Source organism: Spirosoma fluminis (assembly GCF_054778895.1).
This window is the reverse complement of sequence record NZ_BAAGZD010000044.1, coordinates 145,298-192,143: the sequence shown is the minus strand read 5'-3', so window position 1 is coordinate 192,143 and position 46,846 is coordinate 145,298. Positions and strand designations below refer to the sequence as shown.

At 52.4% G+C, this 46,846-nt stretch carries 42 protein-coding genes and 1 pseudogene (1 of these 43 only partly in view); 29 read left to right on the top strand and 14 right to left on the bottom strand.

What is annotated here, in order from left to right:
• Positions 1-98 precede the first annotated feature (98 nt).
• Both ACYVBJ_RS27160 and ACYVBJ_RS27155 read right to left on the bottom strand, forming a co-directional pair.
• On the bottom strand, positions 99-1,157 hold the full coding sequence (locus tag ACYVBJ_RS27160) for a RagB/SusD family nutrient uptake outer membrane protein (protein ID WP_460985433.1): 1,059 nt from the start codon (positions 1,155-1,157) through the stop codon (positions 99-101).
• A 5-nt stretch (positions 1,158-1,162) separates the two neighbouring features.
• The gene (locus tag ACYVBJ_RS27155; protein ID WP_460985432.1) at positions 1,163-4,339 is read right to left on the bottom strand and encodes a SusC/RagA family TonB-linked outer membrane protein; all 3,177 of its coding nucleotides are present in this window, start codon (positions 4,337-4,339) and stop codon (positions 1,163-1,165) included.
• Between the two features lie 272 nt (positions 4,340-4,611).
• On the opposite strand from ACYVBJ_RS27155, the gene ACYVBJ_RS27150 reads away from it, so the two are divergent.
• Positions 4,612-5,535 carry an AraC family transcriptional regulator gene (locus ACYVBJ_RS27150; RefSeq protein WP_460985431.1) on the top strand — a complete coding sequence of 308 codons (924 nt, stop codon included), beginning with the start codon at positions 4,612-4,614 and terminating at the stop codon, positions 5,533-5,535.
• 46 nt (positions 5,536-5,581) lie between these two features.
• On the opposite strand, the gene ACYVBJ_RS27145 is transcribed toward ACYVBJ_RS27150, so the two are convergent.
• Entirely contained in the window at positions 5,582-7,102 is a 1,521-nt protein-coding gene (locus ACYVBJ_RS27145) for an arabinose isomerase (protein WP_460985430.1), read from the bottom strand.
• Positions 7,103-7,850: 748 nt separating this feature from the next.
• Between ACYVBJ_RS27145 and ACYVBJ_RS27140 the strand changes: the two genes are divergently transcribed.
• From ACYVBJ_RS27140 to ACYVBJ_RS27130, 3 genes are all read left to right on the top strand, one after another.
• Positions 7,851-9,374: a vitamin K epoxide reductase family protein gene (locus ACYVBJ_RS27140; RefSeq protein ID WP_460985429.1), complete on the top strand. Its 1,524-nt coding sequence runs from the start codon at positions 7,851-7,853 to the stop codon at positions 9,372-9,374.
• Positions 9,375-9,626: 252 nt separating this feature from the next.
• Complete coding sequence (locus tag ACYVBJ_RS27135; RefSeq protein ID WP_460985428.1) at positions 9,627-10,124, top strand: hypothetical protein; 498 nt, start codon at positions 9,627-9,629, stop codon at positions 10,122-10,124.
• Between the two features lie 313 nt (positions 10,125-10,437).
• Positions 10,438-10,650, top strand: coding sequence for a hypothetical protein (locus tag ACYVBJ_RS27130; protein WP_460985427.1), 213 nt, complete (start codon positions 10,438-10,440; stop codon positions 10,648-10,650).
• 113 nt (positions 10,651-10,763) lie between these two features.
• Here ACYVBJ_RS27130 and ACYVBJ_RS27125 read toward each other — a convergent pair whose 3' ends face one another.
• The 3 genes from ACYVBJ_RS27125 to ACYVBJ_RS27115 form a co-directional block, all read right to left on the bottom strand.
• Complete coding sequence (locus tag ACYVBJ_RS27125; protein ID WP_460985426.1) at positions 10,764-11,174, bottom strand: DUF2147 domain-containing protein; 411 nt, start codon at positions 11,172-11,174, stop codon at positions 10,764-10,766.
• Positions 11,175-11,415: 241 nt separating this feature from the next.
• Positions 11,416-12,402 (bottom strand): SDR family oxidoreductase, encoded by a 987-nt coding sequence (locus ACYVBJ_RS27120; RefSeq protein ID WP_460985425.1) that lies wholly within the window; start codon positions 12,400-12,402, stop codon positions 11,416-11,418.
• Between the two features lie 226 nt (positions 12,403-12,628).
• Positions 12,629-12,781: a hypothetical protein gene (locus ACYVBJ_RS27115; protein ID WP_460985424.1), complete on the bottom strand. Its 153-nt coding sequence runs from the start codon at positions 12,779-12,781 to the stop codon at positions 12,629-12,631.
• 157 nt (positions 12,782-12,938) lie between these two features.
• On the opposite strand from ACYVBJ_RS27115, the gene ACYVBJ_RS27110 reads away from it, so the two are divergent.
• The 8 genes from ACYVBJ_RS27110 to ACYVBJ_RS27075 all read left to right on the top strand — a co-directional run bounded on the left by ACYVBJ_RS27110 (position 12,939) and on the right by ACYVBJ_RS27075 (position 21,258).
• Positions 12,939-14,675 carry an APC family permease gene (locus tag ACYVBJ_RS27110; RefSeq protein WP_460985423.1) on the top strand — a complete coding sequence of 579 codons (1,737 nt, stop codon included), beginning with the start codon at positions 12,939-12,941 and terminating at the stop codon, positions 14,673-14,675.
• Positions 14,676-15,005: 330 nt separating this feature from the next.
• Positions 15,006-16,337: a DUF2254 domain-containing protein gene (locus ACYVBJ_RS27105; protein WP_460985422.1), complete on the top strand. Its 1,332-nt coding sequence runs from the start codon at positions 15,006-15,008 to the stop codon at positions 16,335-16,337.
• A 160-nt stretch (positions 16,338-16,497) separates the two neighbouring features.
• Complete coding sequence (locus tag ACYVBJ_RS27100) at positions 16,498-17,037, top strand: hypothetical protein (RefSeq protein WP_460985421.1); 540 nt, start codon at positions 16,498-16,500, stop codon at positions 17,035-17,037.
• 239 nt (positions 17,038-17,276) lie between these two features.
• Complete coding sequence (locus ACYVBJ_RS27095) at positions 17,277-18,188, top strand: sensor histidine kinase (protein ID WP_460985420.1); 912 nt, start codon at positions 17,277-17,279, stop codon at positions 18,186-18,188.
• Positions 18,185-19,258, top strand: coding sequence for a response regulator (locus tag ACYVBJ_RS27090; protein WP_460985419.1), 1,074 nt, complete (start codon positions 18,185-18,187; stop codon positions 19,256-19,258). The genes ACYVBJ_RS27095 and ACYVBJ_RS27090 overlap by 4 nt, the downstream gene beginning before the upstream one ends.
• A gap of 117 nt (positions 19,259-19,375) precedes the next feature.
• Positions 19,376-20,257, top strand: a complete 882-nt coding sequence (locus ACYVBJ_RS27085; protein WP_460985418.1) for a lysophospholipid acyltransferase family protein — start codon at positions 19,376-19,378, stop codon at positions 20,255-20,257.
• Between the two features lie 94 nt (positions 20,258-20,351).
• Entirely contained in the window at positions 20,352-20,711 is a 360-nt protein-coding gene (locus ACYVBJ_RS27080) for a hypothetical protein (RefSeq protein WP_460985417.1), read from the top strand.
• Positions 20,712-20,784: 73 nt separating this feature from the next.
• Positions 20,785-21,258, top strand: a complete 474-nt coding sequence (locus tag ACYVBJ_RS27075) for a response regulator (RefSeq protein ID WP_460985416.1) — start codon at positions 20,785-20,787, stop codon at positions 21,256-21,258.
• Between the two features lie 18 nt (positions 21,259-21,276).
• Here the strand turns inward: ACYVBJ_RS27075 and ACYVBJ_RS27070 are convergent, their stop codons facing one another.
• From ACYVBJ_RS27070 to ACYVBJ_RS27060, 3 genes are read right to left on the bottom strand one after another with little or no spacing between them, the layout of a single operon-like run.
• Entirely contained in the window at positions 21,277-21,996 is a 720-nt protein-coding gene (locus ACYVBJ_RS27070; RefSeq protein ID WP_460985415.1) for an ATP-binding protein, read from the bottom strand.
• A gap of 41 nt (positions 21,997-22,037) precedes the next feature.
• Entirely contained in the window at positions 22,038-26,105 is a 4,068-nt protein-coding gene (locus ACYVBJ_RS27065; protein WP_460985414.1) for a CheR family methyltransferase, read from the bottom strand.
• A 49-nt stretch (positions 26,106-26,154) separates the two neighbouring features.
• Positions 26,155-27,207: a chemotaxis protein CheB gene (locus ACYVBJ_RS27060; protein ID WP_460985413.1), complete on the bottom strand. Its 1,053-nt coding sequence runs from the start codon at positions 27,205-27,207 to the stop codon at positions 26,155-26,157.
• 569 nt (positions 27,208-27,776) lie between these two features.
• Here ACYVBJ_RS27060 and ACYVBJ_RS27055 point away from each other — a divergent pair.
• The 3 genes from ACYVBJ_RS27055 (at position 27,777) to ACYVBJ_RS27045 (ending at position 32,459) form a co-directional block, all read left to right on the top strand.
• Entirely contained in the window at positions 27,777-30,263 is a 2,487-nt protein-coding gene (locus tag ACYVBJ_RS27055; RefSeq protein ID WP_460985412.1) for a PAS domain S-box protein, read from the top strand.
• Between the two features lie 200 nt (positions 30,264-30,463).
• On the top strand, positions 30,464-30,751 hold the full coding sequence (locus ACYVBJ_RS27050; protein ID WP_460985411.1) for a hypothetical protein: 288 nt from the start codon (positions 30,464-30,466) through the stop codon (positions 30,749-30,751).
• A gap of 463 nt (positions 30,752-31,214) precedes the next feature.
• Positions 31,215-32,459: an OmpA family protein gene (locus ACYVBJ_RS27045; RefSeq protein WP_460985410.1), complete on the top strand. Its 1,245-nt coding sequence runs from the start codon at positions 31,215-31,217 to the stop codon at positions 32,457-32,459.
• A 66-nt stretch (positions 32,460-32,525) separates the two neighbouring features.
• On the opposite strand, the gene ACYVBJ_RS27040 is transcribed toward ACYVBJ_RS27045, so the two are convergent.
• Positions 32,526-32,741: a hypothetical protein gene (locus ACYVBJ_RS27040; protein ID WP_460985409.1), complete on the bottom strand. Its 216-nt coding sequence runs from the start codon at positions 32,739-32,741 to the stop codon at positions 32,526-32,528.
• Positions 32,742-33,033: 292 nt separating this feature from the next.
• On the opposite strand from ACYVBJ_RS27040, the gene ACYVBJ_RS27035 reads away from it, so the two are divergent.
• The 11 genes from ACYVBJ_RS27035 (at position 33,034) to ACYVBJ_RS26985 (ending at position 40,533) form a co-directional block, all read left to right on the top strand.
• Entirely contained in the window at positions 33,034-34,077 is a 1,044-nt protein-coding gene (locus tag ACYVBJ_RS27035; RefSeq protein ID WP_460985408.1) for a hypothetical protein, read from the top strand.
• Positions 34,078-34,314: 237 nt separating this feature from the next.
• Entirely contained in the window at positions 34,315-34,785 is a 471-nt protein-coding gene (locus ACYVBJ_RS27030) for a YsnF/AvaK domain-containing protein (protein WP_460985407.1), read from the top strand.
• Positions 34,786-34,825: 40 nt separating this feature from the next.
• Complete coding sequence (locus ACYVBJ_RS27025) at positions 34,826-35,689, top strand: YsnF/AvaK domain-containing protein (RefSeq protein WP_460985406.1); 864 nt, start codon at positions 34,826-34,828, stop codon at positions 35,687-35,689.
• Between the two features lie 140 nt (positions 35,690-35,829).
• On the top strand, positions 35,830-36,363 hold the full coding sequence (locus ACYVBJ_RS27020) for a hypothetical protein (protein ID WP_460985405.1): 534 nt from the start codon (positions 35,830-35,832) through the stop codon (positions 36,361-36,363).
• Positions 36,356-37,318 (top strand): sterol desaturase family protein, encoded by a 963-nt coding sequence (locus tag ACYVBJ_RS27015; protein ID WP_460985404.1) that lies wholly within the window; start codon positions 36,356-36,358, stop codon positions 37,316-37,318. The genes ACYVBJ_RS27020 and ACYVBJ_RS27015 overlap by 8 nt, the downstream gene beginning before the upstream one ends.
• A 26-nt stretch (positions 37,319-37,344) precedes the next feature.
• Complete coding sequence (locus ACYVBJ_RS27010) at positions 37,345-37,608, top strand: hypothetical protein (RefSeq protein ID WP_460985403.1); 264 nt, start codon at positions 37,345-37,347, stop codon at positions 37,606-37,608.
• 45 nt (positions 37,609-37,653) lie between these two features.
• Positions 37,654-38,211, top strand: a complete 558-nt coding sequence (locus tag ACYVBJ_RS27005) for a DUF4136 domain-containing protein (protein ID WP_460985402.1) — start codon at positions 37,654-37,656, stop codon at positions 38,209-38,211.
• Between the two features lie 166 nt (positions 38,212-38,377).
• Complete coding sequence (locus tag ACYVBJ_RS27000; protein WP_460985401.1) at positions 38,378-38,938, top strand: hypothetical protein; 561 nt, start codon at positions 38,378-38,380, stop codon at positions 38,936-38,938.
• 35 nt (positions 38,939-38,973) lie between these two features.
• Positions 38,974-39,954, top strand: coding sequence for a mechanosensitive ion channel family protein (locus ACYVBJ_RS26995; protein ID WP_460985400.1), 981 nt, complete (start codon positions 38,974-38,976; stop codon positions 39,952-39,954).
• Positions 39,951-40,121 (top strand): hypothetical protein, encoded by a 171-nt coding sequence (locus ACYVBJ_RS26990; protein ID WP_460985399.1) that lies wholly within the window; start codon positions 39,951-39,953, stop codon positions 40,119-40,121. The genes ACYVBJ_RS26995 and ACYVBJ_RS26990 overlap by 4 nt, the downstream gene beginning before the upstream one ends.
• A 13-nt stretch (positions 40,122-40,134) precedes the next feature.
• Positions 40,135-40,533 carry a DUF421 domain-containing protein gene (locus ACYVBJ_RS26985; RefSeq protein ID WP_460985398.1) on the top strand — a complete coding sequence of 133 codons (399 nt, stop codon included), beginning with the start codon at positions 40,135-40,137 and terminating at the stop codon, positions 40,531-40,533.
• Between the two features lie 242 nt (positions 40,534-40,775).
• On the opposite strand, the gene ACYVBJ_RS26980 is transcribed toward ACYVBJ_RS26985, so the two are convergent.
• Positions 40,776-41,162 carry a hypothetical protein gene (locus ACYVBJ_RS26980; protein WP_460985397.1) on the bottom strand — a complete coding sequence of 129 codons (387 nt, stop codon included), beginning with the start codon at positions 41,160-41,162 and terminating at the stop codon, positions 40,776-40,778.
• Between ACYVBJ_RS26980 and ACYVBJ_RS26975 the strand changes: the two are divergent.
• Positions 41,163-41,974, top strand: a pseudogene (locus ACYVBJ_RS26975) (baeRF7 domain-containing protein).
• A gap of 277 nt (positions 41,975-42,251) precedes the next feature.
• Positions 42,252-42,506, top strand: coding sequence for a hypothetical protein (locus tag ACYVBJ_RS26970; protein WP_460985437.1), 255 nt, complete (start codon positions 42,252-42,254; stop codon positions 42,504-42,506).
• Here ACYVBJ_RS26970 and ACYVBJ_RS26965 read toward each other — a convergent pair.
• A complete protein-coding gene (locus tag ACYVBJ_RS26965; RefSeq protein ID WP_460985396.1) occupies positions 42,405-42,671 on the bottom strand; it encodes an endonuclease/exonuclease/phosphatase family protein in 267 nt (88 codons plus the stop codon). The genes ACYVBJ_RS26970 and ACYVBJ_RS26965 overlap by 102 nt on opposite strands.
• A 156-nt stretch (positions 42,672-42,827) precedes the next feature.
• On the opposite strand from ACYVBJ_RS26965, the gene ACYVBJ_RS26960 reads away from it, so the two are divergent.
• Positions 42,828-44,165, top strand: coding sequence for a chloride channel protein (locus tag ACYVBJ_RS26960; RefSeq protein ID WP_460985395.1), 1,338 nt, complete (start codon positions 42,828-42,830; stop codon positions 44,163-44,165).
• Positions 44,166-44,997: 832 nt separating this feature from the next.
• On the opposite strand, the gene ACYVBJ_RS26955 is transcribed toward ACYVBJ_RS26960, so the two are convergent.
• Together ACYVBJ_RS26955 and ACYVBJ_RS26950 are read right to left on the bottom strand one after the other, a co-directional pair.
• The gene (locus tag ACYVBJ_RS26955; RefSeq protein WP_460985394.1) at positions 44,998-46,290 is read right to left on the bottom strand and encodes a hypothetical protein; all 1,293 of its coding nucleotides are present in this window, start codon (positions 46,288-46,290) and stop codon (positions 44,998-45,000) included.
• 193 nt (positions 46,291-46,483) lie between these two features.
• Positions 46,484-46,846 carry the end of a right-handed parallel beta-helix repeat-containing protein gene (locus ACYVBJ_RS26950; RefSeq protein WP_460985393.1) on the bottom strand. Its footprint extends 1,173 nt past the window's final position, so 363 of the gene's 1,536 nt are visible here — the last part of the coding sequence; its start codon lies beyond the right edge, outside the window; the stop codon is at positions 46,484-46,486.

The following is a 46,846-nucleotide window of genomic DNA, read 5'->3' as shown; positions in this document are numbered from 1 at the left end:
ACGGCTGGCTCACGTTCCCACCCCTAGCGATCAGGCTCCTACTTTATTGACAGACTTGATTCCCTTTCCCGCTATTCAAACCGCTACCTAAACGACTATTATTTTGCTCTTTTATATTCCACATAATTGATGATGTAGGGAATGTCCACGACCTTACCGTTCAGGGTATAGCTCGTTTTCAGCGAAGCATCCTTACGCACGTCACCGGGTTCGTAGGCGGCAATCAGATCGTTGGTCGGGATGTTTCGCCCACCGGGCGGGGTATTGGCAAAGCCGGTTACGGCGGCCGCCGATGCGCGGGGCGCGAACGTGTATGCAAAACTGCTCCATTCGCCCAGATCATTACCCCCCTGGTACTGAACCTCGAATATGGATTCGGGACCGTTCTTTCTGGCCGGATTGAAATTATCCGCGTACACCGGGTTCAGTGAGTAGCCGGTCACCTGTTTCAGGGTCGATACGGCCTCGGCGTATTTTTTCTGTGTCAGATAGACTTTACCCAGCAGAGCCAGGGCCGCGCCCTTGGTGGCACTGCCCGTTAGAGCCGCCGGGTAGGTGGCTGGTAAGCCAGCGGCCGCTTCTTTCAGATCCTTTTCAATCTGCGCCCACACCTCAGCCTGCGGGGAGCGGACCAGATCAAAGGCTTGGTTAGGATTGGCCACCGTCGAGGTGAGCAGGACCACGTCGCCGAAATACTGCACCAGATCGAAATAGAAATAGGCGCGCAGAAACTTCAACTGCCCTTCGATGGGCGTCCTTTTGGTCGGCTCAAGATCACTGGTAGCCAACTTCTCCAAGGTATAATTCGAATTGTACAGGGCGGAATAGTATTGATTCCAGAGACCACCGATTTCGGTATTACCCGCGTTAACGGTTGAGAATTCAAAGGCTTCCCAACGCACGGCATCCCCCCGATCGGCCGGGTTAAGATCGACCGTGGTATTATCAGAAGGCAGTTCCTTAAAGATGTAGGCGGAATTCGTGATCGACTGTAATTGGCCGTACACCCCGTTGAGTGCCTGTCGGAACTGCGTTTCGTTCTTGTAAAAGACCCCGGTGCTAATCCGGGTCGGGTCCGTCGTCACCAGAAAGTCTTCCTTGCACGAGAACTGCCCCAGGCAAAGAAACAGGGCTACGAAAGAGAGTTTTTTGTTCATGGCGATTAGAAGTTAAGCTTGATGCCGGTGGCAATGGTTCGGGGAACGGGGTAAGCCTCATCATCAATGTTGGGCTCGGTCGTACTACGGGTGCTCACGTCGGGATTACTGCCCGGATAGTTGGTGAAGAGGAACAGGTTGTTGCCGGTGACAAAAATCCGGGCACCGCTCAGCACCGATTTGAACTTCGGCAGATTATAACCAATAGTTATGGTTTTCAGCCACACGTAGCTGGCATCGTATACGTAGCGGTTGCTGCTCTCGCGCGACCATTTAAAGTAGCTCGTCCCTCCCTGTGAGTGTACATCGCCCGGATTTGGTCCCGGATTTTCGGCGGAGCGCCACCGATCCTTTGCCTTCGTCTGCACGTTGAACACGCCGTCCATATTCATCGTCGATGACTCGATGTTGCGGTAAATATCAAAGTTCTGGGCACCGAGAAACAGCACGTTGACATCAAACCGTTTGTAATCCCCCGCCAGGGTCCAGGCCCAGGTAAAAGCCGGATTGGGATTGCCAATTTCAACCATGTCCTTGGTATCGTAGGAGATGACGCCGTCGCCGTTCGTATCGGCAAACTTCATTGCGCCGGGAATGGCCCCATCCTGCTTAGGCGCGGCATCAATTTCGGTCTGGGTGTTAAATATGCCTGTTTTCTGGTAGCCATAGATCATGCCCACCGGACGACCCACCTTCTGAACGCTGTACCCACTGTAGAATTCGCCGTAGTACAGCGCATCGTTAGATCCCTTGATGGCCAGAATCTTGTTACGGTTGAAACTGATATTAGCGTTGGTGCGGAAGTTGAACTGGCCAAAGTTGGTGCGGTACTCAGCCCCCACCTCAAACCCATGATTTTCTACTTTACCAATGTTCGCTAAACTGGTGGTGAAGCCAGAAACCGCCGGTATTGACACCGGCAACAGCATGTCGTTGGTTATTTTCTTATAATACTCGACGTTGAAAATCAGTTTGCTGTTAAAAAGGGCCAGATCCATCCCGATATCGACCTGATTCGATTTTTCCCATTTCAAATCCTGATTGGCAAACGAGTTGACGTTTTTGCCGGGAACGAACGTATTGCCCAGAATATAGTTGTTGGCCCCCACGAATGCCAGACTGGGGTAGTTGCCGATGGCATTATTGCCCGTTACCCCCCAACTCGCCCGGAGTTTCAGATCGGATAGCCACGCCGTTTTTGGCATAAAAGATTCTTCGGTCAACCGCCAGCCGATAGAGGCTGCCGGGAAGTCGCCGTACTTGCTGTTGGCCCCGAAGCGCGAACTGCCTTCCCGCCGGTACGACGCCGAGAATAAGTACTTGTCTTTGTACGAGTAGTTCACCCGGCTCAGGAAAGCCAGTAGTGACCATCCAAACTCGTAGGAGTTAGCCGACCGGATGGACGCCGAGCCTAGAAACGGCACTAAATCATCGGGGAATGTATTCCCGGTACCTGTAATACCACGCACGCGTTCCTGCTGCGCGGTGTACCCCGCCAATATATCAAGGTTATGGTTAGCGGGTAGCTGCGGTTTAAACGTCAATAGCTGATCGAGTGAATAATTCGTCAACTCCTCCGTTTGGTCAGTTTCAGTGGCATTCCGGGGTGGTGCGCCCGACGAACCTGAGGCCACGCCCAAACCGATGGTTGAGGGGACGTATTCTTTATACGTATTGTTGTTCAGCCTGATGTTGGCAGACGTTTTGAACTTGAAATACTTTAAAAACGAAAGCTCGATAAATCCATTCGTTAGTAGATCAGCGATGTTTCGTCGGCGGTACACATTCTCCAGTACGTAAAGCGGGTTGGGAAACCCGAACACGCCATCGACCCCATTGATGTAAGGCACCAGTGCCCCGTCGGCATCGTAGGCCGCTGCCCGGGGGTCCATCACCAGCGCACTGCCCACAACGCCCCCCCGTCCAACGGTGTTGGCCAGATTCTGCCGGGTGTACGAGCCGTTGATGTTCAGGCCGAAGTTGATAAACTTATTCACCTGACCGCCCAGGTTGGTCCGCAGCGAGAAGCGGTCATAGTTCGTATTCTTGACAACCCCGTTTTCTTTGTAATAGCCCGCCGATACTAAGGCTTTGATGGGTCCCGTGCCCGACGAAATCGTCAGGTTCGCGTCGGAATATGGCGCGTTATCGCGCGTGATCAGATCAAACCAGTTGGTTGAATACTTATTCTGCTCCGGAAACCGGATGCCAATGGGAATCTCATCCTCTCTGGGCTCCCGGTTTTGAAGAATCCGGATCTGATCCTGGAAAATTTCTTTTTTGAACTGGGCGAATTCAAACCCGTTCATCATCGACGTCCGTCGCGACCTGGGTACGGTCTGAATGCCGTAGTCGAGGGCCAAATTGATATTGACTTTGCCGTCTTTAGCCTGTTTCGTGGTAATCAGAACTACGCCGTTGGAGCCTCTGGCCCCGTAGATGGCGGTCGAAGCGGCATCTTTCAGGACGGAGACGTTCTCAATGTCGTTCGGATTCAGGTTTTGCCCCACCGACGTACCCACCACAAACCCATCAATTACGTAGAGGGGGTCACTGCCGGCCCCCAGCGAACCAATGCCCCGCACTCGCACCTGAAACTCGCCACCGGGCGTACCGCTGGTTTGTTTTACTGTAACCCCCGGTGCCCGGCCCTGGAGAATCTGATTGGGGTTGTTGGCGGGCTGTTCACCCAAATCGCGCATGCTGATGACCGATATCGCCGAGGTTATATCCTGCCGACGCTGCGATCCGTACCCCACCACGACGACTTCGTTCAGGGTTTGATTGTCGGGCAACAGGGCCACGTTGAGGGAAGTCTGATTGCCCACCACGATCTCCTGTTTAACGTAACCCACAAAACTAAACACGAGCACGGCCGAAGCGTCGGGTACGGTGATGCGAAAACTACCTGTCCCGTCGGTCGTCGTGCCCTGCGAAGCACCCTTCAGGGCTACGGTGACGCCGGGCAATTCAGTCCCTTTCTCATCGACAACGCGTCCCGACACCGGGATGTCGACGGCCATCGAATGCGCAACTTCCGGTGTCCGAGCCGAAGCACTGAACAGCGGTTGCCCGGTGGGTAAAGCCGCCCCGTTGCGGGTGCCGACGGGCGACGGCTGCGCCAGTGTGTTGACGCTGAAAGCCGTCAAGCTGAGCAGCGTGAGCAGGTAAGTTTTCTTCATGATTATAAAGGGTTAATTAGAAAAGTGGCCTAAAAACACATGATATATACGCTCCCGGAAGGCAGCTAATCTGGTAACCGGAAACGTAATTAACCTGGATGAAAAAAGACAAACTGACCCGTCTAATTTGGGGATTCAGACCAAGTCAGTTATATAATTTTTCGCCGAGAAGAAGACTTTTTGTTGATATATTGCATAATTTACCACAAAAATAAGACTTTGATTATATCCGACTCAATGGACATTTTGTCTTATTGTTTGGCTTTTTTGATATGGATTTGTACCGCAAGTATTTCAACCAGCAGCAGTTAGCTATGCTGTCTGTCCAGACGCCGAGTTGGGGTGTCGATATTCTGACGATTGGACATAACGTGCACCCGGCTCGCAAAGCCTACCCGGATCACAACCACCCCAACCAGTACTGTTTCGACTGGCGTGAGGGCCGGACGCTCGATGAATTTCAGCTGGTGTATATCGCCAACGGGCAGGGCGTTTTCGAGTCGCAGACCATACCGCCCACCTTAGTGGAGGGCGGCACCGCTTTTTTGCTCTACCCCGGCGTATGGCACCGGTTCAAACCGTCCTACGAAGTCGGCTGGGAAGAACTTTGGGTGGGTTTCCGGGGGCATTACGCGGAGTATCTGATGCGTCAGGAGTGTTTCAGCCCGGAGCAATCCCTGATGTCCATTAGTCTGCGGTCAGAGCTGCTCAACGTGTTCACCCGGCTGATCGACACGCTTAAGTACGAAGGAACAGCCTACCAGCAGATCGCCACCTGTCAGGTCATTCAGCTACTGGGCCTGGTTTATACGTCGGCTCTAACAAGTGATACCAGCCGCAATCGCCGGGAGCAGATCGTGCATCAGATTCGGTACAAAATTCAGGGGGCCTGGGCGCAACCTATTGATTTCAAAAAGCTGGCCGAAGAAAATAACGTCAGCTACGTGTGGCTCCGAAAAGCGTTTAAGGAAGTGCTGGGCGTGCCCCCCGGGCAGTATCATCTGAATCTGAAAATCGACAAGGCGGTTCAGCTGCTTGGCGAAACGAACCTGTCGATTTCTGAGATTGCCTACCAGACGGGTTTTGACTCGCTCTTCTATTTTTCGAAGATCTTCCGCAAAAAGGTGGCCCTGTCTCCCTCGGAGTTTCGGGCGAAGCGGTTAGGGACAGGCCTTGAGAGAACTGCCGTCAGTTGATGCGGTAGCCGGTTGTCGGCAACGACGGACCGGTTCACTCATTCCCTTATCCAACCTGGATGACGTCGATACGAAGGAGCTGACCCAGTTTCTTTAGCTTCGACGCGATATGCCCCACGCCGACCGCGCAGTGATGCGCCGGGCCGTGGCTGTTCCAGTCGTTGACAAACTGGCGGGCACCCATCGGAAAGCGGTAACGGCTGTTGGTGTTGCCGATTTCCAGGATTGGCCCCGCCACCGACTCGCCTTCGGCGATTAACAAAAACAGCTTTCCCCGCCCGTCCTCGACCACCGACAGTAAGGTAACGGGACCGTTCTTGACCGACATTTCGACCGACAGCCCGGCCCCGACCTTGCCGTGGTAGACGTGTAGCGGGCGCACTTTGGTCCTGCCCTCGGCAATCCTGACGTGTCCCGGTCCATCGTGTCCCATCAGAACCACATCATCGGTGAAATCCAAGGCGTAGTATTCGGTGAAGGAGCCCCCCGCCCCGAACGTATCCATGATTTTCATGGCCTGCGCGTTCTTGATCTCGTATTCCCCCGCGACCGGTACGCCCCGCCCCGTCAGCAGCGACGTGCCGAGGATGATTGAACTCATGGTGTCGGCATTCGTGGGGTTTCCCGTTCCTTTGTGGTAGTAGGCCAGTGACCCCAACTGGTAGTTGGCGACCAGTTGATCTAAGGCTACCGAGGTGCGGGCGGCCCGGTCAAGCTCCGCCGGAGCGCAGTCGGCCTGCACCGCGAACTGATCAAAAAACAACTCGACCCGCTCCCGGATTGCCTGCTGGCTAACCCCTTCTTTCAGGGCGGAAAGTTCATCCACCTCCAGCACGATCATCTGCCCCCCAAACGTAATGGTTTGGAGCGTGGGGTCCGAGTAGATGTCCAGCATCCCGCTGTAGTAGTTGCCCATCAGCCCCAGGCGGTTGTGCGACATCACCTGCGCCACGTGCGCGGCTTCGATCCACTCGTCGATCTCGCGCCAGCAGACGGGATCATCCTGTAGCATACCAGTGACCTGGTGGAAGGAGATGCCCGCCCGGCGGAATACATTCGCAATTTCAGGCACCGGGCAGGCCGAGCAGTACGCCAGCCATTCGCCCGTCATCCGGGTGCGGTCGCTGAGCTGATTGAACGAGGTGTAATCAATGGCGGCATCGGGTGCCAGGTTAAGCAGAATGACCGGTACGTTGGCGCGCTGCACCACGGGCAAGACCGTGGCCGACAGCGCGTAGGTTGTCACGTAGATAAACAAGATATCCACGTCGGCCTGCCGGAAATAATGGCCCGCCTGCATGGCTTTGTCGGGCGTATCGACCAGCCCGATGTTGACGACCTGCGCGTAAGGGCGCTGTAATTTCTGGGCCACCTGCTGCAGATAATCCAGTAAGCGATTTTCCAGCCCGTCGAACTGCGGCCAGTAGGCATCTAGGCCAATGCCAAACAGCCCCACCTTCAGGGCGGGTCGAACGGTTTGCGTGCCGTTCATGGGTAGTAAGTGGGGGGCAGTCTGTAACGTAGTCATGGCGTAGCGTGCGGCCTGTTTAGTATTGGCAGGAAACAAAGCAATATAAGTTCAGGCCAAAGGAAGCATCTGACACTAGCTAATCCAATAGACGTTTTGGTTTATCCTTTGCCCGTTTTGATAGTGAACTGCCCAAGGATAGATACCAGTGGGACAGAAATTTAGGGGTACGTCATTAACCTGAGTCAGGCACGGGTTGTTCACTCTGCCGGTCCATCAATGGTAGCGACCCGGGCATCAGCTACAACTAAACAAGATGGGTAGCTTGCCCGATGACGAGCCGTATCGTCTGAATGATTGCTATCATGCAGCAGGGGATTCACCTAAAGTGGCGCTGAACCGACAAACTTACCCACCTAAGACGCTAAAACGGCTGACGCACCGTAGCTACTGGTACAATGGATGTCATGGCGCTGTCTGATAAGGACCGGAAATTTTCAGGTATGGTATCATAGGCAGGCAACCCCACCCCACTGACGACCTTTGTTCTTTCTGAACAGCGGCTCCATCAGTGCGTTGGAAATACCCCCCCAAATCTACTCAGCCGTGGTGGCTCATGCATCTTTGCCATGGTTGCTCCACCCTGATGGGTATACTTCTGCTTAGTTATTCTTTCCAGGCCAAAAGCCTGCATAAGGGTCTTGGTTGCGGGCTGGAATAGCCTAAGCGTCTACCCGAAAAAAGCTCCGCTAACGAATTTTTACAGTGCCTGTACAGAATCCGCCTATCATTGGGACTTAGTATTGAGTTAAAGGCGTACAGAATCACCTTAAAAGCAGACTATACTATGGATCAGGACATGGGAAGCCGGGGTGTGGCCCGGCCAATGATGCATGAGCACAAACACCCGGCCAATGGTCAAATGAAGGACATGAAGATGAGCGATCAGGACGAAGATATGATGATGAGTCTTGAACAGCGGATGGCCATGCTCCGGATGCACCAGAAACAAACTTTATGGGTCTATTGGCTGGTAGTGATTCTGGGTTTCTGGACCATTCTGTCGCCCCTCACCTTCGACTACGCTAAACAAACCGTCCTGCCCAGCGGGGGGCGTTCGGTCTGGATTTCCCTGGCCGACCGCCTGCTGGTGCTCAAATGGAGTGATATTGTCTGTGGTACGTTGCTGGTCATTTTTGGCTACCGTTCCCTGACGCCTAACCGACCCATCAGCGTCTGGATTTGCTGTTTTGTGGGCATCTGGTTGAGCATGGCTCCGCTGTTTCTGTGGTCGCCATCGGCGGCCAATTACCTCAATGATACGTTGGTGGGTACGCTGGTCATGGGCCTGACGGTATTGATTCCGGGAATGCCCAACATGATTCTCTACATGGAAATGGGCCCCGATACGCCCCCCGGCTGGAGCTACAACCCTTCGAGCTGGCCCCAGCGCTGGATCATGATCGTGACGGGTTTTCTGGGCTGGATGGTATCACGTTACCTGGCGGCTTTTCAACTAGGCTATATCGACCACTCCTGGGATCCATTTTTTAGCGACAGTACGCTCCAGGTGTTAAACTCCGCCATGTCGCACTCGCTGCCCGTATCCGATGCCGGGCTGGGCTCACTGGCTTATACCTTTGAGTTTCTGATGGGCTTCATGGGTAGTTCGGCCCGCTGGCGTACCATGCCCTGGATGGTGACCTTCTTTGGTATCCTGGTTATTCCGTTGGGCTTCGTGCATATTTTCCTGGTGATTTCCCAGCCTATTCTGGTCGGGCACTGGTGCACGTTCTGTATCCTAGCGGCTTCCATCATGCTGCCGATGCTACCCCTGGAAATAGACGAGGTGATTGCCATGATTCAGTACATGATCCGGCAAACCAGAAAAGGCGAAGGGTTCTGGAAGGTATTCTGGAAGGGGGGCGGCATCGACGAAGGCGAGATGGACAAACGCTCCCCCGAGCTGATTAGCTACCCTCAGCAGAGTGGTGCTGTTTTCCAGGCGTCGATCTGGGGCATGAGTTTTCCCTGGACACTGACCGTATCAATGCTGCTGGGCATCTGGCTGGTTTTTTCACCCTACGTCTTTGGCGTTCCAATTCAGACGCCAGCCGCCAGTCTGAGTCATCTCTGCGGGTCGCTGGTCGTCGTCATTTCCGTGCTTTGCATGGGTGAAGTGCTGCGTATTGGTCGGTATCTGAACGTACTGCTGGGGCTGGCCGCAGCGGGGGGCATCTGGTTTACGGGCAACGCACCCACGGCCCTAGCAATTAATTGTCTGGTTGTCGGACTTTTACTGGCCGGGTTAGCCGTTCCGCGTGGCCAAATAACCGAACACTACGGTAGCTGGGATAAGTATGTGAACTAATCCTGTCAAAAAAATGATGGCTCGAAAAGCCGGTGGCTCTTGCCGCCCAGATACTCGCTCTGGAAAAGCGCAGTTTCGTAAAGAAAATAGCTGATTTGATTAAGTTACCTACATAAAGCTTTGAGAAATTGAATACGTTTAAGAAGCCTTGACAATCCGGTTAAAGTCACTGTGTACCAAATAATAAACGAGTTTCAGGAAATACTTTGATCTTATTTTATCTAATCACACAAGTTAAATTCCTTTCCGGTCATGAAAACATCTATCCTTCTCTCAGCTAGTCTTCTGTTAGTAAGCGTAGCCACTATTGCCCAACCGACAATTGGACAAATCAATTCTACTGCTGCCACTATAAATTCAGCGGCTTATAGCGCGGCTAATGTAAATTCAGCAGTCAACAATACAGGGCAAGCGGTTAAAGGCACAGTCAGTACGATGAAGGAAATAGGCTCATTTTTTAAAAAGAAGGAGAAAGTTGCCGAACCAGTCAAAGAAGTAACGGCCAATACTGTTTTATTGACAATTGCGGGGATTGACTATACAAAGCTTAAAGTGATAGAAGACGCTATCAAACCGATCGAAGGGGTGAAATCAACTACAAAAAAATTCAGCGCCAGCGGTTCTACTATTGAAGTGGCCTACGCGGGTAAAGATGATCAATTGTGGGATGCTATACCCGAAACGATAAAAGCGACGTTGACCCTAACTGACCTGGGCAGCGGGGTGATTGCTTTAGAGCAGAAGAAATAAGTATAAGCCAGATTGCAAGATCAGTCTGAATCAAAGTAAGCCCGTCTAAAGGCAAAGACGAACAAAAACAATTTCAGCAATACCCATTCCGGTAATGCCTACGGCCATATTGATGACGTAGTGGATGCCATCCGGCTGGCAATTGAGAAGCGCCATTGACTGGCGCCGGAAACCATTTTCAACATCGGTGAAGAAATTCCGTTAGTTACGCTCAGATTCAGGAGAAAACCGGACAGATTCTCTACGGCACCGACTGGACGACCACTGAACTGCCCAAACTGCTGGCTGAAGCGGGGCCTACGCGCAGGATCTGGTGGGCGATCCGTTCATCAAACCCTGGATGATCGACCGGGCCGACGACCATTACGAACTCAACATCGACAAAGCCAGGCAGCAACTAAACTGGCAGCCGCGATATACGCTAATGATAGTCCTGCCCACGATCATTGAAAACGTACAGGCCCATCCGGTCGTCTGGCACAAAGAAAACGGCCCTGACCTGCCGGAAGCGCTAAACAATAAGTAGGATGGGTAAATGATCGGACCCTTGTTTACCCATCCTGGCAGCACTTTGAATTACGTTTAGGCGATAGAAAAAAGGGGTTCTTTTACTTCCTGCGGAAAAGCGCCCACCGATACCTAGTGTTTTACCTGTTTGGTCATGGTGAATTTTCGGTGAAACAGTTTGATACCTTTGTAAATGGTTACGTTTATAGTACCCGATTCTTTCATGTGTACCTCAGCGCTCAAATGCATGCCTGTTTTCGGATGAATTAATTGTCCGCCCGTCCAGACCTCTCCATCATAGTGGAGATCACGAATGAGAATAGCCCCTTTTACCAGGCCAAAATTTTCCTCACCAGCTTGGTCTACCTCGGCAACGCGAACAAAATAGAGGTCTCCTTTTCGGAAAATATCGACACTGGATCCCCGGGAAGGAAATAGCCATCGGCCTATGATCTGGTCGGCCTGACTGTCCACTACAACACCCGATGGAGAGAAAACCGATGCGACACAGCTGAAAAGATACCAACAGACAACTAATTTCATAATAAACTGGATTCAAAATTTGAAACGCAATGAAGCGAATGACAGAGTACCGTTGATCAGGGCTGAAACGGTCTTACAGGCGACCGCGTCAGTTGACATATAAGCCAGCAAGTCTTAAACCCAACCTAGAGCAACTGTCATATCCGGTTCCTCCTGGCAACACCATATAAACAGAGCTGTATAGCTAGTAAAGACGGGTTAAGAAGCTGCGTAAGCCTCCCTTTTTGCCTGCTGCATCTTCTTATAATTTTCGGCCCAACAACACCCCTGCTATCAGGGCCAGCCCAAAAGCCGCTAAGGGCAGTTTATTTTTAGCCGCCCAGAACTCCGGACTAAACGACCAGGACTGTTCCGTAAACGGACCATGTGCGCCATGGTCGCCGGGAATAGGCTCCCACAGGTTATCCTGCCGGTCGGGGTCGGCGGGTTGGTCGGTCATCTGGCCATCGAAGCCGGTTCGGGCCAGTTGCCAGTCGGCGAAAGAAGGCGCAATCTTGTTGCCAACTATCGCTTCGACCGTGGGCCAGCCAATGTAATATTCCCGGTGATTGTTCTTACTGGCATACACAACGCCCCGAGCCGCCACTTCCGGCTGATAAATCGTACCCATAGGGCGGGGTTTGCGGGGTAATCTGCTCCGCACGAAGCCAAACTGGGTGGTGTTCATGGCGGGCAGTTGCACCATGCAGGTTTTTATTTCGCTTTTATCGTGCAACAGTTCAGCCCGGAGTGAATCATAAAAACCGTTGATGGCGTGTTTAGACGCGCAATACGCCGATTGCAGCGGAATACCCCGGTAAGCCAGTGCCGAGCCGACGAAAACGATACTGCCCCGGTTGCGCGGCTGCATTCGTTTCAGAGCGGCCAGCGCCCCATAGACCTGCCCCAGATACGTGACTTCCGTTACGCGTTTGTATTCTTCCGGCTTCATTTGGTTGATGGGCGAGAACACGCTGTTCATGGCGTTGTTGACCCACACGTCGATTGGCCCCAGTTTCTCTTCGATTTTACTGGCGGCTTTCTCAATCGCTGCGGCATCCGCTACGTCGAGCTGACAGATCAGGGCTTTTCCGCCACAGGCTTCTACTTCTTTTTTGGCACCTTCCAGCCCATCGATGCCACGGGCAATCAGGGCCACATCGGCACCCTCTTTGGCAAATTCCCGGACAATGGCCCGGCCTAGTCCGGCCGAAGCGCCGGTCACTACTACTACTTTTTTAGTTTCCATACCGTTGTGTTTGGCGTAATTAACTTATAACTGATTTTTTTTCGACAGGATTAACAGGAAAGCTTTTTAAACTAACATTCTACAAGATAACTACGGTAGTCATTTGGCCTGCTCCACCCCTAAATCTTACCCTGGGGGCCATTGCCGATGCGCTGACCCAGCGGTTAAACCATATTTTCCTGCGGGATCAGGCAGGCCAACGGACCGTTTTGGCGATAAACCGAAATTACAAACCGACCCGCATGTCAAGGACCATATCTGGTTTCAAAAGTACTTCAACGGCGACACCGGCCATGGCCTGGGGGCCTGCCACCAGACGGGCTGGACGGGCCTGATTGCCAAACTCCTGGAACGTAACAATTGAATCAGCCTGAGCCATCGTTCACTCATAGAATCCGGTCACTACATTGATTGACCCACTGTTGTACCGGCTTGAAAAAGCAGTAGTTGTAACGAATTTGTTACGGATAAAATCAAATAATCAGCAGAACGCTTAGTATTGTTTACCTTCGGCAAAATACTAACAAACGTTACGAATGAGCACACACACCAAACTTAGTGAACTGCCTGCCACCGCCATCTGTGGTAACGACATTAGTTCCTCGTGTCTCTACGTATCAGCACTGAGTATTTTATATGCCGGTCAATACGCCTGGATTTCGCTGCTCCTGGTGGGCGGTACGTTGTTTTTGTTTCGAAAAATTTACGGCGAAGTGGTCGGCGCGTTACCGCTCAATGGCGGGGCTTACAACGTCCTGCTCAACTCAGCCAACAAGTCGGCGGCTTCGCTGGCAGCCTGTCTGACTATCCTCTCCTACGTAGCGACGAGTGTCATTTCGGCTAATGAAGCCATTCATTACGCGGTTTCGTTCTTCCCGACAGTACCGATTATGGTCGGCACCGTGGGCCTTTTACTGCTGTTTTTTCTGCTCAACTTACTGGGGCTTAAAGAGTCATCGAAAGCCGCCATCATCATCTTTCTTATCCATTTAGCCACGCTGGTTGTCTTATGTGTGGTTTGTGGGTGGTACGTACTCACCAATGGTGTGAGCCAGTTTTCAGTCAATTTTGCTGCGAAATCCGAGCATAGTATTTCCTTTCAGCTTTTTGCGGGCTTTGCGGCAGCCATGCTGGGTATTTCGGGCTTCGAAAGCTCGGCCAACTATGTCGAAGAACAGGACCGGGGTGTTTTTCCGAAAACGTTGCGCAATATGTGGATTATCGTAACGGTGTTTAATCCGCTGATTGCCCTCCTGGCTTTAAGTATCATGCCGATTGGCGAAGTGCGTAACCATCAGGAATCCCTGCTGGCGTTTATGGGTGAGCGTTCTGGTGGCCAGTGGCTTTCGTGGCTGGTTTCCTTCGATGCTATGCTGGTATTAAGCGGGGCCGTTCTCACTTCGTTTGTGGGGGTCAGTGGACTGATGAAACGGATGACGCTGGATCGGATTTTCCCCCAGTTTTTCCTGAAAGAAAATAGCCGTCAGGCCCCCTACTACATTCTTTTCCTGTTTTTTGCACTCTGTGTGGCTATTTTGTTAAGCACGAGCGGAAACCTGCAGGCGCTGGCGGGAGTCTATACCATTTCATTCCTGTCAGTGATGGGCTTGTTCGGCATTGGGAATCTGCTGCTCAAACTCCGCCGAAAACGACTGCCCCGTCCCGAAAAAGCCACCGTTAGTTCAGTATTGCTGGCGCTGATTGCGGTGACCATCGCACTTTTGGGTAACGTCATGCTGAACCCGAAGTACGTCTGGGTCTTTTTTGAATACTTTATACCTACCTTCTTGATTGCCCTGATGATGATGGACCGGTCGCTGATCTTAACGGGTTTTTTATCGGTGATTTTATATTTGTTCAGACCGCTTAAACGGAGCATCGAGCGATTGACGAGCTGGACGAACCAGACCATTAAAGAAATCAACGATCAGGAGTTTATCTTTTTTTCGAAGGGAGACGATATAGCCTCATTGAATCGAGTCATGATTTATATTCAGGGTAACGAGGAAACCAACCGGCTGCGTATTGTAACGATTGAGAATGAGCATTTTAAAGCACCGGAACACCTGCACCGGGACATCGAAACCCTGGACCGTGCCTACCCTGAGATTGACATAACGTATGAACGGATCAATGGCTATTTTGGTCCTGAACTGATTCAGGAGCTATGCGAAAAATGGTGTATACCGACTAATTTCATGTTCATCGGCTCCCCCGGCCAGCGTTTCCAGTACCGCGTCGAAGAACTCGGTGGGGTACGGCTTATTATCTGATTAACTTTTTACGGTTAGCCTGCCTACATAAAATTTAGGCTGGCGCACAGGTGAACACCGTTTCGATAAGATACAATCTGGTACAATCGCCGAAGTCCTACAGGCCGGCGTCCGCGCGACGAACGGCATGGTCTATTCTGTCAAGCGGGTACTATAGCGGATTGTGAACAAAGGACTGATTGTTCGTTGAGAAGTATGGTCAAGCTGTCGTTTACTTGTACTATCACACTGTTGGTCAATCGGTTGATGAAGCGCTTTTATGTCTATCGACAGTCGATTCTAACTATTCGGCTGTGGGCCGGTTTGCTCAATAGACTTTAAACATTTCAGATGCCTACTCGATTTCGTCAATATTGGCAACAACTTCAGGAATCGCTCTGGTTTGTGCCGGGTCTGATGGTCCTGGCCTCCTTCGGGCTAGCCTACGGGCTGGTTGAATTTGATGCAACGACCAGTTGGCACGGTGCCAAACGATTCCCGCTCCTATTCGCTTCGGGGGCCGACGGCGCCCGGGGGATGTTGTCGGCCATTTCGGGCTCCATGCTGACCGTAGCAGCCCTGGCCTTTTCGCTTACTCTATCCACGATTTCGCAGGTGAGCAGTCAGTATTCGCCCAGGGTACTACGTAACTTTATGCGCGACCGGGTCAACCAGATTACCATAGGCTATTTCGTCGGTGTGTTTGGCTATTGCCTGATTGTACTGGGAACCATCCGGGGTACCGACGAGGTGAAGTTTGTGCCCTCAACGGCCGTGTTAGTAGGGCTGCTCCTGGCGCTGGGTGGTGTAGCGGCCCTGATCTTCTTTATTCATCACATCGCCGAATCGCTTCAGACGGGTACCATTGTTCAGCACATTTTTCACGAAACGGGCAAAGCGGTTAATGAGTTATTTCCCGACCAGTTTGGCGAACCGATTGATGACCCCCAGAAAGCCAAAGCCGCTTTACAGTACACCGACGGGCAAACGGGCTGGCATCCGGTAAAGGCCAGCCAGTCGGGTTATCTCCAACTAATCAATACCGACGGCTTACTCAAATGGGCGACTCGTAACCGGGTAGTACTACGTATCGAGAAAGAAATGGGTGCGTTTATCGGCGAAGGGACGGTGCTGTTCAGTGTTCGAAGTGATATGGAACGACCTGACCCGGAGGAAGCTGACTGGCCCGCTGATCTGATGGATTATGTCAGTATCGGCCGGCACCGCAACGTAGAGCAGGATGTCGCATTCGGCATTCAGCAGTTGGTCGACATCGCGTTGAAAGCACTCTCACCGGGTATCAACGATACAACTACCGCCATTATGGCCGTCGATTACCTCGGTGCCGTTAGCGAACAATTGGCCCAGCGCGAGTTTCCGGCCAGGCTGCGCTCCGACGGGAAGCACTTACGGGTACTGGTACGGAGTTCGGACTTCGATGCTTATATCCAACTGGCTTTCGACCTGCCCCGTATCAACGCAAAAGGAAACCACGCCGTACTCCGCAGACTACTTCGGGCGCTGGCGCTGGTAAACGAGGCTGTTTGCGACGACGACCGTAAGCCTGTTCTGAAGCAGCAGGCCGAACTGCTCATGGATTATGCCGAACAGACACTAAACACCGATTATGAAAAGCGGCAGGTGCGTGATCTATATAAAAAACTTATGAAAATCTGGTCATGAACGGCAGTTGATCTGGTAGAGTAATTCATTAAAGTCCCCCGCTTCTCCGGTTGCCCTGTTTCATTGGCATTATCTGCTTTTTTTATTTACTTAGTGGCATACCTGATGGATACTGGCCAGAGCAGACCGGTGTCGTTTGCGTCTTCAACCCAGTGATTCAATGCGTCAATCTCAGCCGCCCATGCCAGCCGATGCTCAGGACGAACTTTTTCCGTTCGATTGGTTAAGTACCGAGCCGGTCCGGATGCTGATCAATGCGGCTCCAACCGGGGTTGCTTTGCTGCAGGCGGTCCGCAACGTAACCGGCCAAATCGCTGACTTTCAGTATCGATTAGTCAACCCGATGCAACAGGCATTGACCAGCTATCCCGAACAGGATCTGATGCGTCAGCCTTTGACGGTGCTAAGCCCCGATGTGGTTGAAACAGGTGTGCTGGCGGAGTTAATCGAGGTGGTTTATTCAGGACAGCCCGGCTTATGGATAAAAGCGTATCGATTAGATGGGGAAGTTAGAAAGTACGATCAGCTTGCCCTGAAATCAGGAGATGGTGTGCTCCTCTTAATGCAGGATATTACGTACCGGCCTTTATCGGCCAGTGAGCACCGACAGCAGGCCGACCTGTTAGAAGCGATTCAACGGAAAGAATCCACCAGGTCTCTACGCGCCAGGTTAATCGCGCTGATTAGTGGAAAGACGTAGTACAGGACAAAAATCAATTGCCATCTGGCAGGCGTCATAGCCAAAGTTGATGGGCGTCATATCCTAATCGTTTATTAATAATCACCTTTGCCCAGGCACACTGCCTTCTTCGATACCTACGTTACTTATTAAATGGGCATCACGTCGATCCGAGATATGTACAGGAAATATACCGCAAATAAACGTACCGGCGCACTTTGATACGCTCCCTATGAACGGCTCCTTTATCAACCAAAACGATGAACGACCTACCCGCTGAACAACCTGAGGAAGACCACCAAGCCAGTCGTTCGCTGACTCAACTCGAACAGACAAACCGGGATCTGCTCCAGCAGATAGACGACTGTCGAAAGGAACTGGGTCGGGTTCAGGCCGCCCTGGGGGAAGCGCAGACCGTAGTGGCGCAGCGTCGTCAGCTGGAAGCAGAACAAGGCAGGCTGTTGGTGCAGGAACGGGAGTTAAATGAGTTAAAATCAAACTTTATTAACCTGGCGTCTCATGAGTTTCGTACGCCGATGATGACCATTCTCTCTTCGGCTTCGCTCATTGGCCGCTATAGTGGTTCGGAGGAGGGCGACAATCGGGAGCGCCATGTACAGCGTATTAAAGCCGCCGTGGGTAACCTGACCACAATGCTCGATGGGTTTCTGGCGATCAGCCGGGTCGATCAGTATGACTTGCAAAGCACTCCCCAGATGCTGGAGCTTACCGCACTGTGCCGGGAGGTGATTACGGCTGTGCAGGCCACAGCCAAACCCGGGCAGCACTTCCACTACCAGCCGCAAACGGGTACAGTGCGGCTCAGGCTGGATAAGCCGCTCCTGAAAAATAGTCTGTTTAATTTATTAACCAACGCCAGTAAGTACTCCGCCGATGGGACAGACATCCACTTAACCAGCACGATTCTAAACGGTCAGGTTGTTTTTACCGTAACCGATCAGGGAATCGGGATTCCCGATTCGGACAAAGACAAGTTGTTTACCCACTTTTTTCGCGCCCGGAATGCCATTCATATTCAGGGCGTGGGCCTGGGGCTGTATCTGGCCAAACGCTACGTGGACCTGCTGGGGGGATCCATTAGCTTTACGAGTGAGGTAGGCAAGGGAACGGCCTTTACGGTCCAACTGCCGTTACTGAGCGAGCGGGCATGAAAACGATTCTGGTTATCGAAGACAAACAGGAAGTTCGCGAAAACATCGCGGAGATATTGAAGCTAGCTCAATACCAGGTTGTTCAGGCTGAAAACGGCAGACAGGGCGTGGCACTCGCCCGCACGACCAGTCCCGATTTGATTCTATGCGACGTCATGATGCCCGAATTAGATGGCTATGGCGTTTTACATATTCTGACCAGAGATCCCAATACGGCCCGAATCCCTTTTATTTTTCTGACGGCAAAAATTGACCCCGAACATATCCGTAGCGGCATGAGTTTGGGAGCGGATGATTACCTGACCAAGCCCATCGACGACATTGACCTGCTGGCGGCTATCGAACTTCGGCTTAAAAAAGCCGAACAGTCGCATCGACCCATCGACCAACCCGGACTGACCGATTTTCTGGATACGTTCCGTCAGGCAGATGGGCTTCCGTATTCGACCCTTCGCTACCCCAAAAAACAAGTTCTGTACGCGGAAGGCGATACGCCGGCATATCTTTATTATATCCGGAGTGGGCAGGTCAAGCGTTTCAAAACGGACGCTTCCGCCAACCTATTCATCATGGCCTTAGCGGGCGAAGGTGATTTTGTCGGTTTGCCGGGCTTATTACAGGACACTCCCTATGGCGAATCCGCCGAAGTGCTGCTGGACGCGGAGATCTGTCTGATTCCGCAAGCCGAATTCCTGACGCTCTTAACGAATCATCCTGATATAGGGCTCTACTTCATGCGTCTGCTGGCCAACGAACTAAGCCAGCGCGACGAACGCCTGCTCAAACTGGCGTATCAGCCCGTCCGCAAACGGGTAACGGAGGCCCTGCTGCTGGTTCACCGGAAATTTTATGCTCATGTAGACGAGTCGAAGCGTAATATGGCCCTGCCGCGCGCTAACCAATCTTCGTCTATAACGTTGTCGCGGGAGAGCTGGGCTCAACTGGTGGGTGCGTCGATGGAAACCGTTATTCGGGTGCTGAGTGATCTACGGACCGAAGGGATGCTGGAGCTTTCGGGCAGTCAGATTACGCTACTGGACATTGACCGACTGACCCGGCTCAAACATTGACATGTCGATAAACATCAGGGGATATGTTGACATTGGTCAGTAAGGTGACTGATAGCCATCTTGGTTATCCGGTTTACAATCATAGGGTAAGCCAGATGAACGGGTGAACTTTGGCAAATGGGTAACTCAACGGCAACGGCCTCCAAAACTCCTGCTTTCACCTGGAATTGGCTCATCTGTATCGCGAAGGGTTTTTCTTTTATTGTGTTTGTGACACTGCGGTATGGACTCCGGTACCGATACAGGACGATTGTAACCAATCTGACGAACGCTTTTCCTGGCCAGTCAGCCCAGCAGTACAGGAAGCTGACGAATGCCTATTATCGACACATGAGTGATTTGTGCGTCGAACCGTTTTTATTCTTCTTCGCTTCTGCCCGGCAGCGGGCGCAACTGGCCCGTTTTACGAATCCTCATTTGCTGTCGGCTTTGCACCAGGCTCACCGTCCGGTCGTTCTGCTGGCGTCGCATTACGGAAATTGGGAATACCTGGCCAGACTACCTCAACTGACCGACTACCCGGTTTATACGGCCTATAGTCCCCTCAAAAACCGCTGGCTCGATCAGGTGCTGATTCGCTTACGGTCGCATCTGGGTATGCGAATGATTCCTAAACAAAGCTTTTACCGACAGGCTTTAACCGTACTGCAACAACCCGATGATTTACCTTTGCTGCTCCTGATTGCCGATCAGCGTCCCGGTCCCGGAAGTGCCAAATACCAGCTGCCGTTTCTCCATCAGGATACGGCCGTGCAGACCGGTGCAGAACGCATGGCGGTGTTGTCCAATGCAGCCGTGGTGAATATTGAGGCTCGTCAAACGGCTCGGTTTCAGTACCAATTTACCTTTCGGTTACTCTGTGAGCAGGCCAGCCGGACGGCACCGATGGCCATCACCCGACAGTATTATCAGGCCCTTGAACGGATTATTACCCAGGCACCTATGTACTGGTTATGGTCGCATAACCGGTGGAAAAACAGAGCTACTAATCTGGTGTAGTTAAACACCAATCTGATTTCCCCCGACTTCTTTCAGAGTATACGCATACCCGTCAGCTACCGCCGTAACGTGGCGGGTTTACCCACACGTTACGATGAAGCCATTAAACCAAATTATGGACCCAGCTATCGATGAATTAGCCGCTATCGGGCGCATTGTACAGGCGATTAAGCGCTTTCGCCAACAATGGCCCGACGTGCAGACGGCTCCTGAGCAGGCCAAAGACGCTTACCTGAAAAAGCATCTGTCAGACCAGGACTGGCTATTCTGGAAACAGCTTCAGCAAGCCCCGCCGGAGCCGCTTACGAATCCCCAGGCCCCCCCGCCCAAACCGGCCTTACCCTGTCCGCAATTTAAACGCTTACTGGGCCGATACAAGCGGGCAGTCTTCGAAGTCTATCAAAGGCAACTGCAATCTGATTTTGGGGATACCAATACGTTACCGCCCTGTTAATCAGTGTTCATTTGATCGTCGGGTCAGTCGAATGAACACTTTATAGTTACCCTCGTTCGAAACCTGCCCGATCATGAATGAACCCTACCGGCCACCGGCCACGACCCGGCGTAACGTACAGAGAACTAAAATTCTCATCATCGACGATAATGCAGATCAGTGCGATATAATCCAGACTGTGCTGCACGATTGTATGCCGGAGGTGGATTTGTTGATCGCTTCAACCGGGGAATCAGCGTTTGACCAGCTTCGTTACTGTCTGGATACTAAACAGAAATTGCCCCGATTGATTTTGTTAGATCTGTACCTGCCGCTCGCTGACGATGGCTTACGTATTATCGAACAGGTAAAGCGAAAGGATTCGCCTTACCGCTTGATTCCCATTACGCTGCTATCCCAGTCAACCCGGCAACCGGATGTTCAGCAGGGCTACGAGTTGGGTGCTAATTCCTACATTGTTAAACCGGCCAGTCATGCCCAGTGGCTGCTTTATGTAGAGTCTCTGCGGCAATACTGGTGGCATACAGTTACCCTGCCGCCGGGTTGAGCTACGTTCAGGACGGATCTACTCCGCCTGAGCGTCAGTCAGCAATTGATTAATCAGGTGGTTGGCTGCGCTCACATTCCGGCTAATCATATCCCGGTATCTTACCTCATCATCGTCCTTGATCACCTCCCGTAATATACTGGCTGCTGTGGCAATAATACCCAGGTAACTGTGCAGATCATGGGTGACCTGACGCAGACGATCCACGCGCTGGCTATTTCCCTGCTGGAGACGGTCAAGCTCGGCCTGAAGTGTTTTCATCTGCCCGTCGGCTCCTGTTTGCCGTAATTGATCAACCGGCAGGGCCATACCTCTGTTGACGGTCTTTGCCAGTTGACGTAGCTGCGTATATGCCTGGGCAATCACGCCGGGGAGCGTTTGGGGATAGCGTTCCAGGAAGTGCTGAATTTCTGTATCTAAACTATCATAGAAGTTGTCTAACTCCGCCAGCAGGTCCGTTAGCGGATAGCCGTGTTGCCACCGGTGAATCTGATGGTGACAGGCTCTTGCCACCAGATCGCTTTCCTGAAGCTCACCCGCAATACCCTGCGTAAAAAAAGTCAGCAGGGCCGGGAGCGGATCGACCAACTTCTCGCCGACCAGACGGGAGCCCTTTTGAATGGCTTTATCCGGCTTGCCTGTTATCGGCCACCGATTCAGGACCGTCTCCCGATGTGTAACCAGGTAGTCGGCTAATTGCCTGCATTGTCTTTTGTTATCCTCGGTTGAGCTGGTCATGGCTGAATTTGATTAGGTAGTCAATTGAGTCGCGACAAGGGTTAGGAGGCAGGACGGGGTTTCGGCGGAATGATCGACGCCAGCAACTGGAATAATGACTCCAGCTCGACGGGTTTGACCAGGTGCCCATCGAAACCTGCTTCCTGACTCAGCCGTTTGTCGTCGGCCTGCCCGTAGCCTGTCAGGGCGATCAGGATCAGGCTGCGGCCCCAGTCCTGTTGCCGGATCAGCCGGGCCGTTTCATAGCCATTCAGACCGGGCATTCCGATGTCGAGCAGTATAATCTCCGGCTGACCCTGCCCGGCAGCCGTTATCGCCTGCTCACCGCTGTAGCCTACAGCAACGGTATAACCGCTTAATTCCAGTAGCATGGCGAACGAATCGGCCGCGTCCTGATTATCATCCACGACCAGGATGCGTTGTTTCGGCGTGGCCGATTCGGCAGGAATCGGTTTGGTATCCGTGTGCCCGTTGATGTCTGCTAGAACAGGTAGGTAAACCACGAACTCGCTCCCTTGTCCCAGCCCAGGGCTCCGGGCTTCCACCCGCCCCCCGTGCAGCTCAACCAGTCGTTTGACCAGCGTCAGGCCCAGGCCCAACCCGCCCTGCGAACGGGCGGGGGAATTATCGACCTGGGCAAACAAGTCGAAAATACGCTCCAACTGATCATCGGCCAGGCCGATACCGTTGTCGCTAACCCGCAGGCGGGCCATTACGTCCGCCCCCTGACTCACCTGGTCTAACCGGATCCAGACGTGGCCACCATCGGGAGTATAGCGGGCACCGTTGGTCAGCAGATTAGTGATAACCTGCGTCAGCCGGGTTGCATCGCCCTGTACGTAGATTGGCTCATTCGATGCGGAAACCGACAATTCGGTTCGGCGCTGCTCAAAAAGAGGCTGCACGGCCGCTGAGGCTTCCTGTAGCAGCGTATTCAGATCGAGCGGTTCCAGCCGTAAGGTAATCTTCCCCCGGTTAATCCGGCTCACGTCCAGTAAGTCATCGACCAGCCGAACCAGATGATCGACCTGGCGATTCATCAGGACGAGGGCCGCGCTCATGGTCTTGTTCTGGCCGGCGCTCAGGCCCAGTGTTTGCAGGGTGTTGCGGACGGGGGCCAGCGGATTGCGCAGTTCGTGGGCCAGCATGGCCAAAAACTCGTCTTTCCGCTGATCCGACTCCCGCAGGATTTCTTCGGCGGCCTTGCGCTGCGTGATGTCGCGGGCTACACTCGACACGCCGATGACCTGCCCCTGAAGATCTTTCACCGGCGAGAGCACCACTTCCAGTATTAGTTCCTGCCCATCCTTCGTGATGCGAACGGTTTCGTGCGTTTCAACTCGCTGGGACTGTTTGATTTTTTCAGCCAGATTCAGGACCTCAATCAAGTCCTGGGGCAACGTGAGCATCCCGAGCGACTGCCCGATGGCTTCGGCGGCCGAATAGCCATACAGGGCTTCAGAGGCTTTGTTCCAACTGGTGATAACACCCTCAAAATTGAGCGTGATGACCGAATCCTGCGATGATTCGATGATGGAAGCCAGAAAATAGCTGGCTTCTTCAGCGGCCTTGCGCGGGGTGATGTCGACGAAGGTCAGGACAATGCCATTGATGCGGTCGTCGGTCGTTCGGTAAGGCAGCACGCGCATCAGATACACACGCCTGTTGGTGGTTCTCACTTCCCGCTCCACGGGCTGGAGGGTCGCCAGTACCCGTTCCATATCCGCTGGCAGGTAGGTATAGGCTAACCGGTGGGTAATGTCGGTCAGCGGTCTCCCGAAATCCGTGGGGATCAAATTGAAAATCTCCCGCGTGGCTGGCGTAAACAGATTCACCCGTAAACTGCGGTCCAGAAACAGGGTGGCCATGTCGGTCGAGTTAATCAGGTTCTGCAGGTTGTCGCCCACCAGTGAAATTTCTTCCACTTTTATTTTCAGTTCCTGGTTAACCGTCGTCAACTCTTCATTAATCGACTGAAGCTCTTCCTTACTGGTTTCCAGCTCTTCGGCCGACGAACGCAGTTCCTCGTTGATGGCCTGTAGTTCTTCGTTGGTCGCTTTGAGTTCTTCAGCCTGTAGTTCGTGGTGCTCATTGGCCGACCGTAACTGCGCTTTGGCCCGAATCAATTCTTCTTCCAGGTGATGGGCAACGGGTTCAACTGAGGTCAGCACCCGGTCTGGTTCGACATCCTCCTCGGGCGTAGGTTCAAAAAGGACCAGCATGAACCCCCGGGCCGAATCGCCCTCACCCGTGACCGGACGCACGTGGAGGGTCAGCGTCTGGATCTGGTCGTCCAGGCGCAGTTTGAGCTGACGCACCGCGACATTCATTTGCTGCTGGCTGGCCTGGTAGAACGCCGTGCGCAGTTCCAGCCGCAATTCGGGCCGGATGAGCTTCAACAGATTTTTGGACGGTTCGCCCCCGCTAATCTGGAGGTAGCGTCCCGCCCGTTCCGATACGTGCAGGATGTCGTATTCGTCATTCACAATAATGGATGGGGGAGCATACTGTTCCAGCAACCGCTGGTGCAACTCCCCGTAACTCAGCCGTACGTTCGGGCGCTCATCTATCCTAGGGACCGGTTCGGGTGCGGATTCTCGCTGGGAGGCCAGCAACGTACTCGATTCGGGTACGGGAAAGGTGCGCGTCGGTACGGAGCGACTCTGGAACAGGTGCTGTTCCCGATTCACCGGAGCAAACAGGTCGCTGGTGCCGTCAGTGGTTTCAGACAAACCCAGCAATAGGTAACCGCCGGGATTCAGGGCGAAGTGGATGATTTCCAGCACTCGCTGCTGCGCGGTCTGATTCAGGTAGATGAGCAGGTTGCGGCAGCTTACCAGGTTCAGCCGGGAAAAAGGCGGGTCTTTAAGCACATTGTGGTAAGCGAACAGGACCATCTCCCGAATCTCCCGCCGGATGCGGTATTGCTCGCCTTCGGGGGTGAAAAAGCGACGCAGCCGCTCGGGCGATACGTCGGCGGCATCGTTGAGGGTATACAGCCCTTCGCGGGCGATAGCAATGGCGGCCTGATCGATGTCGGTGGCGAAGATCTGCACGCGGGGTGCGTCCAGAACATCCATCGTGCGTTCAGCGCACAGCATGGCCAGCGAGTAAGCTTCTTCGCCCGTGGCGCACCCGGCCACCCAGATGCGCAAAGTGTTATCTCCCCTTTTTTCGTGGGTCAGCAGTGGGATCACCTGCTGCTCCAGGGTGGTAAAGACGGGTTTATCACGAAAAAAGTTGGTAACCGAGATCAGCAGATCGTTGAGCAGCGACTGGGTTTCTTCGGGATGCTCCCGCAGAAAGGCTACGTACTCGGGCAATCCCGGCAGGTTACGGACGTTGATCCTACGCTCCAGCCGACGCAGCAGTGTAGGACGCTTGTAATTGGAAAAGTCGTGGCCGGTACGTTGGCGGAGTTGGGCGAACACCTCGCGCAGGGCCTGCTGCTGATTTTCCACATCCGACCGGGGCTCCAGGCTGATGACGACGGTATCCCGATTTTTGGCGTAAGCCAGCAGCTTTGCCGGAATCTGGGCAACGGGCAGAATGTCATCCACCAGCCCGGTGGCGATGGCCTGGCGCGGCATTTCGTTGAAGGCAGCCTCGCGGGGGCTCTGCACAAAAGCCGCCCCGCCCTCTTCCTTGATCCGCTTGAGGCCCATGGAGCCATTGGCGCCCGTTCCCGACAGGATCACCGCGACGGCCAGGGCGCCGTGGGACTCGGCCAGGGTGCGAAAGAAAATGTCCACGGGAGCCCGCCGGTCTTCGATCCGCGCATTCGGTAAGACGAGGATGTCCCCATCGGCCATTTGCAGGTGCTTATCGGGGGGAACTACGTACACGTGATTGGCGACGACCGGTACCCGTTCCTCCACCTTGATGACCGGAATGCTGGCCACACTCTGCAGAATCTGAGTAAGCTGGCTATCATAATCGGGAGAGAGGTGTAGAATAACGACGTAGGCCAGGCCTGAATGGGCGGTGACCTGCTCAAAAAACCGGGTCAGCGCTTCGACCCCACCCGCTGAGCAGCCAATGCCAACGATCATGGTCTGAGCCGGAACGGTCTTGTCGGTTTTTTTTGACGCTGTTTTTTTCTTACTCACTGGATTCTGTTAGGCTGCTTATGGGTGGTGTATTGGGAGTACATAGCTCCTAAAGCCGATCATTGTCGGCTGTATCGGTTTCGGGTTGAGGAAGACTTTCAAGACTCAAGGGCTCCTGCACGCGAATGGCCTGCCGAATGAGTTCTCCGCGCTGGAGGGCCTCCTGGGCTTTCTGAAAATAAAGACCAGCCTGTTTGGGCTGATTGGCCTCGGCCAGTTGATCGCCCAATCGGTTAAGTAAAATTACACTTTCGTCTACTGCCCGAATAGCGCCGTAAAGGCTATCCTCGATCTGCTCCGTGATGGCGGCCAGCAGCGTATCGGCCGAGTAGGCATGACCGGTATGGCAGCGGAAGCGTGCCAGCGGACCCTCCTTAATTTGCGTGAGTACGCCGTGGCACTCCGGGCACGCATAGCGACTGGGTTGACCGTACTCGAATACGTTCATTCCCAGGGCCGTCTCGTCGGCTGCGATGCGAATTTCCATGTTCGTTTTTTTATTCTCTTCCATAGAAACCAGCGGGGGTTCTGAAACGTCTTCTCCAACTAATTGAACCAATTGCGTCGCTAACTGGGCTACGGGAAGAACATAATCGACGGCTACCTGGCGGATGGCATTCTCGGGCATGGCGGCAACGAGGGCTTCCTGGGGGTCCTGGACCAGCGCCAGCCCACCCCGGTGTTTGATGGCCCAAAGGCCTGCCGTTCCGTCGTCGAGTGCCCCCGATAAGAGCATACCCATGACCCGGTTGCCATACGCATAGGCGGCTGACCGAAACAGCGGATCAATAGCGGGTCGAAAGCGGTTTTCCTTGGGCCCGTGGGTGACGCGGACGTGGCCGTATTCGATCAGTAGATGATGATCGGGTGGCGCTACGTAAATGCGGCCCATCTGAATGGGCTCGTTGTCGTAGGCATGGGCAACGGGAATGGTGGTAAACCGGCTCAGAAGCTGGGGTAATACGCCACGAACGGTGGGCGCCATGTGCCAGACGATAAAAATGGACGCGTCCAGATCTGGGGGTAGGCCGACCATGAGCTGTTGGAAGGCCTCGATGCCACCAGCCGATGCACCTACCACAATAATATTTCGTTTTTCCATCCGATGCGTGTAGGTTGGTAACCCGGCCAATGTAATCGATTAAAGCGGATTCCAATCCCTTCTTAATCCATATACCCGATCCGAAGCGTTTTTTCGCTCACGAATATACTGAAAGCGTATAGGAACGATTGGCTTCGGCGAATAGTGAAGGGGGCTTCTCCCAAGTTAATTCGCACTTCGGCTTATTCGGCAGGCAAGCCAATTTATCAAAAAAAATTGAGCCATCAGGAAACTACTGTTACGTTGGCCATCTATCAGTTGTGTACCTATCAACCGTCATTTTAGGTACTGACGGGCATCATAGTTTTTCGCGGACCGGCAAGTCTACTTTTACGCTCGCTTTCGAATTTGTAAAGGTTTAGCCTGGTCTTTATATTCCGGGCTACACAATTCTTTCTCGTCAATCCTTCCAGGCCGTTCCATCCGTTCGGTTTCGGAACTTTGTTCTTCCCACTCCCCAGGTCATTGCCTATCCGTATAGGAATTGCGCTACGGGTTCCGTCGGTCTTCTGCTAAACTTGTACGACATAAATTCGTTAACCTGTTACTTACGCGCTAATCCTCACACTATGACCGGCGATCCGACGCCTTTCAATCCAGACGACACGACTGCCGAAAACAAACGTCTGGCCTTTGCCCTGCAGGCGGCTGGAGTTGGTACCTGGGATTTAGATATCATGAATCAGCAGGTCTGGTGGGACGACTGTTGCAAACGCTTATATGGATTTGATCAGGCGGATGTGGTTCCTTATCAGCAGGTGCTTCACTACATGCACCCTCATGACCAGGTGCGGGTAAACGAAGCAATTCAGTGGGCGCTCAATCCAGAATCGGACGGACAGTATGATATCCACTTTCGCATTCATCAGGTCGATAATGGCCTGCTGCGCTGGCTACACTGCCAGGGTAAAGCCTATTTTAATGCCGATCGCATTGCCTATCGCTTTTCGGGTATTGCTCAGGATGCGACCCAGCAGAAACTGGCTGAATCGGCGCGGCAACTGGTGGGGCAACGCTTTCAGGCCGCTTTCGAAAAAGCGGCTCTGGGTATCGTCATTACTACTCCAGACGGTCAGATACTGCTGGTTAATGAAGCGTATAGTCAATTGACGGGATACCCCGTTGAAGAGCTATATCGGCGAAGCTATAAACAATTCACCCATCCTGACGACCTGCCCCTTAATGAACGCCTGATTGATCAGTTGGGCCGGGGCGAAATTCCGTATATTGACCTAGAAAAGCGCTATATCCGTAAAGATGGGTCGATCTGCTGGGTGCGGGTCAATATCTCTCAACTGGTCAACCAGGAGCACCAGATTGATGGCCTGATTGCCATATTTCAGGATATTAATGCTGAGGTAGCCACCCGGCAGCAGGCCGTCCGGAGCGAGCAGCAATTACGGGCCATGATCAACGAACAGGAGGTGGTCCAGCAACAATTGACGGAAAGTGAAACCCGCTTCCGCTCCCTGGTTGAGGAGTCTCCGGTAGCCATGCTGGTTTGCATAGGCCCTGACATGCTGCTGACACAGGCCAATGAAAAAATGCTGGCCCTTTTTGGCCGTGACCAGACTATTATTGGCCGGCCCATCATGGAAGCCATTCCTGAACTGCTCGCTACTCCGCTGCTGGGGCAATACCGGCACGTAGTAGCCACCGGCGAAACGCACACCGAATTGGGCGCTCAGATACTTCTTATGAAAGAGGGTCAACCCTACATCGGCTACTATGATTACATTTACAAGGCCCTGCGGGACAGGAGCGGAGCCATAGAGGGAGTTATTTGCACCGCCGTCGAGGTAACGGAGCAGGTTATGGCCCATCAACGCATTGAAGAAAGCGAAGCGACCCTCCTTAATGCCATTGAGCTGGCCGAATTGGGAACCTGGAAAATAAACGTTGCCACGGGTGAAATAATCTACTCCGAACAACTGCAAACCTGGCTGGGCGTTACCGGTGCCGTGCTGGGTGGACAGGCTTCGCCCCGGGTTCATCCCAAAGACCGTCAGCGCATCAGTCTGGCCATTGAAAAGGCATTGGAGAAAGGCGGCACGGGGCGATATGACGAGACCTACATCATCACAAATGCGGTTACCGGGCAGGAGCGGGTTATTCATGCCAACGGCCAGACCTTATTTGATGCCGGGGGGAATCCCTTGTTCCTGGCGGGTACGGCTCAGGATGTAACCCTCCAGCTTGAACTCCAGCTGGCGCTGAAACAGCAGGTGCAGCAGCGCACGGAAGAACTGACCACCAGCAACAACGAGCTGGAGGCAGCGAATCAGGAGTACGCTGAGTTGACAACTAAATTGCAGGAAGCGAACGGATTGCTGCGTCGCTCCAACGACAATCTGCAACAGTTTGCCTACGTAGCCAGCCACGATTTGCAGGAGCCCCTGCGTAAGATTCAACAGTTCGGTGACCTCCTGAAAACGCGCTATACTAGCTCCACAGGCGACGAAGGGGTCTATCTGGAGCGCATGCAGTCGGCGGCCAGCCGGATGTCAACGCTTATTAAAGACCTACTGGATTACTCCCGCATTTCGACCCAGCGCGATACGAGTGCACCCGTTTCGCTTCAGACGATCGTGGAAAACGTGCTTACTACGTTAGAGTTTACGATTCGGGAAACCGGCGCCCGCATACAGGTTGGGGCTCTCCCCACCTTGTCCGGGGATGCCTCCCAATTAGGTCAGCTATTTCAGAACCTGCTGAGTAACGCGCTGAAATTTCGTCGGGCCAACACGGTGCCCAGCATTCTTATCCAGGCTCATCGCGTGGACGCAGGGGACTTACCCGCTTCGGTGCAATTAAGTCGAGTGGTTCCCCACTATTACCACATCCAAGTAGCCGACAACGGGGTTGGCTTTGATGAAAAATACCTGGATCGAATCTTTCAGGTCTTTCAACGGCTGCACGTTAAGAGCGAATTTATCGGAACGGGCATCGGTCTGGCCATCTGCGAAAAAGTGGTGACCAACCACGGCGGAGCCATTACGGCCAGCAGCCAGCCGGATCAGGGAGCGACCTTCGACGTGTACCTGCCGACTGAATGATTGATTCAGTAAATGGTGCTGCACGCCTTACTGGACACGCGTAAACTCACTACGCTAAAGTGCTGCTAAGACCGGTAGTAAGTTACGGGACAATATGACTACCATCATGTTTCTGGCTGATGGTGGTTGGTAGCTGTCGAATCGAAGTCATAGGTCAGGGGATGTACGGTTGATAGCTTTGCTATATATGGTCAACTGCTATGAAATTCAATATCCTGCCCTCTCCTTCCAAACAGTCCCTGAGCAACTTTACAGACTTTTACGATACGTATGCTCCGACTCTTTGGGGACTTATTTTGCTCGCTAATCTGCCTCCATCTGAGTCAGAAGCCATTTTAGCAAATACCCTTCTCAAGGCCTGGAATCAGGTTACTGAACCTGATTCCATCGACAATCTTTGTTTGTCGAATATCCTGCGCATAGCCTATATCGAAGGCTTGCCCATAAGTCCAGCCATGGCAACGGCTATCCGGTCGGGCACCGGTTGATTGACCCGGCTAATCTACTGGTCCGCTATCCTAAAATCGAACCATTCCAACTGCCGATCCAAAAGGCATTTAACGGTAACTGACTCAGGAGTCATTTCGGGAAATTCCAGCGCAGAAGGTCCCATTAAAGGTATCACTCACACGGATTCTCTACTGGCCTCTGGGTTGTCTTCGGCGAACGGACAAACCTACCAGACCGGCTTGATTTTATTGATACCCCTGATCATCAATTCCAATGACCCATAATAGTCAGGATACTGTCAGTACCCCAACTATATATCAGTTGTTCAACTGTGAACCATCAGGTCTGGTTATGATGGTCATCATAGTTGGCAGGAGGTTGTCAAGCCTACTTTTGCTTGCTACAACTGCTCCGATCAGTCATGGTCAACCATGGCGCTATGCAGTTGCTGAATCGGTTCGTAATACGCCGGATCAAAAGCTCAACACCCTATAAATACGTATGGCAACGACAACCCCACTGGACCATCTGCGGTCTGTTTTTACCCCATCAGCCGTCAATGAGCTGGCCCAAAGCCTGAATGAGACCAAGGCAAACACCCAGAAAGCAATCGATGGATTGCTGCCCACCGTTACGGCGGGAGTCATGAATCGGGTGTCGGACAAGGATGGCGCCAGGAACCTGTACCATCTCCTGAAAAACACACCCTTCGCCACCGAGTCAAACCTGGGTCAACTGGTGGACACCAATAGCGAACGGCAGAAAGCTGCCGAATCAGGAAACGGACTGCTCAAAAAACTGTATGATCAGCGCGTTCATCAGGTCGCTCAGGAAACCAGCAAGTACAGCGGAATCGGCCTGGGATCGGCTACTACCTTAACCGGGCTGGTGGCATCAGTCCTGATGGGGTTTCTGCATAAACAGGTTACGAGCAACGATATGACCGAGGCCCAGTTGGCCGCTATGCTCCATGGCGGGGCCGAGGCCACCCGGTCGGGCATACCAGCCGTGTTTGCCGTTCCGCTGGCCTGGTTCATTGGTACACCGTATCCGGCCGCCACGCCGGTGGTTCCGGTCCGGGAGGAGGCAGCACCGGCTGGGGGGCTGCTGTGGTGGCAGTGGCTGCTGATCGCCCTGGGGTTGCTTCTGCTGATTTTGTTGTTGCTACGTTCCTGTAACTCCGATAACACCACGGCTGAACAGGCAACCGGGTCAGGTATGGCCGCAGCAACCGACACCGTGGCCAGCGATATGGATGGGAATGGATCGGATTCGCTAACGGCTGCTGCACCTAAAGTGCGCGTGGCGGTCGATGCCCCCGGAGGGCGTAAACTTATCCTGACCGATAGAGCCTTTACGTATCAGCTGGCCCGCTACTTAGCCAGCGAAGGTAGTCGACCTGATAAATCATTTCTCTTCGATGAACTCCGGTTCGAGACAAACACCGCCCGGCTTACCCCCGATGCCCAGGCTGAAGTCAATGATCTGGCGCAGATTATGAAGACCTACCCGAAACTGCACATCCGCATTGTGGGCTATACCGATAGCGTCGGTCCTGAATCAATTAATAAGCCTCTTTCGGCCGCCCGAGCCAATTTTGTCAAAGCCGCTTTGGTCAAGAATGGCATCAGCGCCGACCGGATTACCACCAGCAAAGAAGGCGAAGACGAACCGATTGCGACCAATCAGACCGCTAAGGGACGGCAACGAAACCGGCGCGTCGAGATCGTTGTGACCCAGTTGTAAAAAACGCCGTTCCGGTTCTGGGGAGAACCGGAACGGTAATACTATCTACAAAGGCTCTCTGGAACCTCAGCGACCATACGCTCCATGTCCTCTATCTGAATCAACGTAATCCTTTAAACCAGGGAAGCGCCGGACGTTCAGCGGCAACGGGCTGTTTCGCTGGCGAAGATCATCATTGATAAACTCGCCGATGCCGCCCGGTAACGAAGTCACTATGACGTAACCGGTATAAAAACAGGTGCTGAGTTGACATCCATCATAGCGTACTGTGACAATGCTCATAGGGTGTCTTTACCGAGAGGAGTACTTTTGCCACCGCACCGTAGCAAAAGGGAATTGTACCCAGCGGCATTCTGTATCACCCATTCACAGGAACCACCCACACGTTCCTGACCACCAGTCACTAGCGGGTTCTCTACCTTAAACGAGTTTACGCATAACCGCACCGGGTGCGGTTATATCCATGCTTTCTGCTTTGCTCAATACGTAATGAAGGATTAATTGTTGCGTAAAGGCCAATGGCAGAATGGTCTGATTTTTCTGCTTTACTCAACTGATAAATACGTAATACGTTATGGAAACAACAATCCTGTACCAGGATAGCCCGAGTCGGCCGGGTTTGATGAAACGAATTTCCTGGAGTGCCGTCTTTGCCGGGGTGCTGGTCGCCATTGTCACCCAGATACTCCTGACCCTGCTGGGTCTAGGCATCGGTCTGGGCACGATTGATCCAGTGGAAGAAAATAATCCCATGAATGGGTTGGGCATCGGAAGTGCCATCTGGTATATTGTCAGCAGCCTGCTTTCGCTGTTTATCGGCGGCTGGGTAGCGGGTCGATTGACCAGTGCCCCCCGCCCTTTCGATGGCATGATTCATGGCGTGCTGACCTGGTGTCTGGTGACGCTGCTGACCATTTATTTTCTGACCACCACGCTGGGCAGCATTATTGGCGGAGTCGGGCGATTGGTGGGCGGCATCGTCAGGAAGGCCGGTTCGGGGATTGCCGCTGTTGCTCCCGGTATCGGGAATGCCGTTCAGGACCAGCTTCAGGCGAACGGGATCAACCTGGGCAACATGAACCTGACCGATTTGAAGAATGAAGTCAATACCATGCTGCGTCAGACGGGCGATCCGGCCTTGAATCCCAATACGCTGGAACGCAAAGCCAATCAGGCCGCTGATCGGGCCAGTAATGCCGCCGACCAGGCCGCAGAGAATCCGCAGGCGGCCGACGACATAGCCGGCAACTTTTTCAGTCGGCTATTCAAACAGGGACAGGCTACGGTTAACCAGGTTGATCGGGAGGATGCTGTTAATGTGGTGATGAAGCGAACGGGCAAGAGCCGGGCCGAATCGGAACGAATCGTCGACAACTGGATCAATACGTATCAGCAGGCAGCCGCCCAATTCGGGCAGACCACTAAAGAGGCCGAAGTGAAGGCTCGTCACATAGCTGATGATGCCGCTTCTGCTGCGTCAAAGGCGGCCATCTACGGCTTTTTCGGGCTGTTGATTGGCGTCGTAGCCTCAGGATTCGGTGCCAAACTCGGTACCGATTCGAAAGATAACTATACCCCACACGACCGTCCGATTCAGGAGACGCAGCCGGTGCGGTAGTAGAAGATTAACTGGAAGGGTTGTTTTGTTTCGTTTCCTCACACGTACTGGGGAACCGTAGTGATTGAAAATCGAAAAAGGGCCGAGCGCTTGCCCAACCCCTTTTTTTATTCTCACTACCCCTTTTCGTGATACGTTTCCCGCCCAGAAACAAGTCACAGTTCAGTTTATCGACTATTGGGTAAAGCCCTCAATTCAATTCAGTCGACCCCGGAGCAGTCCGTTACCGATCCCGTTATGATCCCTCAGAAACCAACCAGTGAATGGGTTGACGAAACGTCGAACTCCGCCGAACCGGACTCTCCGCCCCAAAGCAGCGATGATACGTCTCTAACCATACCGCTGATTAACGAACAGCTCCAGGTGAGCAAGCAGCTTATCGAAACGGGGCGCATCAGGCTTACCAAAACGGTTCATCAGCACGAGCAGGACGTTCAGATTCCCCTGCTTCAGGAGGACGTAGTGATTGAACGGGTAGTCATGGATCAATTCGTAGACGACGTACCGGTGGTCCGGCAGGAAGGGGATACGATGATTTATCCCGTCCTGAAAGAAGAGTTTGTCATTCTGAAGCGACTGCGGCTGGTGGAAGAAATCCGGGTGACCCGGCGGCAGTTTCAGACAACCGATACGCAAACGGTCTCGCTCCGACAGGAAGAAATAACCATTGATCGGATCGCTCCGAACCCCGAACTAAGTTCGGAATAAGTTACTCCAACTAATTTCTTACCAATAAACAATTCTGATTATGGCACTTACAGTTATTGGCGTTTTCGACAACGCTTCCGAAGCCCGGCAGGCCGTTGACAAGTTGGTTGATGGAGGCATCATGCGTCAGAACATTGATCTTTCCCTCGCGTCAGATCCGGCGGCAGAGTACGGTACTAGCGCATCTAATCAATACGCGACTACCAGCACGACCCGTACTGACGACGATGACACCGGCAGTAGCATCGGCAATTTCTTTAGATCGCTCTTCGGCGATGATGACGACGATACTGACCGGTACACGAAGGCTACCGAAAGAGGGTCGCTGGTCACGGTTCATGTCCAGACGGAAGACGAAGCCGAAAAGGCGGCTGATATTCTGGACGAGGCCGGTGCGGTCGACGTTAACGAACGGACGCCGGTATACGACAGTCTGACCAGCCAACCCAGCGCATCGATGGGCGCGGCCTTCACGGACACGGACCAGACAAACGGGGATCAAACCATCAATGTCATTGAAGAAAATCTGGAGATAGGCAAACGTACCGTTGAAACGGGTGGCGTCCGGCTTCGCAGCCGGATTATTGCCAAACCTGTTGAAGAAAGTATCCGCCTGCGCGAAGAGCGGGTTAGCGTACAGCGCAATCCGGTAAACCGCCCGGCGACGGATGCCGACCTGAATGCCTTCCAGGAAGGGCATATTGAGGTGGCCGAACACAAGGAAGTGCCGGTGGTATCGAAAACGGCAACGGTCGTTGAGGAGATCTCGGTGGGTAAGGACGTGACCGAGCGCGACGAAGTGATCCGGGATACGGTCCGGAAAACAGAGGTCGATGTTGACGACATGACCGATTCCAAAAAGCCCCGGAGCGACGGCGATGAGGTAACCTATTCAACGAAATAATCACCGGGATTTCAATAATTGGAGCGGCTGGAAATGGTCGTTCCAATTATTGTGTCTCATTCAGCCGAAGTATTGCCTTTGACAAAGTTTCAAACTTTATCAAAGGTTATAAGAACCACATTAGTATCAATTTAACATAAATGATTACGAAAACACAAACGCTACGGTCCCTGCTGGCGACCTCATTCATGGCTTTATCGCTGACTGGTTTTCAGGCCTGCAACAGTGGTTCTGAGAAGTCACGCACCGGAGATGCCCTTGAAAACACAGGGGATGCCATCGAGGCAGACACCAGGGAAACAACCGACCAGATGGCTACGGATTTCCAGACGGAGCGGGCTAAAGCCGTCGCCAACCTGGAACAGGAGCGGGATGAACTCGATCAGAAAATTGACGAACTACAACAGAAGATGGACCGCAACAGCAATAAAGCAGATAATACGATGAACCGGCAGGTAAATAAATTAAAAACAGAACGCCAGGATTTAGGCAACGATATTGACAAGGCGAAAAATGCTACAGAAGATGCCTGGCAGGACGTACCCTCGACCGGTCGTTCGATAAGGCGGGTGACAAACTGGATAACAATTAAAACCCATTACCGTCAGGTCGTCCTGCCAATTCAAATCCTGACGAAACGAATGAACAACGATAACTTTTCTTTCTATGCCTGAAGCCTTATTTGGTGCGCCGGTTATTCCGTTGGAACACTTATGGACCGTCGAACAAGCTGCTCCGAACCTGATCATCTGGGCCGCGCCGATTATGTTTTTCCTGACGGGAGTAGAAATCCTGATTACCCATATTCAGGAGAAGCCGTATTATAACAAACAGGAAACGATTGGGTCAACCCTGGTCGGCTTAGGCTCCGTCGTGATTGGCACCAGCCTGAAATTTGCCCTGCTGTACGGGGTCGTCTGGATTTATAATCTGCTCCCCTGGCGCATGGCACTTGCCTGGTGGACGTTCATTCCCTGTTACGTTATTTTTGACTTTTTTAGTTACTGGGCGCACCGCATTGCACACGAACGCCGGTTCTGGTGGACAACCCATGTGGTTCACCATTCGAGTGAGCACTACAACCTGACGGTCTCTTTCCGGCTGAGCTGGATTCAGAATTTAAAGGTTATTTTTTTTCTGCCCGTGGCGCTGTTCGGTTTTCACCCCGTGGTTTTCTTTACCGTGAGCCAGATCGCGGTTCTGTTTCAGTTCTGGGTGCATACCGAATACATCCGCCAGTTGCCCCGGTGGGTCGAGTTTATTTTCGCGACGCCGTCGAACCACCGGGTTCACCACGGATCGCAGGAAAAGTACATCGATAAGAACTACGGCGCTACGTTCATCATCTGGGACCGCCTTCTGGGAACGTATCAGCCGGAAGAAGAAGCGCCCGTCTACGGCATTACGACAAACATCGGCAACAAAGCCAACCCGATTCACATCAATTTTCACGAGTTCATCGACATGGTGAACGACGTAAAGAAGGCCCGTGGGCTTCGCCAGAAGCTATTTTACTTCTACGGCAGTCCCATTGCCGTGGCCCTGAAAAAGCAGGAACTGGCCCAACAGCCCGACGATTCGATGGACGAGCGTATAGAACAGCCGATGGAAACTGTAGACCAGTCTTAATTTACTTTTTACCAATTAACAACACGATGGAAAGCCAAGACCGAGAAGACATCATCCGGGCCAAACAGGCCATTTCGCCCAACGGGCTGGAAAACCAGTCGGCCGAAGGGCACAGTGACGTGGGTAGCGAACAACCCGTCAGCGATTTGCCCGACGAGAAACTGCCCAATGACGATTTGAGAAACAAGTACACGGACGGCCCCGACGAGCCGGGCGAAAACGTGCGGGTGATGAATCCCAATCGCAACCCGAACGACAAGCCAAACATCGATAAACCAGCCTATGATTAGGTCGGTGGAACGCTACAAACAAACTCAATTTAACACTCAACAACGATGAAAAATGTAATCATTGCCGCCGGTTTAGTGCTGATGGCCAGCCTGACCCAAGCCCAGGACGTAACGGTTGAGGCCGACAAAAAGCTGAATACCGATTTCAGTAAATACAAAACCTACACCTGGGCCTCGCAGGTTGACAACAAGCTCGATCCGGGCTTTTATTTTCTGAACGACCTGGAACTGAAGGAGCGCATTCGAAGCGCAGTCAGTTCAGAACTGGCCGGACGAGGCTATAAATTCACCCGCCAGTCGCCTGATCTGCTGATTAATTTCCGGGTCTTCGAAAAGCCGACTACCATTAGAGGATATACCGGATACGGCACTACGTACTTTGGCCAGAATGAAGTCCGTGACCCCGAAGACGCCACGACGTATGACGTAAAGGCCGGGTCGGTTATTGTGAATATGATTGACATGAAAACCGGGCAGTCCGTCTGGCGTGGCCTTGCGTCAGGCATAACCAATGGCAATGGCTTTGACCGTGACCAGAATAAAATCAAGCAGGCGGTTAACCTGATTTTTGAAAAATACGGGTACAGGGCGGATAAGTTTTAACGAGTAGCAAGCGCATAAACCAATGATTTTCCTAATCAGGTGAATCGTTTGTTTATGCGCGACTTCCCCTGTTGACATTCCGGTTGATTGGGCCCTAACTCAACAACCGGTAGGTCAACAAAATGATGAATAGTTAACAGCATTTCCATTCTAATCCTTTTTTCTAATGGCTGCCGACCAGCGAATCCGGCACGTAACGACGAAGCCCAGCCCAAATCTACTGTACATACTCTACGGCGTCATTGCCCTGCTGGTTTTGGGCGTAGGCTATTTATTCTATAAGAATGCAACCCTGTCGAAAGAGTTCGAGCGGGAACGCAGCGATATGCGGGAAACCGTACGGAAAAATCAACTCGCCAATGACCGGCAACAGATCCAGTTTGGCATGAAAACCTTCGTCTGGGCGGTTCGTAATGCGTTGCTGCAGAACAAAGCCGGTGAAATCAACGAGTACTTCAATACCCTGGTCAAAGACCGGGGCATCCGGGAAATGCTGCTGGTTGACCCAGCCGGACAAGTGACGATTTCGACCAACAAGAAAAATCAGGGCATTCCCTTTGCCAGCCGATTCCCCTCCTATCTGCTCGGGCAAGACGATGTTTATTTTAAGGATAGTGGGCCCTATGAATTGTCCGCACCGCTTACCTCACCGAATAAGCGGCTCGGTACGCTGGTCATGTTTTATAAGCCTGCCCCTATCCTGCCGGACTCGCTCAGCAGCCAATAAGATAAGCGCTTAATCCAGTTTTTCTGCTCAACGTCATGCTTTCACTATGGAGTTTTTTCCAGCCGCCCCGGGTCAATGAACCACCCTTTACGGTCAATGATGCCCTGATTTTATTCTGGCATACCGTTCGCGATTTTATGAAAGGAATCGTTGAACGACTGCCTTATCTCATCGTTGGCGCGGTCGTTTTTTTACTGTTCTGGCTGCTGGGAAAAGGCGTTAAGAAAGTCATCAATAAAGTGGCCGTCCAGAGTCACTCGATTGATGATACCCTGGCCAGTCTGGTAAGCCGCCTTGTCAGTATGCTCATTACCATCATTGGCTTTCTGGCGACCTGTGTCGTTATTTTTCCGTCGTTCAAACCCGGCGATATCATTGCAGGCCTGGGTGTTACGTCGGTGGCTATTGGTTTTGCCTTTAAAGATATTCTCCAGAATTTCTTCGCCGGTATCCTGATTCTGTGGCGTCGGCCGTTCAAAGTCGGCGACCAGATAAAAGTTAAAGAGTACGAAGGAACCGTCGAGGAAATCAACATGCGCTCGACGCGGCTCAAAACGTACGATGGCGAGCGGGCCATTCTGCCCAATGGCGACGTGTATACCAGTTCAATTCTCGTCCGAACGGCATACAATAAACGTCGGCTTAAATTTGTGGTTGGTATTGGCTACCCGGATTCCGTTGAAGAAGCCCGACGCGTCATACATGGTGTACTGGACGGCATCAAAGGTGTCCTGAAAGACCCCGGTCCCTGGGTGTACGTCACGGAACTGGCCGGTTCATCGGTGAACCTGACGGTTTTTTTCTGGGTCGAATCCCAGCAGGCCAACGCGCTGAAAGTAAGCGACCAGGTGGTGACGGGCATCAAACTGGCCCTCGACAAAGCCAGTATCGATATGCCGTTTCCGCACACGGTTGTCTTGCTGGAAAAGCAACCCGACGCCGATGGTCCGGCCATTGTATCGCGGCCACCGGCTAAAGCGAAAGCCGCTCCCACGTTAAATGGTCAGAACGCATGACCGACGTAGCAGCAACCTTGCACGACTGGGTTTTTAAAGGCTGGGAAAGCATCGGGCGCGTGGTGTTCGTGGGGACACTAGCCTACATTGGCCTACTGATTTTTCTGCGTATTTCGGGAAAACGTACTCTTTCAAAAATGAATGCCCGCGTCGGCGGTCCGATTTGACCTGGTGATAACAGTGGCTCTTGGTTCCACCTTTTCCACCATTATCATCTCCCGCCAGACGGGCTTAGCCAACGGATTAACTGCGCTGGCGCTGCTGATTGCCCTTCAGTATAGTGTTGCCTGGCTGTCCATCCGGTGGCCCTGGTTTCAGCGGGTAATAAAAAGTGAACCCAACCTGCTGTTTCACCAGGGGCAATACCTCCGGCTGGCATTGCGCCGGGAGCGGGTTGCCGAAGGCGAAGTGCTGGCGGCCATACGTAGTTCGGGCGCGGCCCAGCTGGAAGACGTAACGGCGGTGGTACTGGAAACCGATGGTTCGTTTACGGTCATTCAGGGAGTAAGTCAGGGCAGCGTTACCAGCCTCCAGAACGTCCAGCGACCCGCAACCAACGAGCCTTATTCAACGGCATAACGTAAACTTTTAGTACAAAGCAAACCCGCTCTTTTCCAACCACGTGACTACGGCAGCTTTTATCAGCAGACTGATAGCTGCTTTATCTTGTTGGTTGGCTACGCAGCTCGCTGCCCTCCGACAAACTGAGAACTGTCATAACAGGCCTTGACGGGCATCATAGAAATAGCGGTTCATCCGGTTTATTTTTACTTTTTACGCAACAGGCCCAGGCATAGCAGTCAAGTCAGGGATAAAAAAACCTACATGATGACAGAACAACCACTCAACGGTATCAATCTGCAACAGGTCGACAAGGACATTTTACTGGACCTGGCCATGCAGACGCACGCCCAGTCTATCTCCCTGTTTATTCCAACCCACCCGCGTGGAAAAGAAGTAAACGAAGGACAGGATGTAATAGCCTTTAAAACCACATCCAGCGTCTCCGGCTGGACCTCGAAGCCCAGTCGCTCCGCAGCAACGAGATCGCCAGTCTGCTGCAGCCCCTTGAGTCCCTGCTGGATGATGCGGAGTTCTGGCGGCATCAGCAACAGGGACTGGCCGTATTCCGAAACCCTGATTTCTTCGCCGTTTTTCATAGTCCTGTCCCCCTGGAAAACAGTAGCTGGCTCGACGCCAGATTCCATTTGCAGCCGCTGTTTCCTTTTGCACAGCGGTCGCCGGTATACTGTCTGCTACAAATCAGCAAAAAAGGGGTTCATCTTTTTAAGGCCGATACGTATGCCATAACCCCCCTCGATCTGCCGGATTTGATGCCTTCGGGACTGGAAGACATAACCAGCCAGTATGACTTTGAATCAGAGTTGCAGGGCCGCACCAAAGGCCGGAGTGGCACCATGGCGATGTAACCAGCAACGAGGATACGGCCACTAAGGAAAAAGGCCACCTGCTGGCCGATTATTTTCGCCGAATCGATGCGGCCGTCATCGACATAATGGGCCCGCAAAATTTACCGCTTATGCTGGCGTCGGTCGCTTATTTTCAGCCCATTTATCGCGCCGTCAATACGTATCCGCACCTGCGTCCGGAGGGGCTGACGGGTAACTTTGACCATACGCAGCCGGACGAACTGCATCAGATGGCACAGAAACTACTCGGCGATTCGATTGACCAGACAAAACAGCGTCTTATCGAACAGTATCAGAACAGCAGCGGCAGCGACCTGACATCCACTGACGCCCATGAGCTACTGAAAGCCGCCGTAATCGGACGTATCGAAGCGCTCTTTTTGAAAGCAGAGGCTAGCCTCTGGGGGCATTTCGACGAGGACATGATGAAAACGACTATCCACGATAAACAACAGGAAGGTGACGAATCCCTGGTCGAAAAAATAGCCCTGCTTACTCTCCAGAATGGTGGTCAGGTGTACGTCATGGACGAAGTTAACCTGCAGAAGAATCAGAAACCAGTCGATATGGCGGCTCTGTTTCGGTTTTAAATATACTGACCCGAATGCGATTATAGGCACTGGTTTTGATGGTCAAAGTCAGTGTCTACAATCGCTTACGGTTGAAAGGTTAACTGCACGTAATACAGGAAATGATCCGAGCCAAAGGCGGGTAACCGCTCTATGGAGAGCATCTTAAACTGTTTAGAAACAAAAACGTAGTCCAGCGACCAGCGCATAAACAGCGACCGGGCGTCGAACGTACTCTACATTCCCCGTCCGTAGCAAACATCCTGCAACCACTGATAGCCGCGAACTGCGTGGTGTTGTGCGACCAGCCAGCATCATTAAAATCACCGGCTACCACGGTCGGCAGGGACTGGCTGGCAATCAGACGACCCGCTTTCAGCAGAGTCCCTTCCTTACCGCCGACATTCGTGGGTACTGGCTGGGTGCCGGGGCTACCGTGCAGGGCACAGAATTAAAACCGACTGCTATCCGGCAGGGTGATGTTCATGGTAAACGAAGGAACCTTATCGTGATTGAGAAACCGGATGTCAGGATTCTTCAGCGGCAGTTTTGAATACAGGGCCATGCCGTAGGCGTTCTCCGCTGGAAACGTAAAACAGTAGAGATAGTCTTTTTTCAACCCGCTAAGTTGCCTGACCCACCAGTCGTTTACCTCCATTATCAGGGCAACGGTCGGGTTTTTAGCTGGATAAGCTAGGACTATTCCTGCCAAAGGCATAATATCAGAAAGTGGGCCAACTCTTTCTAATAGGCTAACAGGCTGAAAAAGCCGAAACGTCAGTCAGCCTTACATTACCTTTGCGAACGAGTACCTGATTCACGGCTTGCCAAAATTTGTCAACACTCAGGAATCTGCTCAACAGATAAACAATTTATGCGCGTTGGTGAAGAGGTAGTTTTATTTTTCACGGTTCTTAAATGGCTGCTGATTTCCAGTCTGATTGGTGTTCTGGCAGGATTTGCCGCTTCGGGCTTTATTCGCTTCATCCACTACGTTGTTGACCTGAGCAATCACTACCAGCACGTTTTTTATGTACTGCCCCTCAGTTTTTTTGTCGCCAATCTGCTTAGTCAGTTTGTGCTGAAAAAGCATCTGGGAACCGATGCGCTGATTGCGGCCATCAACAAAAATTATGGCCGAATTGAGGGAAGTTTCATTCCGACGAAGGTCATCAACGTAGCGCTGATTCTGGCAACGGGTGGCTCGGCAGGGAAAGAGAGTCCATGTGCGCAGATTGGCGCCGGCATTGGCAGTGTATGTGCCACGTTGTTCCGTGTGGATGACATCGACCGCCGGAAGATGGTCCTCTGCGGCTTTTGTGCGGGCTTTTCCTGCGTGTTTGGAGCTCCCTTGGCGGGGGCGCTGTTTGGCATTGAGGTGCTGGCGGTAGGCGTTATTTTATATGACGTCCTACTTCCCGCCTTTGTGGCTTCCATCACGGCCTATCAGGTATCGTCGGCACTGGGAATCACGTTCTTCTACTATCCCCTGCATTTTGTGCCAGCCTTCGAGCAGGGCTTTTTTATCCGGCTGCTGGCGGGTGGTATTTTCTTTGGGTTCTGTGCCTATACGCTGATTCGAGCTATACAAAGCAGTACGTCTTTTACAAACGCTATTCCCATCTGGCGGCCGTGGAAAGGATTGCTGGGCGGTATGTTGCTGGTCGGGCTTACATTACTGTTTTCGCGGGATTACTTAGGCTTAGGGCTGGACCTGATGGAAGGCTGTATAAAAGGCTTGCCAGTCATCGGATACGCCTTTATTCTGAAAGCTATTTTCACCATTATCACACTCAGTATCAGCCGAAGTGGCAGCGTCATTACGCCAATTCTGTTCATTGGTGCCACGGCCGGCAGCTTTTATGCTGATCTGGTGGGTGGAGACCGGTCTACCTTCGCAGCCATCGGATTTGTGAGCGTGTTGGCCGGCGCCACCAATACGCCCATTGCGACCAGTATCCTGGCCATTGAACTGTTTGGCGCTGCCGTCGCGCCCTACGCAGCGGTTTCCTGCGTGATAAGTTTCCTGATGTCCGGGCACCGCAGCCTCTATACGTCGCAGGTGTTAACGATGAGCAAATCCGAAGCCATTACACCGGGTCTTGGCCAAGAAATTCGAGACTTAAATGACAAGGGACAGAGAGTTACCATACGGTTGCCCAACTGGCTACGTTCTGTCGGGCAGGTGTTGAAGCGATTTTTCAGCAGATAGGCTAACCGCTTTATTCCATAAGCCCTTCGTAATCAGATGGTTGTAGAAAGACTTAAAAAATCGGTTACTTTATTAAGTACTGCTATATTTCTGGACCAGCTTAATAGTCTGACAACGGTAACCAAGTGTAATACAAGCTGACAACCTCAACGGCCTGTCCGCCTGTGCGGGATTGTTTATTGGCAGGATTGGCAACGGTTAACACGAATTAGGACGGGTCACCCGTTCACGAAACCCTCAATATGTTTTCTGCCGCGATGGTTACGTATAGCCCGGAATTGACGCATCTCAAGCAGCACTTGCTGACCCGCTGCCGTCAGGGTAAATAGGCGTTTGCGCCCTCCGCTCCGGGCAACTCCGAGCCAACAAGTCCCTTCTCCTCCAGGCGATACAAAACCACATGTACCCCCGTCACGGACTTGGTTCGGTGGGTGCGTTGCTTGAGTTCGTCGGTATTCGTGACGCCATAAACCCTGGCGGAATGGTTTTGCAGAAGGGCCACGGCGAGCGAGACCAGCTCCTCAAACCCGCCCAGATAGGTTCAACTCATACCCACTGCTAAAAAATATATTTCTTTAGCAGTGGTTGAGTAAACAAAATTGATATTGTATAACTGACTAATTTTCAAAAACATAGCTTGGTAAATATTAAATGTATATCCGAAATCCTACAAAAGCTATCCGATAACAGGTAAGCATGGACCGTTTATATGACCTCCGATTTGCGTATGTGAACATTCTCTTAAAACGCTCCTAACCTCATACACAAGCGCATTCCTGTGCGTACTTCTTAACATTCCTGTTTACCTTCAAAAGTCGGATCTGATAAACTCTTAGAATAAGCGATTGATTATAAATGAGCCTTCGATTGTGATCTTCTCTATCATTTTGCCGGTCTTGAGGTTGAAAACGCCAGCTGACGTGACCCGAAACGCGCCCCTCACCAAACCACCTTTCCCGCCCAATTCATCGATGACGATTCCGCCTTCACTGTTTAAAAAGCCATCGTGATCATCATACCACCAGGACGCTACCCCTACTTGATGATCAACTAATTGAAATACGTTTGCATGTTCAGGGGCGGGCTCTGAGTGCACGTTCCAAAGATGAGTCCCGAGGCCGCCTTTCCAGGAAAGAGTTAAGAAAAATTCTTTTTCAGGATGGGGAGATGTAATGGTGAAAACGTCCTGATTTATTCTAATAACGGATGCGCTTTCGGCAAATTCCCAAACACCACCGTTGATGCGATAAATAATTCCGACTGTAGGTACGACTGTAATTGTTGACACTAGCCAGTGTTTTCCTGGATCGTTCAAATGTTGGTTGTCCAGTTCTACCAGGACATTTACCTGCGTAGGTTTATCGACAGATTTAGGTGATCCATAAGTCGCTGCTGAACCTGCCGCGGTTAAAGTACCTATGCCGCCCAGCGTCCAGGCCGATCCTTTGCCCTGATTTTTGATGTATTTAGGGTCTAATGGTACTGCATCGCCCATGGGCCGTTCTTTCTCAGGAATAGCTAATGGAGCGAGGAAGTCGTCAGCAAAGTACGTTACGACCTGTAGGGCTACATCTTCACCAGCCCGAACAGTTGTCTTGACCGGAATAAGTTTATAATAATGGGCCAGAACCCAATCGCTAAAGTGGGTCGTTGCGACCGAAACCGTTTTGGCGGTCTGATCTACAATGGGTCTGGCCGCAAATCGCCAGGTGCCGGTTTCATCCTGAAACGCGAGTCCTAATCCCAGCGTATTTTCGGGCATGTTTTCTTGCCTGGCGTATGAAAATTGAATCGTAATGGGGCGTTCAAACTGGATAGTATGAGGAAGAAGTCTAATACTCGGTCCAGTGCCAGCCGGGGCCGTGTTTTCAACGGTTTGCAGACTGATTTGAGTGTCCTTACTCACCGCTCCAGCGGGAATAATTAATTTAACTGACTGATCGGGAGAGCTGAATGTACCCCCGGCTTGAGTAACGGTGAAGGTTGTTTGAGAACCAGTAGGCTCTCCAATAGTATAAGTTGGAGTAGTAACGGGTTCGATAACAAGTTCTGAATCGTGTTTGCAACCCGTAAGCAGGCAGATTAGCAGAACTAAACCTGATTGAAGAAATGAGTTAATAGGCATGGTCGTGAGACAATTGTTCGTGTTTGTATTTGTTGATACAAAGGTCTCTGTTGAATACCGCCCCTGCCTACGTAGAATGGATTGCCACCTACGCCGAACGGATTAAGCTGATTGTCTGGTGAAGAATGAAAAGGTCTCTGTAAAAACAAGCCAGTCTGTTTTACAGAGACCTTTTCTGAATGAATAGTCAGTATTAATTTTCGCGTTCTACGTCGGCTTGAGCGTTGCGGCTAAATGTATTACTGGTTGCCGCATCAGCATTGAGGTCGGAACCGGAGCCTACGTAAATTCCGTAGCCACCGCTACCACCAATCAGGGTTTTGCGGACCGACATCATAACGTTATCACCATAGAGTAAGAGATTCGCCCGATTTCCGGCTGCCAGTGGAGCACTGCCAGCGTTTAAAATCTCGGCGTTTTCAATGACATTCTGTATACTGGGCGACAGGCAGAGAATTCCTTTCCAATAGGCTAATGTGTTCTCTGCACCTGTGAACCGAATTTTCTGGGTATCTGTCCCTTTGGCGTTTAGGTAACCCGACTCATTAATGTGAAT

Bases quoted from the DNA above. Each gene is read 5' to 3' on its own strand.
- ACYVBJ_RS27160 (WP_460985433.1), bottom strand. From the start codon at position 1,157: ATGAACAAAAAACTCTCTTTCGTAGCCCTGTTTCTTTGCCTGGGGCAG.
- ACYVBJ_RS27155 (WP_460985432.1), bottom strand. From the start codon at position 4,339: ATGAAGAAAACTTACCTGCTCACGCTGCTCAGCTTGACGGCTTTCAGC.
- ACYVBJ_RS27150 (WP_460985431.1), top strand. From the start codon at position 4,612: ATGGATTTGTACCGCAAGTATTTCAACCAGCAGCAGTTAGCTATGCTG.
- ACYVBJ_RS27140 (WP_460985429.1), top strand. From the start codon at position 7,851: ATGGATCAGGACATGGGAAGCCGGGGTGTGGCCCGGCCAATGATGCAT.
- ACYVBJ_RS27135 (WP_460985428.1), top strand. From the start codon at position 9,627: ATGAAAACATCTATCCTTCTCTCAGCTAGTCTTCTGTTAGTAAGCGTA.
- ACYVBJ_RS27125 (WP_460985426.1), bottom strand. From the start codon at position 11,174: ATGAAATTAGTTGTCTGTTGGTATCTTTTCAGCTGTGTCGCATCGGTT.
- ACYVBJ_RS27120 (WP_460985425.1), bottom strand. From the start codon at position 12,402: ATGGAAACTAAAAAAGTAGTAGTAGTGACCGGCGCTTCGGCCGGACTA.
- ACYVBJ_RS27115 (WP_460985424.1), bottom strand. From the start codon at position 12,781: ATGGCTCAGGCTGATTCAATTGTTACGTTCCAGGAGTTTGGCAATCAG.
- ACYVBJ_RS27110 (WP_460985423.1), top strand. From the start codon at position 12,939: ATGAGCACACACACCAAACTTAGTGAACTGCCTGCCACCGCCATCTGT.
- ACYVBJ_RS27105 (WP_460985422.1), top strand. From the start codon at position 15,006: ATGCCTACTCGATTTCGTCAATATTGGCAACAACTTCAGGAATCGCTC.
- ACYVBJ_RS27100 (WP_460985421.1), top strand. From the start codon at position 16,498: ATGCGTCAATCTCAGCCGCCCATGCCAGCCGATGCTCAGGACGAACTT.
- ACYVBJ_RS27095 (WP_460985420.1), top strand. From the start codon at position 17,277: ATGAACGACCTACCCGCTGAACAACCTGAGGAAGACCACCAAGCCAGT.
- ACYVBJ_RS27090 (WP_460985419.1), top strand. From the start codon at position 18,185: ATGAAAACGATTCTGGTTATCGAAGACAAACAGGAAGTTCGCGAAAAC.
- ACYVBJ_RS27085 (WP_460985418.1), top strand. From the start codon at position 19,376: ATGGGTAACTCAACGGCAACGGCCTCCAAAACTCCTGCTTTCACCTGG.
- ACYVBJ_RS27080 (WP_460985417.1), top strand. From the start codon at position 20,352: ATGAAGCCATTAAACCAAATTATGGACCCAGCTATCGATGAATTAGCC.
- ACYVBJ_RS27075 (WP_460985416.1), top strand. From the start codon at position 20,785: ATGAATGAACCCTACCGGCCACCGGCCACGACCCGGCGTAACGTACAG.
- ACYVBJ_RS27070 (WP_460985415.1), bottom strand. From the start codon at position 21,996: ATGACCAGCTCAACCGAGGATAACAAAAGACAATGCAGGCAATTAGCC.
- ACYVBJ_RS27060 (WP_460985413.1), bottom strand. From the start codon at position 27,207: ATGGAAAAACGAAATATTATTGTGGTAGGTGCATCGGCTGGTGGCATC.
- ACYVBJ_RS27055 (WP_460985412.1), top strand. From the start codon at position 27,777: ATGACCGGCGATCCGACGCCTTTCAATCCAGACGACACGACTGCCGAA.
- ACYVBJ_RS27050 (WP_460985411.1), top strand. From the start codon at position 30,464: ATGAAATTCAATATCCTGCCCTCTCCTTCCAAACAGTCCCTGAGCAAC.
- ACYVBJ_RS27045 (WP_460985410.1), top strand. From the start codon at position 31,215: ATGGCAACGACAACCCCACTGGACCATCTGCGGTCTGTTTTTACCCCA.
- ACYVBJ_RS27040 (WP_460985409.1), bottom strand. From the start codon at position 32,741: ATGAGCATTGTCACAGTACGCTATGATGGATGTCAACTCAGCACCTGT.
- ACYVBJ_RS27035 (WP_460985408.1), top strand. From the start codon at position 33,034: ATGGAAACAACAATCCTGTACCAGGATAGCCCGAGTCGGCCGGGTTTG.
- ACYVBJ_RS27030 (WP_460985407.1), top strand. From the start codon at position 34,315: ATGATCCCTCAGAAACCAACCAGTGAATGGGTTGACGAAACGTCGAAC.
- ACYVBJ_RS27025 (WP_460985406.1), top strand. From the start codon at position 34,826: ATGGCACTTACAGTTATTGGCGTTTTCGACAACGCTTCCGAAGCCCGG.
- ACYVBJ_RS27020 (WP_460985405.1), top strand. From the start codon at position 35,830: ATGATTACGAAAACACAAACGCTACGGTCCCTGCTGGCGACCTCATTC.
- ACYVBJ_RS27015 (WP_460985404.1), top strand. From the start codon at position 36,356: ATGCCTGAAGCCTTATTTGGTGCGCCGGTTATTCCGTTGGAACACTTA.
- ACYVBJ_RS27010 (WP_460985403.1), top strand. From the start codon at position 37,345: ATGGAAAGCCAAGACCGAGAAGACATCATCCGGGCCAAACAGGCCATT.
- ACYVBJ_RS27005 (WP_460985402.1), top strand. From the start codon at position 37,654: ATGAAAAATGTAATCATTGCCGCCGGTTTAGTGCTGATGGCCAGCCTG.
- ACYVBJ_RS27000 (WP_460985401.1), top strand. From the start codon at position 38,378: ATGGCTGCCGACCAGCGAATCCGGCACGTAACGACGAAGCCCAGCCCA.
- ACYVBJ_RS26995 (WP_460985400.1), top strand. From the start codon at position 38,974: ATGCTTTCACTATGGAGTTTTTTCCAGCCGCCCCGGGTCAATGAACCA.
- ACYVBJ_RS26990 (WP_460985399.1), top strand. From the start codon at position 39,951: ATGACCGACGTAGCAGCAACCTTGCACGACTGGGTTTTTAAAGGCTGG.
- ACYVBJ_RS26980 (WP_460985397.1), bottom strand. From the start codon at position 41,162: ATGGAATCTGGCGTCGAGCCAGCTACTGTTTTCCAGGGGGACAGGACT.
- ACYVBJ_RS26965 (WP_460985396.1), bottom strand. From the start codon at position 42,671: ATGCCTTTGGCAGGAATAGTCCTAGCTTATCCAGCTAAAAACCCGACC.
- ACYVBJ_RS26960 (WP_460985395.1), top strand. From the start codon at position 42,828: ATGCGCGTTGGTGAAGAGGTAGTTTTATTTTTCACGGTTCTTAAATGG.
- ACYVBJ_RS26955 (WP_460985394.1), bottom strand. From the start codon at position 46,290: ATGCCTATTAACTCATTTCTTCAATCAGGTTTAGTTCTGCTAATCTGC.